The following is a 57,671-nucleotide window of genomic DNA, read 5'->3' on the forward strand; positions in this document are numbered from 1 at the left end:
ATTGAAACAAGTGAAGTAATCGCTGCAAAAAATACTAATAAGAAGAATGAGAACGCAACAATAGACGCACCTACATAACCAATATCATTTTGCAGTGCTAATAATATTTTAGGTAGGTATACAAAAATCATTGATACAGACGAGTCAGAAAGTGCTGATGGGTCTGTGTTTGGATCAAAGCTAAATATAGCGGGCAACACCATTAGGCCCGCTACAAACGCAACGAGTGAGTCTGTAATAGCGACCATTTTCGCGCTACTTACAATGTCATCCTTTTTAGAAATATACGACGCGTAAGTCATTAATATACCCATACCCAGCGATAGCGAGAAAAACGCTTGGCTTAATGCGCCATTAAGTACACTTGCACTCATCTTAGAAAAATCAGGAATAATGTAGTATTTAACACCGGCCATTGCGTTATCAAGCGTTAATACATAAGTAACTAAAGCAAGTAGCATGAAAAGTAAGGCTGGCATTAAAAATTTAGCGGCTTTTTCTATGCCTTGTTTAACACCCCCTAATAAAATTAAGTTAACAATAATAACCACAACGGCCATATAACCAAACACAGTGTAACTATTAATAAAAACACCAAAGTGGCCAGGATCTGCAAGTAAATCTAAATTACCGAGGCCTGTTTGCGTTAAGTAACCAAAAATCCAAACCGTAATTACCATATAAAACACAGCAATCATAAATGGTGTAAGCACCGCTAAAAAACCTGCTAGCTTCCATTTCTTATCGTTATTAGATAATAGCTTGTACGAACCAAGTGGATCTTTTTGAGCGTTACGACCCATTGCCATTTCAGCCATCATGACTGGTAAACAAATGAACACGACAAATAAAGCGTAAATTAATAAGAATGCGCCACCACCATTTTTGGTAGCAGAAACCGGAAAACCAACTAAATTACCAATACCAACAGCCGAACCTGCCGCTGCCATTATGAATCCGAGACGGGAACTAAATCGTTCTCTATTTTCGCTCATGCATAAAACCTTTTTATTATTTTGTATATTTCAGCGACTCTACCAGTGTTACACAGATATTTTCAAGCAATTACAGTTTAAAAATAAAATCGAAGTGTAAACCTGTGTAAATACGCTTTTAATTCACCAATTTTCAACGCTGTGGTAGTATTGCGTTAATCAAATTTAACAATTTTTATGAGATTCCTTATGTTGTACATGATTCACTCAACAGACGTTGAAAACAGCTTAGAGCTTAGAAAAGCAGCACGCCCGGCACATTTAGCACGCCTTAGTGAGCTTGATTCACAAAACCGTTTATTAACTGCGGGTCCGTTTCCGGCAGTCGATAGTGAAGATCCTCAAGAAGCAGGTTTTACCGGTTCATTAGTTGTTGCTGAGTTTGAGTCAATAGAAGCAGCTCGAGAGTGGGCAGCAGCTGACCCTTACGTTGCCGCTGGCATCTATGAAAATACAATTGTTAAACCTTTCAAAAAAGTGTTCCCTGCTTAAAAGTGTATTAAACCCTAAGAGCGTGTGTTGCACTGTAATTCAGGGTTTGTTCACAAGATTTTAATTAAAATTACTGAGATAAAAGCGAATTTAGCGTTTTTACTTGAATTTTAGTAACTTAGTTAATTAAACTAAGTGGGTCTGGTCTAGGAGTTTTCCATTATGCGCGTATTATTAAGCCTCGGTTTTATTGCTTGTGTTAGCTTAGCTAACTTTGCTCAAGCAGCGACGGCCACCCAAGCATCTCATGCTGAGGTGGACAAAAAGAAAGCCGTAATACTTGCAAAGAAAACAATAGGCGGTAAGACCTTAAAAATTACCGAAAAAACAGATTTTTATACCGTACGAATACTCAAATCTGACGGCCACGTCGTTGATTTACATATAAATAAAAAAACCGGCGAAGTGAAAAAGGATTAACAAATGCGAATTTTAGTTATTGAAGACGATTTACATTTAGCAGATAACCTACGTAATGCTTTAGAAAAAGAACGTTACAGCGTGGATTTATGTCACGATGGTGAAGCAGGTCTTTTCCACATTACAGAATACCCGCTTGATATGGCCGTAGTTGATTTAGGTTTACCTAAAATAGACGGTATTGAGCTAATCAATAAAGCACGAGCACAAGGCATTACTATCCCTATTTTAATATTAACAGCGCGCGATCGCTGGCAGGATAAAGTAGAAGGTTTAGATGCAGGTGCAGATGACTACCTTACAAAACCATTTCATGTTGAAGAACTTATTGCACGTTGTAATGCATTAATTCGTCGCAGTGCTGGTAAAGCAAATCCAGAAATGACTGCGGGTCCAATTAAAATTCATACACGTTCACAACAAGTATGGGTTGATGATAAAGAACTTAGCCTTACAGCTTACGAATATAAAGTACTTGAATACTTAATGGTAAATCCGCAAAAAGTAATTTCTAAATCAGAACTTACTGAGCATATTTACGACCAAGATTTTGACCTTGATTCAAACGTAATTGAGGTATTTGTACTACGTTTGCGTAAAAAGCTTGATCCAGAAGGCGTACTAAACCCAGTAGAGACACTACGTGGGCGTGGTTACAGGCTTAAAAGCCAGTGGTAATACCGCAAATATCGTTAAAAATAAGGCAAGGATTTATCCTTGTCTTTGTTTTATTAGTCGCACTCCCTATCTTATTTTATTCAATTGGCAAAGCGTATTACGCTTCACTTGTTGATGCGACAGAAAAAACCCTCGAGGCACAGCTCTACTCGCTAATATCTGAAGTCGACTTTACTGAGCATGGTATTATTATGCCCAGCACTATTTTAGCGCCTGAGTTAAACAGATTAAATTCAGACACCTACGCAATGATTTACCGCGATGATGACCCTGTTTGGAACTCAGAATCGGCTGTAAATTTAAACTATGTACCTCAACAAATAGAAACCAAAGCCGGTGCCGCCGACTTCAGGCGCGTGGAGTATAATAATACCGCGTACTGGCAACTTAGCCTGACTGTAATTTTAAACAACATAGATCAATCAGAACAAGCTCGCTTTATATTAGTCAAACGTAACGACGCTCTACTTCGTATAATGGATGGCTTTAAGCAAACCCTTGTAGATTGGATGTTTATCATGGGGATTGCAATTGCAGGCCTAATGGCGATTGGTTTCATTTGGAGCGCTCGCCCACTCCAACGACTCGATAAAGAAATAAAAGCGATTGAATCGGGTGATATTCAAGAAATTAAAGGCCTCTACCCTGTAGAGCTGCAAACAATAAAAGCAGACCTAAACTTGCTACTTGAGTCGCAACAGCGCCAAAAAGAGCGCTACAGAGCCTCATTAAGCGACCTTGCTCATGCACTTAAAACACCGCTTGCAGTACTTAAATCAAGTCCATTGGCAAACGATGCCGATGCACAAGAACAACTCGACCGAATTAATGTGATGATCGAGCACCAATTAAAGCGTGCTGCAACCGGTGCATCAGACACGTGGAAAAAGCAAACACCTATTAAGCCTGTACTCGATTCAATACTCAGTGCTATGGCAAAAGTATACCGTGATAAAGATATTATTTTTACCTGCACCGTAACCGAAAAAGATTACTTTTTAGGTGACCAAACAGATTTAATGGAATTACTCGGTAACTTGATTGATAACGCCTGTAAAGCGTGTCGCTCGCAAGTAGAAATACAAGTAATCCAAAGTAAAACTCTGTGTATTGGAATTAGCGATGATGGCCCTGGTGTGCCAGAGGATAAACGTGAATCTTTACTTACACGTGGTACTCGCCTCGATACATACGAAAGCGGACACGGCGTAGGCATGGCGATTGTATCTGATTTAGTTAAGTCGTATAACGGGACGCTTACCATTACCGATGCTGATAACTTAGCCGGCGCTCAATTTATCTTAGAGTTTAATTACAATGACAAAAAGTAACTATTTATTAAAACTAACTGCCATTGTGCTATTAACTACAAGCCAGTACAGCTTTGCAGATGAAGCATGTACTTTAGCCGCTAAAGCAACAACCGATGAAGCTAAGCGGTATATTCAATGCCTAGATAGCCAGATTGATAAAGCAAAGCAAGCACAAGGCAGTTGGATACAAAAGCGCAAATATGAGCTAACTAAATCACAAGAAAGCACAGGCAATACGCAAGTATTGCCGTTGTTTATGCGCAGCATTAAAAATAACGAAAAGTACCTTGAGAGTGCCTGCCAATGGCGTTACTTAATAAAACTTCCTAATGCGACAACAGCAGCCATTAGCTATAAACTCTGTGAAATAGAGCTTATAAATCAATTTACAGAATCACTAAAACACCCATTTTAACGTAACTTAAGCACACTAAACTAGTTACGTTTCTTTACTCACTCCCTTTAGCCTACTTGACAATTTATTCATATCAAAACAAACTACCTACTAGTAGATTGCTAAATAGCTAATAGGTAAACAAATGACTAAACCAGTAATAATTATAGGTGGCGGACTGGCCGGCTTATACAGTGCGTATAAATTACAACTGCTTAATATTGAGTACTTATTACTGGAAGCTAAATCGCAATTAGGCGGCCGAATTTTTGCTGCGCAATCACCAATAAATAACGATGTTAGTTTTGATTTGGGTCCTACGTGGATATTTCCTCACCAACCAAAAATCCAAGCTTTAGTAAAGTCACTCCACTTAAGTATATTTGAGCAATACAACAAAGGTGATGTGTTATATCAAGCACCTAACGCCAAGCAGCCTCAACAAATTGCAGGTGCTGGAGATATGCAACTATTTAGACTCAAACACGGCATGAATACCTTAATAACTGCCTTATACGAGCAACTTAATCCTGATTCAGTGTTATTGGAACACAATGTCACTGAGCTTAAAAAAGGTGATAATAACTGGCAAATTACGGTTAATCACTTAGGTAATATAAAGCACCTTACTACTGAAAAACTAATTTCAGCTATTCCTGCTCGTATGGTTACAACACACTTAACACCTGAACTATGGGCTACTCCAACGCTCATAAACTGCCTTAGTAGTGTACCTACATGGATGGCAGGACAAGCCAAATTTATAGCTACTTTTGAACATGCATTTTGGCGTGATAAAAACTTATCAGGACAATGCTTTAGTCGCGTAGGCCCAATGGTCGAAATTCACGATGCCAGTGCTGAAGATGGCAATTACGCCGCATTATTTGGCTTTATAGGTGTGCCCTACTTATCAAGAAACCAAGTAACTAAAGAGCAATTAATTCAAGCCTGTGCCCAGCAGCTTAGCTATTTTTATGGTAAGGATGCTGAAAATGCAACGGGATACTTTATTAAAGACTGGGCAGACGATAAGTTTGTAGCTAATAGAGACGATCAAACTCAACCTTCGCAGCACCCAGAATTTGATTTTTCAAGCTTAGATGAGCAATTAAATAACTTGAACATTCATTTTGTAGCGAGTGAGTTTGCAAAACAAGAAGCAGGATATTTAGAAGGCGCAATAAACGCGGTGGATGACGCTATTAAATTTTTTGTTAATTAATAGCCCTGTATTTACTGATAACTTAACCATCAAGGGCTTTAATTTTACAGCCCTTGATGGTTATAAATGTTAGTTATTTTTAGCAACGTCTTCGCCACTGCCTAGTAGAGTGGCAACCCACTTACCTTCAGCACTGGCTTCTAAACCTATTTTTACAATCATCGTTAATGGCACAGATAAAAGCATACCCACAGTACCTAATAACCAGCCCCAAAATATTAATGATAAAAATACCACTAGCGTTGAAAGACCCAGCCCTTTGCCCAAAAACTTAGGCTCTACAATATTGCCCATTACCGTATTTATTGTTAAATAACCTGCAGCAACCAATCCCGCAATTAACGGACCTTGAGTAATAAGCGCAAGTAATACAGCCGGTACAGCCGCAATAATTGACCCAATATTAGGAATGTAATTGAACATAAATGCCAATACCCCCCACAGCACAAAGTAGTCAACGTCTAAAATCCATAAGTAAAACGCAGCAATAATACCCGTACCTAAACTTACTAGTGTTTTAATTGCCAGATATGAATTAATAGACTCTAAAAAGCGGTCAATTTGCTTCATTTTGCTATCGGGATCTTCAAGTGCCATGTGTATTTTTTTGCTTAGCATTGGCCCTTCAAACAACATAAAAACAACGGTTAAAATAATTAAAAACATGTTTGCCATTACGCCACCTAAACCGGTGAGCATATTAGTGGCTACATCAACCATTTTACCTGGGTCGAACATATTGATTAACTGTTCTTTATTAATCAGTATGTTGTATTGAGATGCTAAATCTACAAGCCATACAAATTCTTCTTTGAGTTGTGTTTTATACTCAGGAAGTTGCTGCGAAAAATCGTTTATTGATTGCCCTACAAGCCCGCCAAGGCTTACACCTAAGCCAACTATAATAAGCACTACCAACATAACAGCAATGCCTTTAGGAATTCGGTAGCGCGCAAAAAACTTGATAAGCGGATTACAAATAATGGCAATAAACGCCGCCAAAATAAACGGAATAATAATTACACTTGCCGCTTTTATCCCCGCGAGTACGACCACTAAGGAAGCAAAAACTATTAAGCTTTTATTTACTCCAGTTAAACTTGCCAATTTATTAATCCTTTTATTAATGATATGGCTTTAGTGTAAGGCAAAAGGTAATTAAATGAAATAATTACGAAGTGATCATAAAAGCCTGTTTTACGTATAAATTTGCAAAGCTGTTTGCTAGCGAGTATGTTTTTTAATCACTTGCTACTATTTTATTGTAAGGATTAATAATGCATGTATTTGTTACTGGCGCGACGGGATTAATTGGTAAGCACTTATGCCCTTTTTTACTTCATCATAATACTGTTACTGTGCTTAGCCGAAATCCGACTAAAGCAAACGTATTATTGGGCCATAAAGTTAAAGCCGTAAGCAATGTCAATGCAGTAGATTTTAACACTGTTAATATTGTTATTAATTTAGCTGGCGAACCTATTGTAAATAAACGCTGGAGCGACAAACAAAAGCAAATAATACGCGACAGCCGTATTGGTGTTACACAACAAATTAGTGAAGCTATTAAAGCTTGTAGCACTGCCCCGCATACTTATATATCTGGAAGCGCCGTTGGGTTTTATGGTCGACAAAATAGTAACCCTATTGATGAAACTTTTGAAAACCCACACGACGAATTTAGCCACCAGCTTTGTAAAGACTGGGAAAATGCAGCGCTACTCGCGCAATCAGAACACACCAGAGTGTGCCTTTTGCGCACGGGTATTGTTTTAGCTAAAAAAGGTGGAGCATTAAGTAAAATGCTCCCTGCCTTTAAATTGTGTTTAGGCGGCCCAATTGGTAATGGCGAGCAAGGAATGTCGTGGATACACATCGACGATATGATTCAGCTAATACTCTTCATTATTAAGCATCCAGAAATATCTGGCCCTGTTAACGCAACTGCGCCAAATCCTGTAAGCAATGCTCAATTTGGTAAAAGCTTAGGCGAGGCGTTATCGCGACCTGCATTTATCACTATGCCCACTGCAGTACTTAAACTATTAATGGGTGAAATGTCAGACTTACTAACAACGGGACAATTTGTAGTCCCTAAAAAGGCGCTCGTTCATAATTATCGTTTTCATCATCCTGATATTAAATCAGCTTTAGAGAGTTTGGTTTAGCGGGCGTTAATAATTCTTGAGGTAAAATATAAAAATTGAAAAAGCAATCCTTTTAACTGAATTGACCTTTTCTTATTAATACATAATAATTACAACAGTTAGTTAAATATATATTTCATCATTTTATAATAAAGAGAATAAATCATGTTTCATTTGCCTACTGTGATCTTCTTCTCTTTTATCCTTAACTTGTTCATAAGCTTATTTTTTCTCTCAATTTATAAATATAAAAAACAAACATCTTTTTTATTATTTGGTTTAGCCTGTGCCACATTTGCATTAGCCGAAATACTGGCATGTTTGCGCTTATTCATAGACTTTCCTTTAATAACCCACTATTTAGCTAGTGTTTCAATGATTACTAGCCCACTTTTAATTATTGTTGGACTATATAAATACAAAAACGTACAAAATATTAGCTTAATGCCTCTTTACTGCATATTTGGTTTTTCTAGCTTATTGTTATTGGCAATTTATCCTTTCGGTGCAGCAAAAATGCTAACGAGTTTAGTAATTTCCGGATTATTTATTTACACAGCGTATTTAATCAAAAGCATGAGCTTTGTTGCTAAAGCCCAGAAAAAGGCGTTAATTACCTGCTTTTTAGTGCACAGTGGAGTTATGTTTTTAAATGCTATATTTCTATCAATACCGGTACTTAGTTCGAGTATTCAAGATGTAGCAACCCCTTTGCAAATTGTGCTTATTAGTCATTTACTATTAGCCACACTGAGTGCTCTTATACTGCCATTTTTGTTATTTTCTAATAGTGAATATACGCTATCGAACCTTGCCAATACCGACTCTCTTACACAGTTATTTAATCGCAGAGGTTTCTTTAATAACGCCAAAGCAGTCCTTAAACAACCTAATAACAATGATATAAATGTATCTATAATTATTCTAGATATTGACTTTTTTAAGCATGTAAACGATAAGTACGGCCACGACACGGGCGATCAAGCAATTAAATGGATTGCGCAGCACATAAAAGAGCAATTTATTGATGAGGGTATTTGCGCCAGAATAGGCGGTGAAGAATTTGCAATATTACTACCAGACTATTCCCTACGAGCAGCTAAAGAATATGCAGAGCACTTACGTGAAAATATTTCTAAGCATCCGTTTTATTATCAAAACGCGCATATAAAACTATCTGTGAGCGCGGGAGTGAGTCACTCTGTAAATGGTAAAATGAGTGTAAAAGACTTACTGTCGTTGGCTGATAAACGCCTTTATCTTGCTAAAGAAACCGGCAGAGATAAAGTAGTTAGCTTTGACGAAAAAAACCTCTTAATGCAGTGCTAATTATTTTACAAGCTATTATAAAAAAGGTTCCTCCTATAAAAACGTGGTAACTCTTTGTATTTATAGCGACTTGCTCCTATTTAGTTATATCAATTAGCTCAAGTATTTATGCAGGTTAGTATTAATCCTCTACATAAAAAAAGCCCTTCATTCGAAGGGCTTTGGTATACACACAATAGAGTTAATAAACTACTTACAAGACAGTGTAGCTTCGCCTGCCTTATTTGGCACAAACTGAATATTAGCCACAGAAATTGACGCTTTACCATTGCTGCGTAAGCTAAATGGGCTTGTTAGGTTTGCAAAATTAACACCCTTATCAGCAAAACAACCTAAATCGATTGATACTGACTGCCATTTATTCTCAATGGTTTTATCCACTACGTTTGCTAAATCAATGCTTGCACCACATTCACCCGAGCAAGTCATAGCAAGTGCTATATCGCTCGTTAGTGCTTCGTTTAATTTAATATCAAAGCTAATCACACTATCGGCTTCAACGTAAGCAATGGTATCTTCTGCAAAGCTTGTTACTATTTCAGCACTGGCTTTTTCTGCACCGCTAAAGCTAAATTGACGCGCGTCTTCTTGTACTGTTTTATCCTCGGTTCGGTATTTAATTGCACCAAATTCATGTGTACTACTCGATACATCTAAAAGCTCATCGCCCGATTTTAACAATAAGCGCCATGGCGCTACAGGTGCACCAACAAGTATATCCATACTCGTAAGCCCTGAGTTATCAAGTTTAGAGTCTTCATCAAGGTCGTCAGCTAGCACGTTTTTATCGCCGTACGTTAAACCAAAACCATAAGGAAGTAATGGGTCGTAATTTTCATCGCCTTTATTAACCGCAGTTTGTACCGCTGATTTAGGCCAAGAAAACGATAATTTACCTTTAAAGTTATTTTGAATGGTGCCGTCTGCCGCTTTTAATAAAACATCAGCAATACCTGCGCCTTCTGTACCTGGCAACCATGCAGCTACAAACGCGTCAGATGCGTTAAGTTCACTGTTCACCCACATAGGTCGACCTGATATAAACACCGATACAACAGGAATACCTTGCTCTTTTAGCGAGTTTAAAAGTGCTAATGACTTTTTATTTCCGCGCTCAAACTCTAGGTTATCTTTATCGCCGTGCCCTTCTGCGTAAGGTTCTTCACCAAATACAACAATAGCAACATCAGGACGCTGTTCAAACGTACCATCAGCACTTAAAGTAACACTTCCACCTGCTGCAGATATTTGTTCTTCAAGCCCTTTGTAAATTGACGTTGCTCCAGGGAAATCAGCATTTTTATTATTAGTCCCCTGCCACGTAATACTCCAACCACCCGACTGTTTACCTATATTATCAGCACCATCACCTGCAACAAGTACGCGTTGATTAGCTTCGATAGGTAATAGGTTATTTTTATTTTTAAGTAATACAAGCGATTCGCGCACAGCTTGACGTGCGACTTCGCGATGCTTTTGCGCGCCAATAAGTTCTGTTTTTCCAGAGTAAAGACGCTTAGCCGGGCTTGGTTTATCAAATAAACCAGCGCGAAGTTTTACGCGTAATATTCTGCTCACTGCGTCATCAATACGCGACATACTAATTTCGCCTGACTTAACTTGCGCAATTGTGTTGTTATAAAGAGGCTTCCAGGCACCTGTTGGGACCATGAAAATATCAAGGCCAGCATTAACGGCTTGTGCACAACTTTCGTTAGTACAGCCTTCAATTTGCCCATGGCCATTCCAATCGCCTACTACGAATCCATCAAAACCCATTCGTGTTTTTAATACATCAGTAAGTAAATATTTATTGCCGTGATTTTTAACGCCATTCCAGCTATTGAACGATGCCATAACCGATTGGCTACCTGCAGACAAGCCACCTACATAACCTTGGGCATGAATATCAAATAGCGACTGTTCGCTATCTATATTATTTCCCTGATCATCCCCATCAACCGTGCCACCGTCGCCAATAAAGTGTTTAACGGTACTAATTACACGCTTGTCACTTAAAAAGTCGCCATCGGCTTTACCTTGTAAGCCATTTACTATGGCTGCTGAGTAATCGTGAACAATCTTTGGATCTTCTGAGTAGCCTTCGTACGTTCTGCCCCATCGGTCGTCTCGTACTACTGCTACAGTGGGTGCAAATACCCAATCTATCCCCGTAGCCATTACTTCTACTGCGGTAATAGACGCTATTTGCTCTATTAAATCTGGGTTATTAGCCGCGCCTAAACCAATGTTATGTGGAAAAAGCGTCGCGCCAATTACGTTATTATGACCATGTACTGCATCGGTGCCCCACATAGTTGGGATACTACTGCCATCAACTGAGTCATCGACAGAAGCTTGATAAAAGCTCTCTGCTAAGGCCACCCAGTCCATTGGTGTTGCATGTTTGTCGCCATTAGGGAATGCACCACCGCCATTAAGATATGAACCAAAGCCATATTTACGCATGTCTTCAACAGTAATATCACGAATTTCTGGTTGAATCATTTGAGCAACCTTTTGCTCAAGTGTCATGGCTTTTAAATAGTTAACTATTTTAGCTTCAATATCGGCGTCTTTTTTAACAGCAATATTAAGTTTTGGCCAAATTTGCGCTGTTTTAGATAACGTTTCATTACTTTCAACCGATGTTACTGCGTCGTTTGAACAAGCCGATAAAGTACCTACTGATGCAATTAATGTTGCTAAGGCTATTTTATTAAGTGTAAAAGGGGTTTTCATTATAGAGTCTCCTGCGCTTGAACTGGTTTACTACCGCTTAAACCATAGAACACGATAAATATGTAACATAAAATAGGTAAAACATACGAAAGTTGAACACCCACACTATCAGCAAGTGCACCTTGTAAAAGTGGCACTATTGCACCACCCACAATCGCCAAACACAAAATACCAGAGCCTTGAGCTGTATGCTTACCAAGCCCATTTAACGCTAAACTAAAAATAGTGGGGAACATAATAGAATTGAATAAACCAACCAATAGTATTGACCACATTGCTAATTGATCCGACGTGCTCATGGCAATAACGACTAAAATAATAGCCATGGTTGCGTTAAAGCCAAGTACTTTACCAGCGGGTAATTTTTGCATTACAGCAGCACCAATAAAACGCCCAACCATAGCACCACCAAAATAATAAGTGATGTAATGAGCTGCAGCATGCTCTTTTAGTCCTGCAATATGTTCTTGCGCTAAAAAGCTTACTAAAAAGCTACCAATTGCCACTTCTGCGCCAACGTACATAAATATACCCACAGCACCTAATACAAGATGGCGATACTGCCAAGCACTGCCTTCAATTGCCTCTGATTTTTCGGCTTCTGCTTTTTGCTCGCTCATAATGTCTGGTAATTTAAGCCATGCAAAAATACCGGCTAGTAAAATAAGCATTGCAGCTAAAAGGAGGTAAGGAAGTTGAACTGACTCTGCATTTTGTGCAGGTGTTAAAAAGGCTTCTGACGCTGAGTCCAGAATTAACAGAGCACCAAATGATGGCGCAACCGTAGTACCTAACGCGTTAAAAGCTTGAGTAAGCGTTAAACGAGACGACGCTGTTTTTGCTGAACCCAACAAACTTACATAAGGATTTGCAGATACTTGTAATAACGTTATGCCACTGGCGAGTACAAATAAAGCGAATAAAAATACAGGATAACTATGTAAAGACGCTGCTGGGTAAAATAAGACACACCCTACTGCCGCAATTAAAAGCCCAACCACGATTCCTTTTTTATAACCAAGCTTTTTAACAATGTGTCCACTAGGGAGTGACATTAAAAAGTAAGCGCCAAAAAAGCAAAACTGCACAAGCATTGCTTGTACATACGTTAAATCGAAAACCGCTTTTAAATGCGGAATCAAAATATCATTTAAGCAGGTAATAAAACCCCACATAAAAAATAGTGAAGTTAAAGATGTAAGTGCAAAACCATAGTTTTTATCTTGGTGGTTTTGCGACTGTGTTTGTGATGTCAGTGGTGCTGAACTAGCCATGTGCTCTCCGCAATTTATTATTATAAATTGATCTTCAGTAAGTAATTAATACAAACCCCGCTAAGGCGCAGTATTTAAGAGTTGACCTGAAGATTAATTAACATTAATCTAAAAATGTAAGCGCTTTCACGGCTAATTAAATACGAACATGTTACATATTTCAACAACTTTTATTTTTAATAATGTTTTGTACCCGCTGAAAGTCAGTAAAAATAAGCGCTAAGCGTGCAATTAAGTTCTCAAAAAGGTTTGTAACCAATGACAAAAATATCATTACCATTTAATTCACCTCTATTAACAAAAGACTTTGTTTATGGTGTAGCTACAGCATCATTTCAGATAGAGGGCGGATATGAGCATCGCTTACCGTGTATTTGGGATACCTTTTGTAGTACTGCAGGTAAAATTGCTGACAATTCACATGGTCATATTGCCTGCGATCATTACAACAATTGGCAACAAGACATAGATTTAATAGAGTCTCTAGGTGTTGATGCTTACAGGCTTTCTATTTCATGGCCTCGCGTGATGACTCAAGACGGAAAGTTAAATCCCGTAGGCGTTAAGTTTTATACTGATATTTTAGATGAACTAAAACGAAAAAATATAAAAGCCTTTGTTACTTTGTACCACTGGGATTTACCGCAACACCTTGAAGATGAAGGCGGCTGGCTCAACAGAAAAACTGCTTACGCATTTGAGAAATACGTAGAACTAATTACTAACGCATTTGGAACACGAGTGTATTCTTACGCTACATTAAACGAACCCTTTTGCAGCGCGTTTTTGGGTTACGAAATTGGCATACATGCCCCGGGCTTAGTCGGCAAGCAGTATGGTAAAAAAGCAGCTCATCACTTATTACTCGCTCATGGTCTGGCCATGAACGTGCTAAATAAAACATCGCCTAATACTCAAAACGGCATTGTGCTTAACTTTACACCCGCATATCCACTTACCGATAATCAACAAGACATAGACAGTGCCAAATACGCTGATGACTACTTAAATCAGTGGTACATGAAACCAATAATGGATGGTAAATACCCCGATATAATAAACCAATTACCAAGCGATCATTTACCAGACATACACCCTGGTGATATGGAATTAATTTCTCAGCCAATTGATTACTTAGGCATTAACTTTTATACCCGCCAAGTTTATAAGGCGCATCCTACTGACATTTATGAACCCATTGCACCTACAGGTCCGTTGACTGATATGGGATGGGAAGTTTATCCGCAATCGTTCACCGATTTGCTCGTATCGCTTAATAAAACATACACGCTACCGCCTATTTATATAACCGAAAATGGCGCAGCCATGCCCGATACATATAATAATGGTGAAGTTAACGACTTAGATCGTTTAAATTACTATAATGATCACTTAAATGCGGTTCATAATGCGATTGAACAAGGTGTTGTTATAGATGGCTACTTTGCTTGGAGCTTAATGGATAACTTTGAGTGGGCAGAAGGTTATTTAAAACGTTTTGGTATTGTGTATGTAGATTATAAGACGCAGCAACGCACCATTAAAAATAGTGGTTTAGCTTATAAAGAACTCATCTCTAAAAGATAAGAGTATACCCACAACTAAAAACAAGTATAAAGCGGGATAAACAATCATGGTCAGTGTAAAAGAAAAAATAGCGTATGGCTTAGGCGACACCGCCAGTAATATTATTTTTCAAACAGTTATGATGTTTTTAATGCTGTACTACACAGACGTAGTGGGTTTATCGCCTGCTGTTGTAGGTACTATGTTTTTAGCAGTGCGTATTTTTGATGCCGTAACCGATCCATTAATGGGTAACCTTGCTGATAAAACACATACGCGCTGGGGCCACTTTCGCCCCTACTTACTTTGGCTTGCCCTCCCTTTTGCCATTATTAGTATTTTAGCGTTCACTACGCCCGATTTAGAAGGCACCGATAAAATAATTTATGCCTTTACTACTTACACTCTGCTTATGGTTGTCTACACCGCTATTAATATTCCGTATTGTGCTTTAGGTGGCGTACTTACAAGCGACGCAAAAGAGCGCGTAACCATTCAGTCTTATCGGTTTGTATTTGGTATGTTAGGTGGTGTTATTGTAGCGGGTTGCACTATGCCAATGGTTGAGTATTTTGGCCAAGGCGATGCAGCCAAGGGCTATCAATACACAATGACAGCAATGAGTATTTTAGGCCTTGTACTGTTTTTACTTTGTTTTTTAGGTACAAAAGAGCGTATACAACAGCCTAAAGAGCAAAACATTCCTTTTGCCCAAAGTGTTAAAGCATTAATTAAAAACGATCAATGGCGAACACTTTGCTTAGCTGCATTCTTTTTACTTACCGGGCAAGTATTAAGGCTTACGCTTGCTGTTTACTACGTAAAGTACTATTTAGGTCGAGACGATTTAATCACTTTATTTATGACGCTAGGTGTTGCAGCCAGCATGGTAGGTTGTGCTTTAGCTCAACCACTTGCAAAGCGCTTTTGTAAAATAAAGGCCTACATAAGCTTACAAGTTATTGCCGCCGCTATTTGTGGTTTTAGTTACTTTATTAGTAAAGATCAATTAGTACTCGCATTTACTGCCTTTATTTTATGGAAATTCTTTTTAGATATGGCAACCCCGTTGTTGTGGGCAAAAATGGCCGACACCATAGATTATGGGCATGAAAAAACAGGTGTACGCATTACGGGTTTGGTTTATTCAGGCGTTATATTTTTTATTAAAATGGGCGTGGCTGTAGGCGGCGCAATTGCAGGCTGGTTGTTATCTTTTTACAGTTATCAGGCCGATGCAGTACAAACTCTTGATACCCAGCACGGTATTTTACTGTCATTCACTGTACTACCTGCTTTTGGCTCATTATTTGTTGCCTACATAATGAAAAAATATACACTGACTAATCAGGTTGTTGAAAATATTCAATCTAAACTAACAGCTAGTTAAGATATATACTCTAAGGTATTATTTAGCCGAAGTAGTTAAGGATAAGCGAGTGAACAAATAACATGGCAACAATTTATCAAGTCTCAGAGCTTGCGGGCGTATCGTTAGCCACCGTTTCTCGCGTGATGAACAAAAATACCCGTGTAAGCGATAAAACTAAACAAAAAGTGCTTGATGCTATGGCGCAGCTTGGCTACAAGCCTAATTCAATAGCGCAATCTTTAGCCTCTAACTGTACTAACAGTGTCGGTATTTTAGTGTCTGAGTTACATGGTCCTTTCTTTGCCCAAATGATGGCAGGTATTGAGTCAGAGCTTCGTGCTGCGGGTAAACACGTTATTATTACCACCGGGCACAGTGAAGAAGACAAAGAACAAGAAGGCATTGAGTTTTTAATTAGCAGACGCTGCGATGCCATTATTTTGCACGTAGAAGCCGTCTCAGACGACTACCTAATAAAACTAAGCCAAGGCTCTACACCCGTTTATTTAATGAGCCGTTACGTAGAGCAACTAAAAGACAACTGTATCAGTCTAGATAATCAATTAGGTGGTTACCTAGCCACTAAATCGATATTAAATCAAGGCCATACACAAATAGCATATATTGCAGGCCCGCAGTTTAAAGCCGATGCTTTTAACCGCTTAGAAGGTCACAAACAAGCACTTACAGAGGCTGGTGTTAAATTTGATCCTACGCTTTTTTATATTGGCGACTTTAACGAAACTGGCGGTAGTAAAGGCTTAAAACATTTTATTGATGAAAAACTTAGCTTTACTGCACTGGTATGCGCCAATGACGAAATGGCCTCCGGTGCTATGAAGTATGCAAGAGAGCACGGTTATAATTTACCAATTGATTTATCGATTGTTGGATTTGATAACGTTATTTTTGCAAACTATCTTTACCCTACACTCACGACCATAGATAATCCGGTCGGGAAAATGGGCGAAATGGCAGCTAAATTAGTGCTGAAAGACGTATATCAAAATAAAAACCTTGTTATAAATCGCTTTTTTGAACCCACTTTAATGCAGCGAGATTCATCAGCACCACTTATTAAATAAAAACCAAAGACTAAAAACGAGTACTAATTTTGGTACAAAAAAAGCGGCTAAATGCCGCTTTTTGTATGTGAGTTACTTAACAATCCAAGGCGTTACTTTAATAACGTTCGATATATCGCCAAGCACTGCGCTATCATCTTCCCAGCTATCTTCAACTGCAAAATAACACACTGACTTTTCACACGTTATATTTTCATCATCAAATTGCATTGGGCTTTTAAATGTAACTGCTACGCCCTTTTGCTCTGGTAATAAAAACCACATTAATTTACTTACAAAAAAGCCCGACAAATCAGTTAATAGCTCATCAAGTTCTTCGTTAATGGTATATAACGACTGCTTTGAAAATGCTAAACCTTCAAGTTCGTTTGCTTCTATTTGTAACTTTAATTGGCAATCGTGCACAGGATTGAGCGGCTCTACTACAATAACCGCTTTATCGGTATCAAGCTGCTTATCGAACGGCAATAGTAATTGTGCTTTATCGGTAAAGTTAAGTGGATACTCGTTTCTTTCGGTTAAAATAGTACCGCTTTTAATCGCACATGTTTCATTAGTACCAATATCACTAATGTAAAAGTTAACTCGCGCATATTGAAAATCGCCTTTGTTAACAATTTTTAAGCGGTCGTAAAAACCGTCATACGACATCACAAATTCTCTCGCATTTACATTAAACGCACTAATGCTCAGCAGTACTAACACAATAGCGTTGGTACAATTAAAAATGTATTTATTCATCAAAGTAGGCTCTATTTTGGCTAATCATCGTGTTTAACTCTTCTATATACGCTTCACCGCGCTCAGAGTAAGACATTAAACCTTGTGTAAGTTCAGTCGCTAAAATTGGTTTTTGCTCAAGACGTAAGTTTTCACGTATTGCGCGCAAATCTTTATAAGCAGGATGCGTATTTATGTTTTTAAAGTAAGAGTTTATAGCAGCTCTTACTGATTTAAACGCAGCAACTTCGTGCGCAGCCCCGGTATTACGGCGTTTTGGCACCATGCCACAACCTTTTGTGTAACACCACTGACCAAAAAAGTTAAGGCCAATACGTGCAAAACGCGAAGTGCCCCATGCAGATTCGTTTGCAGCTTGCATAAGCGCTAATTCTTTAGGAATTATATCAACACGGCGTAGTGCTTGCGTAAGTATTAGCGTATCAACCGTGGTTGGTAAGTCATACGACTTTAAAATTTTAGCAATATCTTTGTTTTGCTTTTTTTCTAAAGATAATTCGTTTTGTAACATCATGCGTGCTATTTCGAGCTTAGCGCGTTGCTGTAATATTTTTTTATTTTCGGCTTCAACGTGCGGACGAATAAAGCTAAAAAATGCATGTTTTTTTTCTTTAACATCACTAAATTCTGAAAATTTTGGCAGTTTTACATTATGTAATGGTTTTTCTTTTTTCTTCACTTTTTTTGGTTGTTCTGACGTTTGCTCGTCTAGTTCAACATCGTCACTTTGTATAAACGGGTATGCAAGCGCCCAAACAAAAAATACAGTTAGTAAAAGCTTAAAAATCGTTTTTAACATCTATTCTCTCTATTAAACTTAGTTATGCATGGTTTATACACAAGCATACGAAGGCGCATTATACCTAAGCCACTTTATAAACGCGAATAACTGGGGTTTGATGACCTTTTACGGTTGAATTTTCAGCAGTGTATTTGAATTTTAGATAAAACAGAGCCTATGTAGTGCATTTGTTCATTCGCAATTTATAAGTCCATGGGTATACTGGGCAAAGTTTAATAATATTAACTATGTGTGAGTAAGCAGTATGGATAAACAATGGCAAAGCCGAATAATAGAGCAATATAAACATCGTCCTAACGATAATCGCTCGCCGTGGCAGGTCGACCGTTCGCGTATTATTCATGCCGCTGCATTTAGGCGTTTGCAAGCAAAAACCCAAATTATGGGTATTGGCCTAAACGACTTTTATCGCACTCGCCTTACCCACTCTTTAGAAGTATCGCAAATTGGTACTGGCATATTGCGCCACTTAAAAGCGCAACATAGCGACTTTACGCACTTTCCATCAACCGGACTGCTAGAAACACTGTGTTTGGCGCACGATATTGGCCATCCACCCTTTGGCCATGGTGGTGAAATAGCGCTAAATTACATGATGCGCGATCACGGTGGTTTTGAAGGTAACGCACAAACACTGCGCATAGTTGCAAAACTTGAGCCCTACAGTAACGGGCACGGTATGAACCTAACTCGTCGTACTTTATTAGGTTTTATAAAATACCCCGCGTTTATTAATACGCTATGGCATACCATTCCCAACGATACAACCGGTCGTGCATTTATAAAAGCAGATGATTGGCGACCTGCCAAAGGGTTGTACAACGACGATGCAGCCATATTTAATTGGATAGTAGAACCACTGAGTCAAAACGATAAAACGTTGCTGGGTAACCATGCCGCTATTGATAAGTACCGCGCTAAAACAACGTATAAATCGCTCGATAGCGCCATAATGGAACATGCCGACGATATAGCATACGCCGTACACGACTTAGAAGATGCCATTGCAACCCATGTACTTACGCTAGACGATTGGCAAACTCATGCTCTACCTCATTTAAAAGCACTAAACTTTGACTGGTTAAACACCATGCTTGAGTCGCTCACGAAGCGTTTGTTTTCAAAAAATGATTATGAGCGAAAAGATGCCATAGGTGAGCTGGTTAATACCTTTATTATTCATATACATTTAGATATTCAAAACGATAACTTTGAATGCCCTATTTTAAAGTACACCGCTAAATTAGATGCCCAATACGACAGTGTATTGCAAATACTTAAGCATTTTGTGTTTCAACGTTTAATACGCGACCCCGAAATGCAGCAAATAGAGTTTAAAGGTCAAAACTTACTAATAGAGTTATTTACCGCGTTTGCTAGCGATCCGCTGCGTTTATTACCCGAAACAACACAAACACAATACATAGAAGCACAAAAGCAAAACCAAGGTATGCGTATAATTTGCGATTACTTAAGCGGAATGACCGACGAGTACGCTTATAAAACGTATCAACGATTGTTTTCACCTATGCAATAGCTAACTACTAACTACTAACTACTAACTACTAACTACTAACTACTAACTACTAACTACTAACTACTAACTACTAACTACTAACAAACATTAAAAAGGCCGAGTAAATTAAATTTACTCGGCCTTTTTGCTCAGCTATTAAAGTTAGCTATTTTGTTAAAGCGCTTTTATAACGACTCTACGCCCATGTTATATAGCGTAAAACCAAATATATCAGCGTACTGCTCAATTGTTTTACTCGTTGGAGTACCTGCGCCATGCCCCGCATTGGTTTCTATGCGAATAAGCGTTGGATTATTACCCGTTTGCTTTGCTTGAAGCTCAGCGGCAAACTTAAACGAATGTGAAGGGACAACACGGTCATCATGATCGCCAGTTGTGATCATAGTGGCTGGATACTCAACACCTGCTTTTACATTATGAAGTGGTGAATAACCTTTTATGTATTCAAACATTTCTTTACTTTGCTCGCTCGTACCGTAGTCATATGCCCAACCAGCGCCCGCAGTAAATGTATGGTAGCGCAGCATATCAAGTACGCCTACAGCAGGTAGAGCAACTTGAAATAAGTCAGGACGCTGCGTCATTACAGCGCCAACCAATAAGCCACCATTAGAGCCACCGCGAAGTGCTAAGCGTTTTTTAGAGGTGTACTTTTTATTTTTTAAATACTCAGCAGCCGCAATAAAGTCGTCAAACACATTTTGCTTTTGCAATTTAGTGCCGGCATTGTGCCAGTCTTTACCGTACTCACCACCACCGCGAATATTAGCAACGGCATACACACCACCTTGCTCAAGCCATACAGCATTAACGGGGCTAAAGCTTGGCGTTAAACTAATATTAAAACCACCGTAACCGTATAAAATTGTAGGGTTTGAACCATCAAGCTTAATGCCTGTTTTATAAGTAATTACCATCGGTATTTTAGTACCGTCTTTTGATGTGTAAAACACCTGCTCAGACGTGTAATCATCGCTATTAAAATCAATAGCCGACTTACGATAAACACCCGATTCACCCGTAGTTACATCAAACGTATAAGTAGTACCTGGTGTTTTGTAGTTAGTGAATGAATAATAAAGCGTTGTTTGATCTTTCTTACCGCCAAAACCACGTGCAGTACCCACGCCTGGTAATGTAATTTCCCGAATTAGCTCGCCTTTTTTGTTGTACTGTTTTACCTGCGAAATCGCATCAACCATGTAGTTGGCAAAAAAGGTATCGCCACCTTTTGTAAGGTTTAGTACGTTTTTGGTTTCAGGAATTAAATCTTCCCAATTTTCAGGGCTTGGGTTACTTGCATCAACCGTCACTACTTTTTTGTTTGGTGCATTGAGGTTAGTAACTAAAAACAGCTTGCTGCCTTCGTTATCAATAACTGATGTATCTGAATCAGTATTTCCAACAACCGTTACAAACTCACTGTTTTCTTTTGTTAGATCTTTTATAAACAGCTTATTGCCTGAAGTAGACGTACTTGCCGAAATAAGTAGGTAGTGGCCGTCATGGGTTACATCAGCGCCTACATAGCGATGTTTTTGCTCATCAGTTTCACCAAATACAACACTATCAGCAGACTGTGCAGTACCTAGCTTATGGTAATACGCTTTATGCTGATCTGTTTTAGCCGAAAGTTCACTCCCTTTAGGTTTTTCGTAACTTGAATAATAAAAACCTTCGTTGCCAAGCCAATCTATGCCACTAAATTTAACGTCAACAAGCGCTTCTTCAACTTGCTCTTTGGTATGTACATCAATAACAATAATTTTACGCCAGTCGCTACCACCTTCAGATATTTGATACGCGAGTAATGACCCATCTTTTGAAAACGATAAACCCGACATAGACGTCGTGCCATCGTCACTAAACTTGTTTGGATCTAAAAATACTTCAACGTCGCCGCCATCTTTACTGCGGTACAAAACATATTGATTTTGCAGGCCATCGTTTTTATAAAAATAGGTGTAATCGCCTTCAGTAAAAGGAGCGCCTATTTTTTCGTAGTTCATTAGTTTTTCAAGGCGCTGCTTTAACTTATCGCGATAAGGTATTTGTTCTAAATAAGAAAACGTTAAATTGTTTTGCGTTTTAACCCAATCGGCAGTTTCGCTGCTCATGTCATCTTCAAGCCAACGATATGGGTCGCTAACCGCTTCTTCAAAGTAGGTGTCTACGATATCGCCTTTTTTTGTTTCTGGGTATATAACTGCGTTAACTTGCTTCATTGGTGCTTTTACTTCTTCTTGAGTTACCGTATTAGTTGGCTCTGAACAGCCGCTAAGCGCTACAATTACAGCACATGCTAGAGTGTGTTTAAACATCCTGAGTTCCATTCTTATTTATTAATAGTGCGCCTAAGTTATTAACTTTTAGCCCTTTTGTCTATTTAGATGCGTTAAGCGCCATTTATCGCTGTAAACAAATGTAAACTTACGCTTTAATAGCACGACCCTCATTAAAATAAAAAACAATAAAAGAGCACACTATGCAAAGTACAAACCTCACGTTTAAAAGCTTTAAAGCCTTCTACCCTTATTATTTAAAAGAGCACCGCAACGTGATTTGCCGCCGCTTACATTTTATAGGAAGTACACTTGTTCTTGCTGTAATCGCAATAGCATTAATAAAACAACAATACAGTCTATTGTGGCTATTACCTGTTATTGGATATGGGTTTGCGTGGGTCGGGCATTTCTTTTTTGAAAAAAACCGCCCTGCTACTTTTAAACACCCTTTTTACAGTTTATGGGGAGATTGGGTAATGTTTAAAGATATGCTTGTTGGAAAAATTAAATTTTAACACTATTTTTAGCACTCTTTTTTTATACCAATTGCTTATAAAAACAAAATTGCTTCATGTTTTAAAGTATAGGTTCTAATAAACAGGACATAAAATATAAAACGCCCATCAAATGTTAATTTAATTAACATTTGGTGGGCGACTTTATCTTTTTCTTTTTTAGTAATACTTGTAACTTAATACCCACCTAGTCACAGCCCAATAGAAACGCCCTCATACTAGTAATTAGTTAAAACCATCAATCTCATCTTACCAGTTAATTAAACGTTAAATTTAACTTTTAAATATAATTCATTACCCATCAATTACTTAGCAATCACCTTCGCTATATAACTAAAACAATGCTCATTATAAAAAACAACCAAATGTAATTATAAAAACACCTAAATTAATTGAATGTTATTCAATTGACTGACTTTGTTAATTAAGTATATGTTCAAGGTAACAAAGAGGTTTAATCTTTTTGTACAAAACTAAAATAATTCAATGGGTATGGGGAAATACAGCATGAATAGAAAACCGTTATTTAAATTACAGCAATCGGTACCACAAATATTACTCGCAATGAGCGCGTCTGCTGCACTACTTGGTTCGCTCTGCGTAAATGCTGCAGAGCAAGACACTAAAGCAGAAGAAAACATCGAACAAATAAGCGTAATTGGCTCTCGCCGATTAGGCCGTACAGTAGAAGACAGCGCAGTACCCATCGATATAATTGGTGCAGATGCACTTAAAAACTCAGGCTTTACTGAAACGAATGCCCTACTTAGCAGTTTATTACCCAGCTTTAACTTCCCACAAGCATCACTTACTGATGGCAGCGACCATGTACGCCCCGCTCAGCTTCGTGGCTTGGCACCCGATCACACATTAGTACTTGTTAATGGTAAGCGCCGCCACAGCAACGCATTACTTAACTTAAATGGCTCAACGGGTCGTGGCTCATCATCGGTTGACTTAAATGCGATACCTGCAAATGCTATTGCCCGTATTGAAGTATTACGCGATGGTGCAGCAGCGCAATATGGCTCTGATGCTATAGCTGGTGTTATTAATATTGTACTTAAAAGTGCCAGCAGCGGTGGTTCAGTTGCGGCTATATATGGTGCTAACGTAACCGAAATGGACGGTGTACCACAGCTAAAATCAGTTTCTGAAGGCAGTGATGGTAATTTAGCCTTTACCGAAGGGGGCGATCGCTCTTTAACAGACGGCCAAACACTAACGCTGCAAGGTAATATGGGTTTTGAGCTTGGCGATAATGGCTTTTTAAACATCTCAACAGAATACCGCGACCGCCATTCAACTAACCGCTCAGACTACGATAACCGTGAAAACTACGCACGCATAGATGACGGTTCAGTAGACGGTGCGCTAGACCCACGTGAACTTACCGTAAATCGATATAACCATAACTTTGGTAATGGCGATGTTGAAGATTTTTCAATGTTTTATAACGCAGGTTACCAGTTAACAAACGAAGTTGATTTATATTCGTTTGGCTCTTACAGCAAACGTGAAGGCGAAGGCGGCGGGTTTTATCGCCGTGCAAGCGATAGCCGTAATATAGAAGAAGTATACCCTGACGGCTTTTTACCTGTTATTACCTCAGACATAGATGACTTTTCACTGGCACTTGGCGCTAAAGGTTTTGTAAGTGAATGGAATTACGATGTATCGGCCGTATATGGTCAAGATGCATTTGAGTTTGGTGTTATAAATAGCTTAAATACCTCATATGGCCCTACTAGCCAAACAAGCTTTGATGCAGGAACACTTACCTACGATCAACTTACTTTAAACGTTGATTTTAGCCGCGAGGTAGACGTCAGCTTTTTAGAAAGCTCTGTAAACGTAGCTGTAGGTGCTGAGTATCGCCGCGAAGGATACCAAATAGATGCAGGCGAAGAAGCTTCATATGCACAAGGAACATTTGGCCCAGGAGGCGCAGTAACCGACCCAGTTGATGGCCCATTTGGCGCAGCGGGGGCACAAGTATTCCCGGGGTTTACACCCGAATCAGAGGGCGATAACAGCCGCCACAACGTGAGCTTATATATCGACCTTGAAACCTACCTAACCGACGATTGGAATTTAGCGGTTGCCGCCCGTTATGAAGATTACTCGGACTTTGGCGATACACTTAACGGTAAAATTGCGACTCGTTATTCATTAACTGAAGACTTAGCACTACGCGCCTCAGTATCTACTGGTTTTAGAGCACCTTCATTGCAGCAACAATACTTTACCTCAGTAGCCACTGTATTTGTTGATGGCGAACCAACCGAAACAGGTACGTTCGCACCAAGCAGCGATGTAGCAAAAGCACTGGGCTCACCAGGTCTTGATGCTGAAGAAGCAACAAACTACGGCGTTGGTTTTACATGGTCTACCGACTTTAATTTCAGCTTATCGGTTGATTACTACCAAATATTAATTGATGACCGCATTGTGTTATCAAACAACTTATCGGGCGATGCTATTGCCGATTTACTTCAAGGCACAGGCGCTAACCAAGGTCGTTTCTTCTTAAATGCAATTGACAGCAAAACCCGTGGTGTTGATGTGGTTGCCTCATATAATGTAGCAACTGATGGTTACGGCGATTTAGCCTTTAACCTAGGTTATAACTACGGCAAAAATGAAGTAACAAATATTATCGATCCGCCAGCAGAGCTACAAGGTGCAGGGTTTGATCAAGACAACTTGTTCTCAGGCACTGAGCTGCGTCGTTTTGAAGTAAGCACACCGCGTAATAAGTACAACTTAAGCGCAACGTGGACTAACGATGATATTCGTACCACGCTTAGAGCAACGCGTTACGGCGAAACTCAAGACCCTTCAGACAACCCTGAACGTAACGAAGTGCTTAAGCCTAAATGGATAACCGACTTAGATGTCGCCTACTCGCTTAGTGAAAACGTATCGCTTAGCTTAGGTGCTAATAACATTTTTGATGTTTACCCAGATGCAACCCGTGAAAATGTTGACGATGTAACCACCTTCTCACGTTTATTTGCTTACTCTAGCTTCTCGCCGTATGGATTTAACGGACGCTACGTGTACGGTAAAATAGAAATGAAGTTCTAATAAGCACAGCTTAAAGTAACCAAACACACAAAAGCCACCGATTAGGTGGCTTTTTAATGCGAGTTGCGATTAAATCTATAATTAGATTTTAGTTAACCAGCCGTGCTTGTCTTCACTTTTACCCCATTGAATATCGTTCAATGCTTGGCGAAGGCGCGCAGTCGTTGGGCCTGGCTCGCCAGTACCTACTTTGTATTCTTTATCGTTATGAATAAACGTACCCACAGCAGTTAGTACAGCTGCAGTGCCCGAAAGCGCCGCTTCAGTACCTGGTTTAGCAGCACGCTCTAGTAGCTCAGTAACGCTAAAGTTACGCTCGCTTACCGTCATACCTAAATCTTTTGCTATGGTTAAAATACTATTACGCGTTACACCGTGTAAAAAGGTGCTATCGAGTGCTTTAGTAATAATTTCGTTGCCATCGATGAGTATAAAGTTAGCAGCACCGGTTTCTTGTACGTCTCCACCTGGGCAAAATAAAATTTGATCTGCTTGATACTTAATACGTGCAGCACTTATCGGTGCTAGAGCACTGGCGTAGTTACCACCACTTTTTACCATACCCATGTGCGGGGCGCAGCGCATACCATCTTCTTCAAGCAATACACGCAGTGCTGTTGCACCACCTGCAAAGTAATCACCTACTGGCGATAGTAATGTGTATAAAAGCGAGCTCATTGATGGCGCAGCTGCTTTACCAATTGCCGCCTCAGTACCAATGTGCGTTGGGCGAATATACATGGAGCCCGGCGGTAATGGCGTTTCATCTGCGTATTCACGCATAATATCGATAATCATCGTTTTTAGCATATCGCTGTCAAAACTCGGTAAGCTTAATAGCGCTGAGCTTTGTTGCATGCGTGCGATGTTTGCATCCATTCTAAAAAGATAAACAGAACCATCTTCATGGCGAAAGGCTTTTAAGCCTTCAAAACATGTACTTGAATAATGAAGAACGTGCGCACCAGCATGAAGTTCAAGTTTATCGGAAGGGACAATTGAGCTTTCGCTCCATTTATTATCAGAAAAACGAGCTTGAATCATCTGCGGCATAAACACGGTACCAAATGCGGCCATTTTAATCTCTCTTGTGTGGTCTATTTTCCTCCATTGTATGACAATCACACGCTATTTAACCATAGCTAAAGTAAGGCTTTTTTAATTAACTATGAGAAATTTTTGCAAGTGCTGTTTACTAATCAACCGTATTGAGTGCAATAAACAAAAAATTGGTCAGTGTAGTTACACAGACCGATTTTTTCATTCGTTAATTAAAACATGTTTATTTAAACGAATATTTAATAATACGTTTTAACACCGACGTATACTGTCTAAAAAAACCACCTGTATGATAATCAATACCGTGTTTTTTCAAAACAGCTTGTACTTGAGGCGCTACTTCTTGATAGCGCGAAGACGGCATATCAGGAAATAAGTGATGCTCTATTTGGCAGCTCAAATGCCCTGTTAAAACATGAAACCAATGCGGCCCGTTAATATTAGACGAGCCCAGTACTTGGCGATAATACCACTGCCCTTGGGTTTCGTTTACGCAGTCTTCTTGTTTAAAAGTTTGCGTTTCTTCAGTAAAGTGACCACAAAATATTATAGTCGACGTCCATAAATTACGGATTAAGTTAGCTACTAAATTACCGGCCAATACCCATAAAAATAAAGGTCCTGCAAGTAACGGAAATATCGCATAATCTTTAATTAACTGGCGAGCGCCTTTACTAAAAAAGCGCTGCTTTAATGTAGAGTGTGAAACAAGCCCTTCGCGGTTTTCTTTCTTTTTACCTATAAAAACACGCTCTGCAGCCAACTCGTGATACGACACGCCCCACTGAAATAACACACTTAAATTAATATACGTAAAAAACTGCCATACATTTTTAAAACGCCATTTAAAATCATCGCTTAAACGCAACAAGCCATAACCAAAATCACGGTCTTTACCAATAATATTAGTATACGTATGGTGCTCAAAGTTATGAACGCGGTGCCAACTTTGCCCGTCGCACGCTATGTCCCATTCATAATGTTGTGAGTTAAGTTGCTTGTCGTTCATCCAATCGTATTGACCATGCATTACATTGTGGCCAATTTCCATATTGTCTAAAATTTTAGCCAGCGCTAGTAATAACACGCCTGCAACCCACAATAATGGCTGAATAAAACCAAGCATTAGCAAGATTCGCCCGCTCCATTCACACACTCGCTGTTTGCGCACAACAGAGCGAATGTAGTCGGCATCTTGTTGGCCTACTTTGCCAAGGGTGTCCATTTTAATGGCATCTAACTCGCTTGCGAGCATGTCATAGTTAATGTTTTTCATAATTGTAACTCCAAATCACTAACAGGTTGGCTTACGCAAAGTTGGATTAATTGCTCGCCGTTGTCACTCAATTCACCTGTTTTTAAATTACGTACCACGCCTGACTTTTTAATACATTGGCATTGATGGCAAATACCAATACCGCAACCGCGTTTAACGGGTAGCTTTTTTTCTTCAAACTGAGTCAGTAAAACATCGTTGCCCGATACAACATGGGCACTGGCGTTAATTTTCACATTAAATTGGCTATTGTCGTTTAAGCTAGGCAGCGCCAAACCAAATGCTTCTTGGTAGTAATTTAGCTTATGCGTTTTAGCAAAATCGCTCACCGTCTGCATAAATGCAGCAGGGCCACAGCAGTATATGTCTGGATTTTCCCACGGCTTAATATTGCTGGTTATATCGTTTGATTGCTCACGCGTTAATAATAAAAACGAAAAATGCTCAAATTGCGCTGCCAACTCACTTAGCTCATCAACACATTGATGCTCAGTGGCTTTTGCGTAATACACTAACGAGACTTTTTGCGTAGTTTGGCCTAAGTAATCATCAAGCATAGCCAGCATAGGTGTTATACCCGACCCACCGGCAACAAAAGTAGCCGGTGTATGTGTATTTTTAAATACAAAGTCGCCGTTTGGCGCAGAAATATTGCACCACAAACCCGCTTTTAATGCGCTACTGAGTAAACCTGTAAAGCGCCCTTGCGCATTTGTTTTGATTAGTAAGCGCACCAAACCTGTATTTTTAAATTGCTGAGCGCTTGAGGCCACGGTAAAAACGCGTGTTAATAATCGCCCATTAATTTCAAGCGTTAAACTTATATGCTGCCCTGACGTATGCGCCTGCCATTGTTTACTTGGCTTAAGTTGCACACTTAAAAAACCGCCATCAAGTACAGCTGTACTAACTACTTGCGCTCTAAACTGCCCTGCACGCCACGCAGGTTTAAACACCTGCATTATTGGCTCTATGTAGCCTGCAAAACTTTGATGGTGTAAAAACCATTTTGAAAATTGGTTTAATACTTTAATTATCATCACTATTAATCTCTTGGGTCGTAAAATACTTAACGTTTGAACTTACACGTGTACGCTCAAACTTCAGCGCACAAGTGTACGCTGAAATTTTTAGTTTTCAACCCCAATAGAGTAATTATTCAATTTTTTATTAGCGCTAATTGCTAAAACAATTTTCTGTTAAAAGGCCATCGTATAAAAATATAAGTGTGTGTTTTTCATTCAACTCAACGCTTAACAAATTTATTTATGCCATGTTAAGGTTATGTAAGATTGGATTAATTTTGGAAGCCATAATGATAAATTTAATGTCACATAACACACTCCCTAAACTAATAAGTGCAGGCTTGGCTGTTGCTATATTTGCTATTAACGCACCCGCGCATGCAAAAAGCGATTACGTAAAAAACTATAAAAAACTCGATACTTTACCACTTAACGTTAACGCAGTAACAGCGGCAGAAGGCATAGTTATACCTTGGGCTATTGAGCCTTTAGCTAATGGTGATTTACTAATATCTGAGCGCAGTGGAACGTTATTTTTATTACCTAAAAATACAACTACGTTAACTAAGGTCTCTGGGTTGCCCGACATTGACGCTAATGGCCAAGGTGGATTGCTTGATTTATCACTACACACCGATAGTAAGCAAAACCAATGGCTATACTTTAGTTACTCAAGTAGTGAGGGCAAAGGAAGCGGAAGTAACACCGCCCTAATGCGCGCCAAGCTAAGTAGCGATCATACGCAGTTGTCTGATCAGCAATTGCTATACAAAGGCGAGCATAATAGTACCAAAGGCCAGCACTACGGCAGCCGTATTGTGTTTGATGATAAAGGTTATGTTTATTTTTCAATTGGCGATCGCGGCGCGCGCACTATAAACCCGCAAGATCTCACCCGTGATGGCGGTAAAATTTATCGCTTACACGAAGATGGTAGTATCCCAAGCGACAATCCGTTTGTTAAACAAAAAGATGCAAAACATGCGGCATGGTCTTATGGGCACCGTAATCCACAGGGTATGTGGTTTAACAATCAAAATAATATTTTATGGTCTCACGAACACGGGCCGCGCGGCGGCGATGAGCTTAATATAATAAAAAAAGGCGCTAACTACGGGTGGCCTTTGGTAAGTTATGGCGTTAACTACAGCGGTACCAAGTTTACCGACCTTAAAGAAAAAGACGGCATGCAATCGCCCGTATTACATTGGACCCCTTCAATTGCCCCTTCCGATATGTTGTATGTAACGAGTGATAAATACCCAAAGCTTAAAGGTAAGCTATTACTAGCATCAATGAAATTTGCATTCATTAGCGCACTGGAACTCTCAAAGGGCAAGGTTGTTAAGCAACATAAAATACTCGATGGAATAGGCAGAGTACGCAGCTTAGCCCAAGGCAGTGATGGTTTTATTTATTTAGGTATTGATGGACAAGGTATTAAACGTCTAGAGCCAAAAACGTAAACATTAGCACTAGAACCAGAATTAGCACACAGTACGTTAATAATTACACCGTGTTTACTTTGCGCTTTTAAAGCGTAAAGTAAACATTTTCACCAAACAAAGAACTATTAAGCCCATTAATGCGTACACTAACTACATATAATTTAATAAATTAAGAGAATACTAATGTTTTCATTTTTAAAGCCTGACCCAATAAAAAAACTGCGTAAAGAATACGACGTAAAGCTAGAGCAAGGCATGCAGGCACAAAGAAAAGGCGACATTAAAAGCTTTGCCATGTTAAGTGCAGAAGCCGAAAAAATCTGGAGTGAAATAGAAACTTTAGAGGCTAAAAAAGCCAAATAATACCAATCGAGTTAAGTTATTAGACATTTATAGCGACGGATAAATAGAGTGATAACAAGGCATAAATTTCGACATGTAGTTGTTCTACATGAGAAATTTATAACGCCGTTAACGCTTTATTTAGCACGCTAGAAAGGCTAAATATTTAAGTCGCTTGGTATAAACATCGTGTCTGCCCTGTTTTAAAAGAAGGAAGACGCGTTTAGTAGATAATTTATAACCTCCTTTTTACAGCTCCAACCATCCTTAAACCACCTTTTATAATACGCCTACACAAATAAGTGTACTTAAAGCGGTTACTTGCATTATCGCCACCGTTTTTTAGTGAATATTAAATGATTTAAAATGGGGTTTGGTTTTCATTTTGAATATTTAATTGCTGCATTTATGTACCGCGCTGGCGTTTTCCTCCTAAGTCAAAAAATGAGGACGTTTTCCTCTTTTTTGCATATTATTAAAAGAACAGCCCGACTTAAAGTTTAATACTCGCAATGTGTTACAGGATTTGTTATTAATATTAAAAATAATTAAAAGGACATACGTTACTCATAAAAAGAGGAAAATGTCCTCGATAAAGCTGTTAGAGTATTTAAGCTTGGAGTTGTAATTGGCTAAATTTTGTATTTTTTGTGGTAAAAAACCCAAAGAAAAATCACGTGAACATATAGTGCCGCAATGGTTAATCGAACTTACTGGTGATCCAAAAAGAGAGGTTAATTTGGGCATGAGTAAAAATGAAGCTGATTTTGGAAAAAGTCGAAAATATGCATTTAAAAATTTCACCTTTCCTGCATGTGTTAATTGTAATACTAAATATGGAAAGCTAGAAGCCGATGTAAAACCCATACTATTAAAGGTACTTAATGATGAAGGTGTAACTAGCGAAGAAATGTCATCATTTCTAGATTGGGTTGATAAAGTAAGAGTCGGTTTATGGCTAGCCATGCAACAGTTAGATAAGAACTATTTGAATGTAGAATCTAATTTTCATATTGAGAAACGAATCGGGCAATACGATCGTCTTTTAATCGTTCAAAAAACTGATAGAAATGAACCTCGTGTAAACTTTGGAGCAATAGACACTCCTGCTTTTAGTTTTACTCCGAGTGCATTTGTCTTATCAGTAAATAATTTTAACTTCATAAGCGTATCTTCTACTTTTCTATTTTCTCGAAGAGTAGGGTTTCCATATATAACTGATATGGTACTTTCACCAGATAGTGATAAATATTCAGGAACTTTAGTACTAGGGCGCGAAAGAATTATGCTCCCTTTAATTCGAAAAGCTATTCCACATAATGGTGTTATTTTTTACCAGCCTCAATTTCGAAATGGTTTGATAAATGGTGACACTTCCGAGTACGAATGTGAGTATGTAAAAAAACACTCTCTAGATTATGAAAAAGGTTATGGTAATATTTTTTCTGAAAGAGATGGAGTTTTTGTAGAGTACAGCACAGGTCAGCTATTAGATTCTATTAAGAATTTGCCCGTTCATAAAGATTATGAACTTTCCATAAAGAGTTCGATTGAAGTGCTCAAATGGCAAAATTGGCTCCATACTTTATTGCCAGATACTAAGTTATTATCTCAGGATCAAAAACGTTATCTTAAAGAAAAATTTAGTTTTGCTACGAAAGTTAATAAAAATCTTATAAGTGTTTTGCAAAAAGAGCTGTAACAAAAAGATCATGTCAGAACAAAGACAACCTGTGTAGTGGCATAGTTAATTTGGCCACCCATTAAGAAAGAAATGTTATGCTAATAAGCATACAAATTTGGGTGAAAAAATGACGAAATTAAAACGCGCAACGTATTCTGCTGCAATCAAATTAGATGCAGCTAAAGCTATGGGGGTTGGTAAATCAACCGTAAGTAAGTGGGTAACTCAATTAAAGCAAGAACGGAATGGCCAGTCCCCATTGGCTTCACCAATGACGCCTGAACAAATTGAAATCCGCGAACTTAAAAAGCAAATCCAACGCATTGGATTAGAAAGGATATATTAAAAAAGGCTACCGCTCTCTTGATGTCCGACCCCCTGAGCAATTCTCGTTAATTGAGAAATTAAATCAACGAGAGCGGTTACCCAATCAGCGTGTTGTGTAGCGTATTCAATGTGCATCGCAGCAGCTATAAATATTGGGCCATACGGGATACAACATCGACACCAGAGCAAGTAAAGTTAGAAGCGGAAGTTAAAGTTATACATGCAATGAGTGGCGGTTCGGCTGGGGCACGGACAATTGCAGCAATTGCAACGAATAACGGTTTTGAATTAAGCCGTTATCGCGCCGCTAAGCTGATGGTTAAACTAAAACTAGAGAGCTGCCAAGTACCACAACATCAATATAAACGCGGTGGTAATGAGCACCTTGAAATCCCAAATTTTCTAGATAGGCAGTTTGATGTTGTTGAGCCGGATATGGTGTGGTGCGGTGATGTAACGTATATTTGGACAGGCAATCGCTGGGCTTATTTAGCGGTCGTTGTTGATTTATTTGCACGCAAAGTCGTTGGTTGGGCAATGTCATTGTCGCCAGATACTAACTTAACCCTAAAAGCGCTTGAACTCGTGTATGAAAGCAGAGGAAAACAGACAGGACTGGTGTTTCACTCAGACCAAGGAAGCCACTATACAAGCTTGAAGTATCGCCAGCGTTTATGGCGCTATAAAATCACACAAAGCATGAGTCGGCGCGGAAATTGTTGGGATAATGCGCCAATGGAACGATTTTTTAGAAGCTTTAAAACGGAGTGGATGCCAAAAGTTGGATATGAAAACTTTGAAGAAGCTAAATATAGTGTGAGTGATTATATCAACGGATATTACAATAATGTTAGACCACATCATTATAGTGCTGGTTTAGCATCGAATGAATCTGATATTAGATACAAGGATTCTAAAAATGTGGCCAAAATTAGTTGACCACTACAGTTATGGATATATTATCAATGTTCGAAAATGAATCGAAAATGCAAGAGTGGTTGCTAAAAGAATTAGATAATGTTGATGGCCTAAATGATTTAGTGTCAAATCCTGATTACTTAGGTACTTATGTTCCAAAGAATAATGAAGCAAAAAAAGTGTATCAGTCATTTTTGAAATGTGAACGATCTTTGAATTATTTAGAGTTAATTTCTGAAGATAAAAATATTTCTCTCACCAAGCCTGATTCATTAAGACCTGATTTTCTGTTCTATTCAGCAGAGTCGCAAGGGATGGTATTAGTAGAGCTGAAAAATATAGCAGGGCCAACTAGAGAAGTGGGAACTGAACTTGCTGCGTACTCTTGTGAGCTTAGAAGCTACATCCCTTATCTATCTGAAGGAGATCTTTTTCAAGTAATCGTTTCAAAACATTGGCCTACTTTATTAAGACATTATATTTTCCATGAAATTTTTTGGAACAAAAAAAATATTATCTGCTTTAAGCCTATTTCTACAAATGATAAAATACGTCTTGAAATTATAAATATAGATTCTATTTTGGAAGCAAATGTAGGCTTTAAAATATCAGATAGGCATTTAGCTGGCTATCAGCTTTGCTTATACGACGATCACTCGTATGACCCTAATGCAGATAAATTGCGGTTAGATAAGCATATTCAGCAAATGAATACAGCACTACAAGTAATGTCATCTGAAGGTCATAGGCAACGCGCTAGTGGTTTTGCCTTTTTATGGAAGGATCATCTAGATATAAGTATTGCACCATATAGTATTTCCATATTCAACATGGCTCCATTTAAGTCTATCGAAAGATTTCTCCATGAAGTAGATGATATAAGTAAGTTAACAGATATTCAGAAAAAATTTTTAAAGCTTAGTCAATGGCATGCTCCAACTGGGCACGGTGATTCATTGCAAAATATTTCTGATGCTGGCATTCCTTTCTTAAGAAAATTTTGCAAACCTCAACTTGAAGGGTTTCATGAGTGGGGGGATTACAAATCAATAATCGAAGAACGAGCTGAATTATTAACATTCCAATGCTGGGGAATCTTTGAAGAAATGAGAGATATAATGCTGCATGAAGAATACGCACAAGGTAATTTGTCTTTAAACATAGACTGTCCCAATTTAGGTATGTCCGTTATTAATCGCATTATCGATCAAGAATACAACTTCATTAATATTTCTGATTTAGACCTTGATCATGATTTATAACAAGATATAAAAGCGGGACATGTTTTTCGCTCCGTTTAATAGACCTCACGATTATTTTTTACCATATACATTTTCAGGGTTTATTTGCATTAGCAGCCCTGAGTTATCTATCGGTTTAAACCCGTATTGTGCATAAAGCCCGTGTGCATCAGAAGTCGCTAATAAAAAGCGCCTGAGCCCTTGCAGCTCAGGGTGCTCTACTATCGTTTTAATAAGTAACTTACTCAGCCCATTACCTTGCAAGTGCGGGGCAATAAATACATCGGCTAAATAGGCAAAGGTTGCTTTATCGGTCACTACTCGGGCAAAGCCAACTTGCTCGTTATGAGCGCTGTAAACACCAAAGCACATTGAGTTATCAATAGCCGATTGCATCACGCTTTTAGGAATGCCTTTGGCCCAATAGCTATTAGCAATAAAGTTATAAATAACGTTAAAGTTAAGTTTGCTTTTGTCTGTGCTTATTGAGTAGTTACTAATGTTTGCGGTCATAAGTTAATAGTCTTTTTTATCAATGTTTTTATAAACATTCTTATAGAAAGTCTTTAACGTTCCTATAGTCTATAAATAATCTTTAACGTTTTTAAGCTGTTTGTCGTGTACCTTTGAAAGCACTAACAGCGAGCAAATAGCCCCAAATAACGCCAGTCCCATATCTGATTGGGTATCCCACACGTAACCTTGCGTGCCTAAAAATGCTTCAGCGTTTTCGCCGCTTAACACTGCAACCCACCACTCTATTAATTCGTAAAAGGCGCTAAATGCCAAACATACCGAAATAACAAAGGTGATTAACCAGCCTCTACCATTTACTACTTTTTTGCGCAGTAAAATTTCGCGTGCTAGTAGTGCAGGTACAAACCCTTGAAAAAAGTGCCCTACTTTGTCGTAGTTATTACGCTCGCTACCAAATAGATTATCGAAAAAAGGGACTTCGGCGTAGGTGTAATGCCCGCCAATCATCAGCACTATGCAATGCGCTAAAATAAATGTATATAAAATAGGGGTAAGTTTAAAGTGGCTATAGGTACTTGCTAGCAGCACTAAACCAATAATTGCGGGTATAACTTCAAGCAGCCATGTAAATTGATCTTTTGGGTTAATACCAGACCAAATTAATACAATAAAAAACAGGCTCAGCCATAAATACTTCATTTAGAATCCTTTTCTAAATTGATCAAATTTACGGCATTTTACGCCTTTGAAATAAACGACGCTACCTATAGTTTGTTTTTGCGGTAATGCGATTAAACAAAGTAGGAAAAAAGCGCTTAATTGTAGGCGCCCAACCACTTAAACCTTTGCCAATAATCACTTCGTCTTTTTTATTACTAATGGCACGAATCATTTTTGAAGCAGCTACGCTTACATCCATGCCATTTTCTATCGACTCTTCTGGTTTATTTTGCGCTATGCCTTGCTTGTTTAGTGAGTTATGCGCAATTGCTGTTTTAATAGAGCCTGGGCAAATTGTTAAGCAATGAATATTATGTTGTGCTACTTCTGCACGTAGGCAATCCATAAAACCAACCACCGCATATTTAGAACCCGAATAACCTGTTCTAAATTTTGAACCAACTTTACCCGCCACACTACTAATAGACACAATTGAGCCACTGCGCCTTGCCACCATAGTAGGCAATACAGCTTTAGTAAGTGCAATTAAGCCAAAGTAATTAACCTCCATTAATTGGCGGTACACGTTAAAGTCGTTTTCTAAAAATAAACTGCGCTGCGATACGCCGCCGTTATTAATTAAAATATCAATTGCAGGAAGCTCGCTCATTTTTGCTGTTATTGCACTCAGTACATGCTCTGGCTGTGCTAAGTCCAGCGGCACAACTAAGTGCCCTTCGCCTTTAAGGGTTGATTTTAAATCGTTTAGTTTATCTACATTGCGCGCCGATAAAATAACGCGCGCTCCAAGCTCGGCAAATTGTATAGCAAGCTCTTTACCAATACCTGACGATGCGCCGGTGATCCACACGGTTTTATTATTATATTGCATGCGTTATCTGCCCTTTTATTGTTATTTATTAGGTTTTATAAAGGTACTTAGTAAAGTATTTTACGCCTTTGTAGGACCTGCTATTGCGTTTACTTCATCTTCTAATGTTTTGTAAAAACCCATTAAAAATAGTAGTTCAACAGTTACGTACAAAGGGCCAATAATTAAACCAATTAGGTCATCTACAAACGCCGGTTTTTTACCTTCGTAATAGTGCCCAATAAACTGTAATACCCAGCCAAATACAAACACACCTACGCCAATACTCAACCAAGGCCAAAATGCCATTGCCGCAATAGGCTGAGCACCAACAAGGAGTAAAGTGAATATCACGGCCATAATAAAGCCAAGCGAAAAGCTCAGCATAAAATAATAAACAACCGACGCTAATACAAAAAGTTGTGCACCATCAATTACTACACTACCAAGGGGTATTTGAATGCGCGCTAGTAAACACAACGCTGCAAATACAATGAGCGGAATACCAATAAAGTGCGTTAGTACATTACGCTTAGAACGATGATATAAACCATATTTACCAAGTTGCTGTTGAAGTGTTTTCATTGTTTTGCCTTTATTTTTATATATAAAACTTACTTTAGCAAAAGTAAGCACAGCAACAATGTCAGGTATCCGACATTTTGTAAATTAAACAAATGCAGAAATTATTTTACCCGGCTCATGCTCACCTTTCATATCCGTTTGCTCGCGCCCTTTTTGATACTCTTGCTCAAGCATTTTTTGAAGTTCCTCTATTTTATCAGCAATTGCGCTAGGGTCTGCGCCCTCACTTTGCTGTTCTTTAATGAGCTCTTCTATTGTCGCTTTTAGCTCGTCTATTTTGTTTTTGTTTACACCTAAGCGCTGATAAACCAACGCTTCTTGAGCACTTTCTAAAAACGTTGGTTCTTTAGGGGCTGAGGTAATGCCTTTAGCATCACTTGTTTTTTCATTAGGAAGGACATTAGTTGCCGCAACTTCGATTGGATCTGCCGCTTTATTTACTGTAGGAGAGTTATAATTACTATATTGATTTTTAAAGGTTATTGTAGTCATTAGCTCAAATCCATTGTTGCGTTACATTATCTGTAGCAATTTTGGTTCCAACTAAATAAAACAGCCTCTATTTAAGCCTGTGTAGCACGCGCCTGTAACTTTTGTTTATCTAAAACAGTTATGCGTTGATACCCCAAACTAATGGCTTGTAGGCTAACAAGCTGTTGCAGTATTTGATTAATAGTTTGGCGCGTTAGGTAGGTCATATCAGCAAGTTGCTGCTGAGATAAAACAAGTGGTGTTAAGTGCTCTGTATGCTCGCTGAGCATTAAAAGTCGATTGCATACTTTTTGCTCAGCACTTAGTAATGCGTGATCTTCCATTGAGGTAAACATTAGGCGTAACTTTTGTGCCAGCAATAAACCAAACTCTTGCCAATATTGTGGCTGTTCGTTTAATAGCTGTTCAAGCTCGCGTTGGGGAACGTAAAAAAGCACAACGTCAGTTTGTGCATATACGTCATGAGTACGCAGGCCACCATCAAACAAGGTAACTTCGCCAAACCACAATGATGAATCAATAAAGCTCAATACGGCTTCTTTGCCTTCGTTACTTACGCCACTAATACGCACTACGCCGCTAAGCACTGCATAAATTCCATCGTGCTTATCACCTCGCAAAAATAATGATTGCTGAGCTTTTAGCGAGAGCGTTTTGCCCTGCGTTAATAAAAAGCTTTTTAAATAAGCGCTACGGTTTTTAAACCAATGCCCTTGCTCTATAACGTTTTGCTGCTGTGGAGTCATTATTTACTGCATTTGCTTATTAAATGGCTGTTTTTCGATAACCAATTTTTTAGGGAAATTTAAATCGGTTGCTATAACAAAATCATCGTAAGGATCATTACCCGAAAACAGCTCAGTTATTAATGTATCGTTTTTATAAACATTAACGGTTACACCGCTGCCCATACCGCCTGAGTTAATAATATAATAATGATATTCGCCGTTACTGAAAAATAAAATACTCTCGCCAATACGCCCTACTTGCCTGTAGTAACTACCAAATGGTGCATCCGGTGTTGCTTCTTTTTCAAGCCCTATGTCATTAACTCTACCAAATCGATAACTAAGCGATGAGTCATCTTTTGCAACACAAATAGAAAGCACTTTATCGGTAGGTTCTAACTTGTAGGCTGTACTTTCATCTGGGTTACGCACAACTTTATGCATTTTTGCGTTAATGTAGGCTGCTTCATTACTTTTACAATGTGTTGCAAGCATACCGACCACTAAAGCGGGTTCGTTTGTTTGAGCTGCTGGAGGTGTGTTTACTTTGAGATCAGAGGGTAAGTTACTTGCATTACTATTTAGCTGAGGGCTATCTTGCATTGCCATGCTTTGGTCGTCACAACCAAACAGTGCAAACAAGAAGAAAGAATAAAAGCTCGCTAAAAATTTAATGCGCATAATAAAATCCATCTATGAGAGAGCCTTTAAAATAGCGATAAAACTAGCGACCCGCAACACTCTTATGCGCAATACTTTATAAGTTTATTTTTAAACCATCTTCTGCAAAAACTACGTTACTTTTTAGTGATTTAATTAACGATTTTTTAAACAATTGCTGATTTTTTAATGACCGATTCATAAAATGAGATAGAACCGCCGTTTTAGGTGCAGCCTCAATTAGTACCTTAGTGATTTGACTTGGGGTAATGTGTAAATTTTTAGCCCCGTCTGATGCGTTTTCATCAATTGCGTTGTGCATAACCACTACATCGGCATTTTTAGCAAAGTCAGTAAATGTGCCGAACTTGTCGGTCATGTCGCCTGCAAACACAAGTTCGCATCCTGCTATACTTACTTTCCACGCTAAAGCCGGAATAGGTCCATGGTTAACTGTCATTGCATTAACAGCCAAATCACTTTGTAGTGATTGTTTAAATTCATTTTGTTTTGTTGATGCAACAGAACGAATATCTAATTTGTAGTTTTCATTACCTTCTACGTAATCACTTAAGTATCTAAATGCGCCCTGCTTACCTAGTAACGCTTGTGCATATTCATTAGTAGAAGCCATTACACGGTTGCCCTGGGGGCCAAATATCGCAAGTGTTTTATCGCGTGATGTAAAGTAACTGCCTTTTATAAAACTAGGTAAATCGCCAGCATGATCAGTGTGTAAATGGCTTAATAAAATGGCATCAACATCACTAAATTTTGCACCTGCTTTATCAAACCCAATACTAGCACCAGAGCCTACGTCAACTAACACTCTGGCTTTATTTTCGTGCCAAATAAGGTAACTTGTTGATGCGCGACCATCGTTAAGCTCAGGGCCGCCCGAGCCTAAAATTTGCAAACTTACATCACTACATTGCTGCGCGCCAATACTACTAAACGACGCCATAATTAAAGCGGTTGCAGCTAATCCTTGCTTTACATTGCTCATAATTATTAATACCTATAAATAGTGTTTTAAGTTGAGTCTATGGCTGAGTGTAATAAGTAATTTAAGTTTTGTCCTAGTTGAGTGACCAACGGCCTACTTATTAATTTTAGCCCTTACTAAAAGCTGATTTAAACACCTTATTAAAGTGTTTAAATAACTAAATGAATCAATAACCGGTTTTCTTATAATAAAATGTTGTTACACAACTATTTAAAACGGTTTTTTATAACCACCTGTAATTTATAATTTAAATAAAATTAAATCTAAAAAACATACATTTTAAAAACAATTTAGTCTCATTTTATTAAAACAATAGTTGACCCTATTTAAAATTTAAACTAGCATTTCTGGAAGCGCTTCCACAAAGCTCAGTTAAATGAATTTTTCTGGAAGCGCTTCCATACATTTGACAATGTTTATAATTACACAATAACAGCCCCATACAGCTGTTAATAATAATGATAAAAGTGCGAGGGAAACCGAATGTCCAACCATATTGTAAGAAAAACAAAGATAGCGACCAGCCTATCTCTGATTTTAGGCGCATCAATCTCTTTACCTGTATATGCACAAGAAGCAAATACAGATGTTGAAGTAATTCAAGTTACTGGCTTTAAAAGTAGTATTAAAGAGTCAACTCGGCTAAAACGCGACGCCGCAGGTGTTGTAGATGCTATATCAGCTGAAGATATTGGTAAATTCCCCGATACCAACTTAGCCGAGTCGCTACAGCGTATTACGGGTGTGTCGATTGATCGTTCAAATGGTGAAGGCTCTAAAGTAACGGTTCGTGGTTTTGGTCCCGACTACAATATGGTAACCCTAAACGGACGTACTATGCCGGCGGCGTCTTTGCCTTCAGGCGGTGGTACACCAAGCTCTCGTGCTTTTGACTTTGCAAACTTAGCGTCTGATAGCGTTAAATCGGTTGAAGTATATAAAACGGGTAAAGCAAGCATTGCATCTGGTGGTATTGGCGCAACAATTAATATTAATACGGCTCGCCCACTCGACAATCCAGGCTTTGTTTCAAGCATTGGCGTAAAAGCATTACACGACTCAACAAACCGCGTTGGTGATGACATAACACCAGAGCTTTCGGGCTTAATTAGCTGGACCGACAGTGAAGCTAAATTTGGTGCCTCACTTACAGCAAGTATGCAACAACGTGATAGCTCATCAACAGGTGCGTTTGTAAATCAATGGAATACATCTGCTTTTGACGGCACAATCCCACAAGCAGCAGACGATATTGTTTTAACTAATGCACCCGCTGTTGGCCAGCTTTATTCAATGCCATCAGATTTGCGCTACACCATTGCCGACAGAGAACGTACTCGTACAAACGCACAATTAACGTTGCAGTACAGCCCTATTGACGATTTAACAGCCACGCTTGATTACACGTACTCTAAGCAAGACTTATTCGAAGCCCGTGCTGAGCAATCAATATGGATGGATAACTACAAAAGCGCGCTAACATTTGACGATAACACGGTAAAAACCCCTATTTACTACCGAGAAGAACGTCGCGATCAGCAAACACGCGATTTAGGTTTAGCGTTTCAAGAGCTAAACCAAGTTAATCAAAACGACTCTATTGGTTTAAACGTTGAATACTATTTCAATTCACAATTGAGCTTTATGTTTGATGCGCACAATTCAAAAGCCACTAGCAAACCAGATGCACCTTACGGCAGCTGGGTAAATGCAGGCTTGGGAGCAAACGTAGTTAACGCACAAGAAGTTGATTTTAGCCGTGAACTTCCATCAATGAGTATCGATTTTGATGATTGCCGCCGAGACAACTTAAATTGTAATAACACATTAGATGCCTCTGATGTGGGTACGTCTATTTTAGATTCTAACTTTGCTCGCCAAGAGTCTGAAATAACAGAATTTAGAATCCATGGTAAATACGAAATTGAAAACGGTGCAATTGACTTTGGTATAGAGTCTCGCTCTATGGAAAGCCATTCACTGCAATCACTTACACGTAATACAATGGGTAACTGGGGTATAGAAAACCCAGGCGAACTACCTGATGGCTACCTAAACCCAACAAACTTTTTAGCTGAGTTTGACGACTACGATACATCGGGCTCGTTCAACCAAGGTTATACCGGCAGCGCATCGCAAATTGGTTACTGGGCAGGTGAAGAGTACGGCTTTAACTTTGCAGCCGATGGCGCATTTGCAACTAACCGCACCATTGAAGAAGATATAACCGCAGCGTTTGTGCAATTTACTTACAACGGCTACATTGGCGATATGCCATACAACATTGTTATTGGCGCACGCCAAGAGTCTACCGACATTACCTCAACGGCTAATATCGACTTACCTAACGCAGTAGCATGGGAAGGTAATAACGACTTTAACGTTCGTTTTGGCTCAGCTAAAGAAGATTTCACGCTTAAATCTAGCTACGATCACTTTTTACCAAGCTTTGACTTTGACATAGAAGTAATCGAAAACGTAAAAGCGCGTTTTTCTTATAGCACAACAATTGCTCGCCCAACTTACGACAACTTAAGTTCAGCAGCGACGGTTGGTGTACCAGGCGCCCCTACTCTTTTAGCGGGTTCATCACCGGCTACAGCGTCAACGGGTAACCCGGGTTTAGTGCCGCTTGAATCAGATAATATTGATGTATCGGCTGAGTGGTACTTTGCAGAAACAAGTTATGTGTCGGTAGGTTATTACACTAAAGACATCGAAAACTTTATTGGTTTAACACCCATGACGCAAAACTACTACGGATTACGCGATGCAACAGCGGGCCCTCGCGCTCAAGCTGCCATTGCTGAGCTAGAATCTCGCGGACTTGCAGTAACCGATTCAAACTTATTTCAAATGGTTGCCGCAACAGAAAACAACGTTGATTTTGACTCTATGACCTACGAAGAGTTTGAAGCCGCCTACGATGTAATTGCTAACAGCGATGACCCATTACTAGAATTTACAGCGCAAGTACCTACCAACAATAAAAATGCCACCATTGATGGTTTTGAAGTTGCCTTTCAGCACTTTTTTGGTGAAAGCGGTTTTGGTGTTCAAGCAAACTACACCACAGTTAATGGCGACATAGACTTTGATGTAAACGCTGACCCTACTACAACACAATTTGCACTAGTGGGTTTAAGCGATACAGCTAACTTTATAGCAATGTACGAAAACGATGATTTTCAAGCACGTATTGCTTACAACTGGCGTGATAAGTTTTTAAATAGCGCAGCTCGATACGTAAATGAGCCAGGCTTTACTGAAGAATATTATCAAATCGACTTTAATGTTGCGTACAACTACAGCGAGCAACTATCGTTTTTTGTTGAAGGCCTTAATATTACTGAACAAAACAGCCGCGAACATGGCCGTACGTCAGTTCAATTGTGGAACCTACAACAGCTAGGCGCACGTTACAATATTGGTATGCGTTACAACTTCTAAAGGTAATACAAAGTAAAGCCGTTAGTTTTTACTAGCGGCTTTTTTGTATTTAAAACAGTATTAATGCTAGTTTAAATGTTATCAACTTTAGGGTGTTAACTCATGATCAAACCAATAACAAAAATAGTCGTTTTAGGTGGAGGTACTGCCGGCTGGCTAAGCGCAGGCTTATTAGCCGCCGAACACCCGCACCTGAATGTAACGTTAGTTGAGTCGGCAAACGTGCCTATATTGGGTGTGGGCGAAGGCACGTGGCCGTCAATGCGCAACACCCTACAGCGCATTGGCATTAAAGAAAGTGATTTTATAACCCAGTGCGACGCGTCATTTAAGCAAGGTTCTAAATTTATAAATTGGCGAAACCTCAGCGAGGGAGAAAACTACTACCACCCTTTTATGAATCCACAAGGCTACGAGCACACTAATTTACACGCCAGTTGGCAACGTATTGCACCTAACCAAAAATTTGCCGACGTTGTTAATATGCAAAGCTTTGTATGCCAAGCAGCACTAGCACCAAAGCAATTACAAACACCTGAATATGCAGCAGTTACCAACTATGGTTATCATTTAGATGCGGGTAAATTTGCTGAGTTTTTAAAAAATCACTGCGTTAAAAACCTAAATGTTTCGCATATTATCGACGATGTAACCGAGGTTATTAACGACGAGCATGGCTATATTGCCTCATTAAAAACAAATAATAATGGCGATATAACGGGTGATTTATTTATAGATTGCTCAGGCTCTTGCGCTCGTTTAATTGGTGAGCATTTTAATAGTGAGTTTATAGCGCAAGATCATATTTTATTTAATAACAGCGCTGTTGCGGCGCAAATACCTAATGCACACGCCGATCAGCCAATTGCCTCTGCTACGCTATCTACAGCGCAAAGTAACGGTTGGATTTGGGATATAGCCCTGCCAACGCGCCGTGGTACAGGTTATGTATTTAGTAGTAAATATCAAAGCGATGAAAGCGCAACAAATACTCTAAAAAGCTACATAGCTAAAAGTACCAGTGAGCAACAAGCTGAGCAACTTACCTACCGCGTATTAAAATTCAGCCCTGGTTACAGGCAAAAATTTTGGATTAAAAACTGTGTTGCCGTAGGTATGTCAGCTGGCTTTTTAGAGCCGCTTGAAGCGTCAGCACTTGCCATGGTTGAGCTTTCAATTAGCATGATAAGCGAGCAACTCCCGCAAAACCGCACCCACATGAGCCAGCTTGCCATACGATTTAATGACCGTTTTAGCACTCGTTGGCAGCGCGTTATTGAGTTTTTAAAACTTCATTATGTGCTAAGCGAGCGCGACGACACTCCCTATTGGCAAAATATTAGTAATTTAAATACCGCGCCCGAGCGCCTGCAAAACTTACTTAAACTTTGGCAATTTCAGCCCCCTAGCCGCTTTGATTTTATTGAAAACGAAGAAGTGTTTTCATCAAGCAGTTATCAATACGTTTTATATGGCATGGGCTTTAATACACAAACAGTATCTGCACAAAATACATTTAACGACCCACGCACTGGGGATTACTATTATCAACAAAATCGCGAAAAAATAGCGCAGTGCTTAAATGGACTGCCAAGTAATCACGCGCTTTTAAATCACCTTTTATCAAATAATGGGCAGCCACATAATGACTAAAACAAACGCTGTTAAAAACGTAGTAATTACTGGAGGCGGCACTGCAGGTTGGATGGCCGCAGCGGCACTTGCTAAACTAGTTGGCAACAATATAAACATAACCCTTGTTGAATCTGACGATATTGGCACTGTAGGTGTTGGCGAAGCAACAATTCCGCCTATTCGTACATTTCATAAATTGCTGGGTATAAACGAGCAAGCATTTATGAAAGCCACTCAAGCAAGCTTTAAATTAGGTATTAGCTTTGAAAACTGGGGCGATGAAAACACGCATTATATTCACTCATTTGGCGCAACGGGCAAAGAATGTTGGGCGGGTGAATTTCATCACTTTTGGTTGCAAGGTAAAGATCTAGGAATAAACAATCCATTTGGCGATTACTGCTACGAACTGCAAGCGGCTAAAAGCGGTAAATTTGCGTTTAATCAGCAAAACCCCATTAAATATGCTTACCATATGGACGCCACACGTTACGCGCAGTTTTTACGTGAATTTTCAGAGCCATTAGGTGTAAAACGCATTGAAGGTAAAATACAAAAAGTAGTAAAAAACACTAAAATGGGCCATATAGAATCATTGATTTTAAATAATGGCGAGCACATTAACGGCGACTTTTTTATTGATTGCACCGGCTTTAGAGGCTTATTAATAGAGCAAGCATTGCATACTGGCTACGAAGACTGGTCGCATTTACTACCGTGTAATAGCGCCATTACGGTGCAAACAAAATCAACTAGCGATACTGTATTGCCACTTACCCGCTCTATTGCCCACAAAAGCGGCTGGCAATGGCGTATACCGCTGCAAAACCGTGTAGGCAACGGATTAGTTTATTGCAGCCAATATATGGATGACGAACAAGCCAAAGCGCTACTATTAAATAACATTGAGGGCGAGCCACTTACAGAGCCGCGTATTATTAAATTTAAAACAGGGCGTCGCTTAAAAGGCTGGAACAAAAACTGCCTAGCGCTTGGCCTTGCTAGCGGTTTTGTAGAGCCACTTGAGTCCACCAGCATTCACTTAATTATGTCGGGTATTATTCGCTTCATGCGTTTATTTCCGTTTAATGGCATTACCAATCACGCAATTGACGAATACAACAAACAGCTTAAAAGCGAAATTGAAAATATTCGCGACTTTATTGTGCTGCACTACAAAGTAACTAATCGCGATGACAGTGAGTTTTGGCAACACTGTAGCGCCATGGAAGTGCCAAAAACACTTCAACATAAAATTGATTTGTTTAAGCAAACTGGCCGTGTATTTTTAGACGATGGCGATATTTTTAGAGTCGATTCGTGGGTGCAAGTTATGCTTGGTCAAGGTATTGAGCCTAATCAACATCATTTAATAGCCAGCATGATGAGCGATGAAGAACTCACCCGTTTTTTACACGGTATTAAGCAACAAATAGAGCAACGCGTAAGCCAATTACCGCCTCACCATGATTTTTTAAAGCAGTATTGCCCAGCGTAAAAAAAGCCCTTACTAGGGCGTGTTGTTCTTTGGTGGTTAAATTTGCAGCAGCATATTTGGTTTTTAGGCAAGGCAGAGCCTATGTAGTGTGGTTATTCCCCATAAATAGGCTATAACGTAGCATAAATGCCAAACATGCGCTGCCCGTAGGGTTCTGCCTAGGGGCAATTTACTCTTTGTTGCTCGGTTTTTACTTAGCCCACTAGGTTACAAACCTCGCGCCGCGATTAAATTGCCCCTAGATTGAACAAATTTCAATCCACAAAGATCAACACGCCCTTAGGGCTTTGAGACAACACACAATAAACTTAACTTATAAACACTCTACTACTCACACTTTATTTTTGCTGTTTTAGCGCTTTGTGGTTCAAAGCTAATATCTGCAACTGAAACGCCAAGTTCTCCTGCTGTTTTAATAATAAAAGGGCTGGTTACTCTGGCAAAATCAATGCCCTTTTTAGCAAAACACGTTAAATCTATACTCATGGTTTGCCATGTATTTAAATCAGTATTTTTAAGCTCATTGGTAATATCAAGCTCGCCACCACAGCCTTGTTCGCACTTCATTGCAAGGTATGTCTGTGAGCTAGGTATTTGGTTTACTTTATAGCTAAAGCTAAGGGCCGAATTTGCTTCAATGTAGGCCACTTTGTCTTCGGTAAAGTTGCTATTAATTTCGATGTAGCTGGCTGCAGTGCCATCAAAATTAAATTGCATCGCATCTTCTTGAATCGCTTTGTCTTCAGTGCGATAAGTAATGCCGCCGAGCTTTACACTGTTACTTGCTACTTGGTGCTGCTCGCTGTTTGAATTTAAAAACAAACGCCACGGCGTTTTAAAGCTGCCATTAAATATAGATAGCGGCGCAAGGTTACTAATATCAACACCTGAGTCTTCATTTAGATTATTGCTAAGCGTACTTTCATCTTTATACGTTAAGCCAAAGCCATAGGGTAATAATGGCGAGTAATCAGCATCGCCCTTATTTACTGCGGTTTGAAGTGGCGATTTAGGCCACGAGAACGACAACTTACCTTTAAAGTCGTATTGTACCTGCCCACTTGCACCCGCTAGTAAAACATCTGCAATGCCTTGTCCTTCAGTGCCAGGAAGCCATGCTGCTACAAATGCATCTGACGCGTTTAGCTCGCTGTTAACCCACATTGGTCTGCCCGATATAAACACCGATACCACCGCAATACCTTGCTGCTTTAATGTTTTTAATATTTTAAGAGAACGTTTATTGTTACGTTCAAACTCAAGGTTGTCTTTATCGCCATGCCCCTCTGCGTATGGTTCTTCACCAAATACAACAATGGCTACATCGGGTTTGGTATTAAACTCACCCGTTGGGCTTAAAATAGCATTACCGCCAGCAGCCTCTATTTGCGTTTTTAGCCCCGCATAAATAGACGTTGCTCCAGGAAAATCTGCATTTTGATTATTAGTTCCCTGCCACGTAATACTCCAACCGCCCGATTGCTTGCCTATGTTATCGGCCGCATCGCCTGCAATCAGTATATTGCTTGATGGGTTAAGCGGTAATAAATGGTTGTTATTTTTAAGTAGTACTAACGACTCTTGAACCGCTTGGCGGGCAATATCGCGATGTGCAGGCGCACCTATTAGTTCTAACTTACCTGAGTATTTTCGATTTGCGGGGCTTGGTTTATCAAATAAACCCGCGCGTAATTTAACGCGTAAAATACGTGCTACGGCGTCATCTATTCGCGCCATTGTTATTGTGCCCGCTTTTACTTGTTTAATTGTATTTTCATAAAGCGGCTTCCAGGCACCCGTTGGCACCATAAAAATATCAAGCCCTGCATTAACAGCTTGCGGGCAGCTTTCATTTGTACAGTCTGCAACTTGTCCGTGCCCGTTCCAATCGCCTACAACAAAGCCATCAAAACCCATTTTTGTTTTTAGTACATCGGTAAGTAAGTATTTATTGCCGTGATTTTTTTTGCCATTCCAGCTATTAAACGATGCCATAACCGACTGACTACCCGCTGTTAAACCGCCAATATAACCTTGCGCATGAATATTATATAACGTCTCTTCGCTATCAATGTTATCACCCTGATCGTCGCCATCTACCGTACCGCCATCGCCTAAAAAGTGTTTAACGGTACTAATTACGCGTTTATCACTTAAAAAGTCCTCATCGGCTCTGCCTTGTAATCCGTTTACAATTGCGGCTGAATATTCACGTACAATTGCAGGGTCTTCTGAGTAACCTTCGTACGTTCTACCCCATCGATCATCGCGCACAACCGCAACAGTAGGTGCAAACACCCAATCTATGCCTGTTGCCATTACCTCTATTGCCGTAGCCGCTGCAATTCGCTCAATTAATGCAGGATTATTTGCTGCACCTAAACCAATATTGTGCGGAAATAACGTCGCGCCAATCACATTATTATGACCATGTACCGCATCAGTGCCCCACATAGTAGGAATTTTACTGCCATCAATTGAGTCATCTACCGATGCCTGATACATACTCTCAGCAAGCGTTATCCAATCGGCAGGCGTTGCATGTTTATTCGCATTCGGAAAAGAGCCACCGCCATTTAAATACGAACCAAAACCATATTTGCGCATGTCTTCAACACTAATATCGCGAATTTCAGGTTGGATCATCTGCGCTACTTTTTGCTCAAGCGTCATTGTTTTTAAATACTGTGCAATTGTATTTTCAATTTCAGGCGTTTTAACTACCTTGCTTGTAAGCGTTGGCCAAAGTGATAAATCACCTCGCTCATGCTCAGCACTTTTGGCTACCGCGCTTTGGTTATTATCAGCGTTAGCCCCTTGTTTATTACACGCACTTAAAACGCATAATCCGCCTATTAAAATAGGGAGCATTCGTAACCTGTTAGTGTTTAAGCTTTTTTTCATTTTTATAGCCCTGTGTTGTGTCAGTGTGTTTTTGTGCAGCGCCTATTTGTTATTTAAATTTAACTATTGACCTACTTAGCAATAGCCACTAACCTAAATATGGAAGCGCTTCCTTAAAGTTATTAAATACCATCCCTAGTGATTAATCAAATTAAATATGGAAGCGCTTCCATCAATGCAATTTATAAACTATAAATAAAAGCAAAATTTACTACAAAGAAGCAGAGGTTTTCTCTTAATGAAACAATTATCTTTACCTAGTGGCTCACCACTTTTAGCCAAAAATTTTACTTATGGTGTAGCTACGGCCTCATTTCAAATTGAAGGCGGCGCAGCTGATCGCTTGCCATGTATTTGGGATACCTTTTGCAGTAAAGAAGGCAAAATAGTCGATAATTCAAATGGCGATATAGCTTGCGAGCACTACACTCGCTGGAAAGACGATATAGACCTAATAGAGTCATTAGGCGTAGACGCTTACAGACTTTCTATTTCGTGGCCGCGCGTAATGACTAAAAACGGTCACTTAAACCCGACAGGCGTTAAGTTTTATACCGATATTTTAGATGAATTAAAACGCCGTAACATTAAAGTTTTTGTAACGCTGTACCACTGGGATTTACCACAACACATTGAAGACGAAGGTGGCTGGCTAAACCGAAACACCGCTTACGAATTTGCGCATTACACAGATTTAATCACTAAAGCTTTTGGTGAACGTGTGCACTCATACGCCACCTTAAACGAGCCTTTTTGCAGCTCTTACTTAGGTTACGAAATAGGCGTACATGCTCCGGGTATCGTAGGTCGCGAATTTGGTCGTAAAGCCGCGCACCACTTATTACTAGGTCACGGTTTGGCTATGCAAGTACTTGCTAAAAACAGCCCAAATACACTAAACGGTATTGTACTTAACTTTACGCCTTGTTACTCCGTTACCCAAAGTGAAGAAGATTTAAAAGCCACTGCATTTGCTGATGACTACATAAACCAATGGTATATGCAGCCTGTAATGCAAGGTCAGTACCCTGATATTATTAAGCAGCTACCTAAAGCCCACCGCCCTGACATTTTAGAAGGTGACATGGAAATAATTGCTCAACCGCTAGATTACCTAGGGGTTAACTTTTATACCCGCATGCATTATCAAGCAAGCGATACCGACTTTTATCATGAGCTGCCACATAAAGCGCCAATGACCGATATTGGCTGGGAAATTTATCCTAAAGCGCTTACAGAATTACTTGTATCGTTAAACGAAAAATACACCCTACCGCCTATTTATATTACCGAAAACGGTGCAGCCATGGCTGACGAATTTAAAGACGGTGAAGTAAAAGATAACGACCGTATTGAATATTACCACGAACATTTAAATGCCCTGCATAACGCAGCCGAGCAAGGCGTAAAAGTAGATGGTTACTTTGCGTGGAGCCTAATGGACAACTTTGAATGGGCAGAAGGATATTTAAAACGCTTTGGTATAGTACACGTAGACTACAACACACAAAAACGAACTGTTAAAGCCAGTGGTAAAGCGTACACTAAACTCATAACAAGCCGATAAATTATCGGCTTATAACAATAAGAACACACACTGTGAACAAACTCCCTTTATACGAAAAAGTCGGTTACGCCATGGGCGATGCTGGCGCTAACTTAGTATGGCGCGGTGCGCTTGCTTATTTAGCGGTGTTTTACACCGATACATTTGGCATATCGGCGGCTGCCGCTGCCATGTTATTTTTGGTTGTAAGGCTATCTGATGGCGTAACCGATATTATTATGGGTATGATTGCCGACAGAACGCAGTCGCGCTTTGGTAAGTTTCGACCCTGGATACTCTACTCAGCACCGTTTTTGGGCTTGTTTATGGTGCTGTGTTTTACCACACCCGACTTTAGCACCACCAATAAACTTATTTATGCCTACGTAACATACATAGGTTTAACGCTTGCTTACACCGTAAGTAACGTGCCCTACTCGGCACTTATGGGCGTTATGACACCCGACGATACAGAGCGCACAAAGCTCTCTGGTTTTAGGTTTGCTGGTGCCTTTACTGGTGGTTTATTAGTGATGGGTTTTTTACCTGAGCTAGTGGCATTTTTTGGTGGCGGCGACGATGCCAAAGGCTATCAGCTTACTATGTACTTATTTGCTAGCTTACTTATTATTTTAATGGTTATAACGTTTGCGACCACTAAAGAGCGTGTAACACCGCACGCCTCAAATGAAGGGAATTTAAAATCAGAGTTATTTGATTTAACTAAAAGCCTGCCATTTATAATCCTACCTTTGCTTGCTACCACCTTGTTTTTTTATTACCGCGATTTATACAGCGGCGTATTTTTTGCCCTTGTTATGGCAGCAATGACGTTCGTTATTAAAAAATTACTTAATAAAGATAAGCAAAGCTTAACGGGATCACAGCGCGATATGGTTGATCTTCTAACCAACAAACCTTGGCTGGTATTACTGGGTATTGGTTTTTTAACCATGATGTTTAACGGCATAAAATACGGCGTAATTGCGTACTACTTTAAGTACCACGTAGCTAATGAACTCATGGCTGGGCAATACTTTATCGCCTTGTTGGTTGTATCTATATTAGGCGCACTTGCCACAGGTAAACTGGCCGAAATTATGGGTAAACGAAACCTATTTATTACATCGCTAATGCTAAGCGGCATACTCACTACCGCATTTTACTGGGTCCCTAGCGATAACCTTATTGCTGTATTTACCTTTGGTTGCGCTGCTGAATTTTTTGCCGCGATGATGCCAACATTATTTTTTAGTATGCTTGGTGATTCAGCCGATTATTCAGAGTGGAAAAACAAACGCCGCGCTACAGGCCTTATTTATTCTGCAGGTACATTTGTACAAAAAACCGGTGGTGGTTTTGCAGGTGCATTAGTATTAGTGGTACTTGCAGGCTACGGCTATAACGGTATGGATGAGCTAACAATTACGCAAGCCCTACCTGGTATGCAGTTACTTATGAGCTGGATACCTGCCGCATTTGCTTTTTTAGGCGCCGCATTGATGCTTATTTATCCGCTTACTTCAGCGATGACACAAAAAATAACAGAAGACTTAGCAATTAGACGCAGTAATGTGTAAATTAACTTTTAATGACCCTTCGCGCTTTATATTTTTATAAAGCGCGAGTAAAAACACATATAAGCTAGGACATCAATGGCGACAATTTATCAAGTATCAGAAATGGCAGGTGTGTCTTTATCAACTGTTTCAAGGGTGCTTAACGACAACGACTACGTAAGCAAAAAAACTAAAAAAAAGGTATTAGAAGCAATGAAAGAGCTAGGCTATCAGCCAAGTTCTATTGCGCGCTCTTTGGCGTCTAGCACTACAAACAGCGTCGGTATTTTAGTTTCTGAGTTGGATGGTCCGTTTTTTGGTCAGATGATGTCAGCCATTGAAGAGCATCTTCGTATTGCGGGTAAACACGTTATTATTACCCCTGGGCACAGTGATGAGAAAAAAGAAAAAAGCGGCTTTGAGTTTTTAATAGGCCGTAATTGCGACGCTATTATTGCCCACGTAGAAGCGGTATCAAACGAGTACCTAATTGAGTTAAGTAAAGGCAAAACCCCTATTTATTTAATGAGCCGCTACGTTAAGGAAATTGAAGATAACTGCATTAGCCTCGACAACGTAATGGGCGGCTACTTAGCCACTAAAGCCATGATCAACAAAGGTCATAAAAACATTGCGTACATAGCAGGCCCGCAGTTTAAAGAAGATGCGTCAAACCGTTTAAAAGGTCACAAAAAAGCCCTAGCAGAATACAACCTAACCTTTGACGAAAGCTTGTATTATGTGGGCGACTTTAAAGAAACCGGTGGCAGCGACGGCTTAAGGCATTTTATTCAAAATAAAGCGCAAATAACCGCTCTTGTATGTGCCAATGACGAAATGGCATCGGGTGCTATGAAATACGCCCGCGAACACGGTTTTAACCTACCAAAAGATTTAGCCATTATTGGGTTCGATAACGTAATTTTTACCAATTACCTCTACCCAACGCTTACTACAATAGATAACCCAGTTCCCGAAATGGGCAGAGCTGCGGCTAACTTAGTGCTTAAAGACATTTACAAAAAAAGCGGCATAACAGTAAAGCACGTGTTTCAGCCAAAGCTTATTTTAAGAGACTCTACACCCGATATTAATTAACTTTAAAAAGTTACGTGCAGCATGCGATATGTGCCTGTCAGCTTGCATTAAAAATCTGTTAAACCCTATTCCACATAGGGTTTAACACTAATAAATGCTCACAAATATAAAACAATATCTACATAAAAACACTACAATAAAAAGCATAATAGATCCGATAATTTACCTAAAAGATCGTTTTAAAATGTATTTATATTGTTTAATAAAATATCACTTTACTTATTTTTGATTTGGCTCTAAATTCGCGCAAATTTTATTATTAAAGTAACCTCTCAAACTTTAAAACAGTGGTTATTTACCTTCAAGAGTCGATAAACACAAATGGCCGAATTAGCCGCCACAAGCACCTCTAATAACCCTTTAGCGCCTGTTATAGGGCTGTCATTTTTTGCTATCGCATCAGGCTTTTTAATGAGCCTTATTCCGCTGTCGTTACCCGCATTTAAGCTTGATGAAAACCTTGCGCCTTGGCTTGCGAGCATTTTTTACTTTGGCTTACTTGTTGGCGCTACAACCATTGAACGCGTGGTGGTAAAAATAGGTCATCGATTCGCTTTTATATTATTTTTAAGCTTATTAATTGTAAGCGTACTGGCACAGCTTGCTATTCCAAATATGGGTAACTGGTTAGCGGCTCGCTTTATTGCAGGTATTGCTGTTGCCGGTGTGTTTGTCGTTGTTGAGTCTTGGTTATTAATGACCAACACAGCAAAGTCGCGTGCTAAACGTTTGGGCTTATACATGACCTCACTTTATGGGGGTAGCGCCGTAGGTCAGCTTGCTATAGGGCCGCTTGGCACCGAAGGTTCAACGCCTTATTTATTTGTAGCCTCGTTATTATTTTTAGCTATTTTAGCGCCTTTATTAATAACCAAAGGTCAGCCCGAAAAACAGCATCTTGAAAAACTACCACTAAAAGAAATAAAAACACTAAGCCACCCTGCAATGCTCGGATGCTTAGCTTCAGGCTTATTACTGGGCCCTATTTACGGCTTAATGCCGGTTTATATTTCAGCGCAGACTGATCAAGCTCAGTACACAGGCACACTTATGGCGGTTATTATTTTAGGCGGCATGGTCGTGCAACCGCTTGTGAGTTACTTATCTACTCGGCTTGAAAAAAGCTTATTAATGGGTATGTTTTGTTTAGTAGGTGCAGCCGGTGCTGTGGGTATATTACAAGCAAACACCTTAGCAGGATTAATAGTAAGCTACTTAATACTAGGCGCGTGCAGCTTTGCACTTTACCCGATTGCTATAACACTTGCGTGCGACTCATTGCCAATGGCAAAAATAGTATCGGCAACTGAGGTTATGCTTTTAAGTTACAGTATTGGTTCGGTATTTGGCCCTATGCTTGCTGCAAATTTATCTGATGCACCCAACGGTATTATGTTTTATTTAGCAGGCTGTTTAATCACTACCTGTATTTATATGTTTATTAAAAGCATTAAAAATATTCGCGCGGGTAAAACCCCAGTTGCAGGCTAATTAGTTTTTAATTTATCGTGTGGACTTAAAAAAAACATCTTTTTCCAGCCTTGGCTTTGCGTTGTATAAAGCCATGGCATGGGCACTAATGATAAAATAGAATAATGCACATGAGGCTGTTTTCCTGCGGCATTTCCGGTATCGCCCAGTAATCCAATTTGACTGTTTATGCTTACTACATCACCTGTACTTACAGAGTAGTCATTTAAATGTGCAAAGTAATGCACGCGCCATTTAGGCCCAAGCACCGCAACCACTTTACCACCGCGAGTTAACTCACCTGCAAATATAACAACACCGCTTGTTGAGGCAACTACGGGAGTATTTTTTTTGCCAAAAATATCAATCCCTTTGTGCACACCCGACCTACCCCAAGGTTCATACCAAAATGTATTATGGTTCCAATCTTTACTTGTAGCACCTTGTACCGGAATCATTATTTTTTCGGGAATTAGTAAGCCTATAATTAATAAAGTAGCTATGCCAATTGCAATCCACTTAAGTGCTTTCAATTCTCTATCCTTGATATTTAAATTATTAGCCATAATAACTGAACTCATCATGAGTCGTATTTATGGTTTTATTTATGGAGTTTTATTTGAATGAAATACCCGACTAACATGCACTAAGCTGATCAATTTCAAAACAGGTTTTATAAGTAATTGAGCACTGCCCGCTATAAACAACCATGTGCCACTTTGCACTAATGCATCATTTAAAAAGAAAAAACTGCCAATTAAAAACCACACTGCAATCAAAAAATCGTTAAACGCTCCCAGTGCTTCATATCGTCGCTGAATGGTAATATGCTCTTGTCCTAAATCTAAAATAAACTGATTACTGTTCGAATCCATAACTGCTCACTATTTACCTTTTATTACCTAAATACATGTTTAATAAGCCTCAAGGCTTACCTAAACAGTACAATAACAAAATTTACGCAATAAAAAACGCTGGCCGATGTAAGTCAGCCAACGTTTTTATTATTTGTACAATACTTAACTAACGTTTATTTTTTATCTTTTTCTAAACGCTTTTTAAGACTCAATGCAGCGTCAGCGGCTAATAAACGCATAAATTCAGAGCCATTACTTTGCTCGCCTTGGCCTGCGCCTATTACAATTTCAGGCACTAAACGGCTATTACCTAAGCTTGTAAATAAAGCAGTTTGAATTTTAACTTCTGCTTTTAGCGTTTCATCAAATACATACTTAGGATCAAGTGCAGCAGACTTAGCTCTTAAACGAGCCTCAGCTAAAACGTCCATACCTAATGCTTCTAAGCGTTGTTGCTTTAAAATCTCTTCTTGTTCTTTTGCAAGCTCCGCTTTTACAGCCACTCGTTGCTGCGCAGAAATAATAGCATTTGCCTTAATTCGCTCAGCATCAATTTGCTCTTTTATTTTTAGCTTTTCAGATTCAGCACGTTGCTTAGCAATTGCTTGTTCACCTAAAGCCACTTCAGTACGTGCTTGTTGCTCAGCTTTTTTAAGGTTTTGACGCGCTAGTGCTTCATCAGCAGCAGCTTGCTTTTGCGCTTCAAGGCGAGCATTTACTTTGCTTTCATAGTCAATATCAATAATGCTGGCATCAACTACTGTAATACCGTAAGCGCCTAAAATAGGTGCATTACGCAGTGTATTACCTTCATCGTCCATTTTAATATTAATAGTGACACGCTGCTGTTTAC

The 57,671-nt window shown here is 39.3% G+C and carries 47 protein-coding genes and 1 pseudogene (2 of these 48 running past the window's edge); 26 read left to right on the top strand and 22 right to left on the bottom strand.

Features of this window, described 5'->3' with window-relative positions; genetic code table 11:
- Nucleotides 1-995, bottom strand: partial view of a sodium-dependent transporter gene (locus tag I6F48_RS03210; RefSeq protein ID WP_010552537.1) — the 5' portion only. It extends 430 nt beyond the left edge of the window; 995 of the gene's 1,425 nt are visible here — the first part of the coding sequence; it begins with the start codon at nucleotides 993-995; the stop codon falls past the left edge of the window.
- A gap of 189 nt (nucleotides 996-1,184) precedes the next feature.
- Between I6F48_RS03210 and I6F48_RS03215 the strand changes: the two genes are divergently transcribed.
- From I6F48_RS03215 to I6F48_RS03240, 6 genes are all read left to right on the top strand, one after another.
- Nucleotides 1,185-1,487: a YciI family protein gene (locus I6F48_RS03215; RefSeq protein ID WP_010552536.1), complete on the top strand. Its 303-nt coding sequence runs from the start codon at nucleotides 1,185-1,187 to the stop codon at nucleotides 1,485-1,487.
- Nucleotides 1,488-1,649: 162 nt separating this feature from the next.
- A complete protein-coding gene (locus I6F48_RS03220) occupies nucleotides 1,650-1,907 on the top strand; it encodes a PepSY domain-containing protein (RefSeq protein ID WP_002959808.1) in 258 nt (85 codons plus the stop codon).
- Nucleotides 1,908-1,910: 3 nt separating this feature from the next.
- Nucleotides 1,911-2,585, top strand: coding sequence for a response regulator transcription factor (locus I6F48_RS03225; protein WP_007375447.1), 675 nt, complete (start codon nucleotides 1,911-1,913; stop codon nucleotides 2,583-2,585).
- Nucleotides 2,579-3,916: an ATP-binding protein gene (locus I6F48_RS03230; RefSeq protein WP_010552535.1), complete on the top strand. Its 1,338-nt coding sequence runs from the start codon at nucleotides 2,579-2,581 to the stop codon at nucleotides 3,914-3,916. Before I6F48_RS03225 ends, I6F48_RS03230 begins: the two co-directional genes overlap by 7 nt.
- Nucleotides 3,903-4,313 carry a hypothetical protein gene (locus I6F48_RS03235; RefSeq protein ID WP_007585278.1) on the top strand — a complete coding sequence of 137 codons (411 nt, stop codon included), beginning with the start codon at nucleotides 3,903-3,905 and terminating at the stop codon, nucleotides 4,311-4,313. The genes I6F48_RS03230 and I6F48_RS03235 overlap by 14 nt, the downstream gene beginning before the upstream one ends.
- Before the next feature lie 124 nt (nucleotides 4,314-4,437).
- A complete protein-coding gene (locus tag I6F48_RS03240; protein ID WP_166420718.1) occupies nucleotides 4,438-5,517 on the top strand; it encodes a flavin monoamine oxidase family protein in 1,080 nt (359 codons plus the stop codon).
- Nucleotides 5,518-5,586: 69 nt separating this feature from the next.
- Here the strand turns inward: I6F48_RS03240 and I6F48_RS03245 are convergent, their stop codons facing one another.
- A complete protein-coding gene (locus I6F48_RS03245; RefSeq protein WP_007585280.1) occupies nucleotides 5,587-6,624 on the bottom strand; it encodes an AI-2E family transporter in 1,038 nt (345 codons plus the stop codon).
- A 170-nt stretch (nucleotides 6,625-6,794) separates the two neighbouring features.
- On the opposite strand from I6F48_RS03245, the gene I6F48_RS03250 reads away from it, so the two are divergent.
- On the top strand, nucleotides 6,795-7,685 hold the full coding sequence (locus I6F48_RS03250) for a TIGR01777 family oxidoreductase (RefSeq protein ID WP_166420717.1): 891 nt from the start codon (nucleotides 6,795-6,797) through the stop codon (nucleotides 7,683-7,685).
- Nucleotides 7,686-8,039: 354 nt separating this feature from the next.
- Nucleotides 8,040-8,993: a GGDEF domain-containing protein gene (locus I6F48_RS03255; protein WP_197118788.1), complete on the top strand. Its 954-nt coding sequence runs from the start codon at nucleotides 8,040-8,042 to the stop codon at nucleotides 8,991-8,993.
- 189 nt (nucleotides 8,994-9,182) lie between these two features.
- Here I6F48_RS03255 and I6F48_RS03260 read toward each other — a convergent pair whose 3' ends face one another.
- Together I6F48_RS03260 and I6F48_RS03265 are read right to left on the bottom strand one after the other, a co-directional pair.
- Nucleotides 9,183-11,735, bottom strand: coding sequence for a glycoside hydrolase family 3 protein (locus tag I6F48_RS03260; protein ID WP_197118789.1), 2,553 nt, complete (start codon nucleotides 11,733-11,735; stop codon nucleotides 9,183-9,185).
- Nucleotides 11,735-13,009, bottom strand: a complete 1,275-nt coding sequence (locus I6F48_RS03265; protein ID WP_197118790.1) for a sugar MFS transporter — start codon at nucleotides 13,007-13,009, stop codon at nucleotides 11,735-11,737. The genes I6F48_RS03260 and I6F48_RS03265 overlap by 1 nt, the downstream gene beginning before the upstream one ends.
- A 258-nt stretch (nucleotides 13,010-13,267) precedes the next feature.
- Between I6F48_RS03265 and I6F48_RS03270 the strand changes: the two genes are divergently transcribed.
- The 3 genes from I6F48_RS03270 to I6F48_RS03280 all read left to right on the top strand — a co-directional run bounded on the left by I6F48_RS03270 (nucleotide 13,268) and on the right by I6F48_RS03280 (nucleotide 17,032).
- Nucleotides 13,268-14,596: a GH1 family beta-glucosidase gene (locus I6F48_RS03270; RefSeq protein ID WP_197118791.1), complete on the top strand. Its 1,329-nt coding sequence runs from the start codon at nucleotides 13,268-13,270 to the stop codon at nucleotides 14,594-14,596.
- 46 nt (nucleotides 14,597-14,642) lie between these two features.
- On the top strand, nucleotides 14,643-15,965 hold the full coding sequence (locus I6F48_RS03275; protein WP_165727734.1) for a glycoside-pentoside-hexuronide (GPH):cation symporter: 1,323 nt from the start codon (nucleotides 14,643-14,645) through the stop codon (nucleotides 15,963-15,965).
- Nucleotides 15,966-16,027: 62 nt separating this feature from the next.
- Nucleotides 16,028-17,032, top strand: coding sequence for a LacI family DNA-binding transcriptional regulator (locus I6F48_RS03280; protein WP_165726368.1), 1,005 nt, complete (start codon nucleotides 16,028-16,030; stop codon nucleotides 17,030-17,032).
- Nucleotides 17,033-17,104: 72 nt separating this feature from the next.
- Here I6F48_RS03280 and I6F48_RS03285 read toward each other — a convergent pair whose 3' ends face one another.
- Together I6F48_RS03285 and I6F48_RS03290 are read right to left on the bottom strand one after the other, a co-directional pair.
- Nucleotides 17,105-17,773, bottom strand: coding sequence for a DUF2987 domain-containing protein (locus I6F48_RS03285; protein ID WP_007585308.1), 669 nt, complete (start codon nucleotides 17,771-17,773; stop codon nucleotides 17,105-17,107).
- On the bottom strand, nucleotides 17,766-18,572 hold the full coding sequence (locus I6F48_RS03290) for a glucosaminidase domain-containing protein (RefSeq protein ID WP_197118792.1): 807 nt from the start codon (nucleotides 18,570-18,572) through the stop codon (nucleotides 17,766-17,768). Before I6F48_RS03290 ends, I6F48_RS03285 begins: the two co-directional genes overlap by 8 nt.
- A 247-nt stretch (nucleotides 18,573-18,819) precedes the next feature.
- Here I6F48_RS03290 and I6F48_RS03295 point away from each other — a divergent pair, with 247 nt between their 5' ends.
- On the top strand, nucleotides 18,820-20,112 hold the full coding sequence (locus I6F48_RS03295; RefSeq protein ID WP_197118793.1) for an anti-phage deoxyguanosine triphosphatase: 1,293 nt from the start codon (nucleotides 18,820-18,822) through the stop codon (nucleotides 20,110-20,112).
- A gap of 164 nt (nucleotides 20,113-20,276) precedes the next feature.
- Here the strand turns inward: I6F48_RS03295 and I6F48_RS03300 are convergent, their stop codons facing one another.
- Nucleotides 20,277-22,433, bottom strand: coding sequence for a prolyl oligopeptidase family serine peptidase (locus I6F48_RS03300; RefSeq protein WP_197118794.1), 2,157 nt, complete (start codon nucleotides 22,431-22,433; stop codon nucleotides 20,277-20,279).
- A 164-nt stretch (nucleotides 22,434-22,597) separates the two neighbouring features.
- Here I6F48_RS03300 and I6F48_RS03305 point away from each other — a divergent pair, with 164 nt between their 5' ends.
- Nucleotides 22,598-22,912 (top strand): DUF962 domain-containing protein, encoded by a 315-nt coding sequence (locus tag I6F48_RS03305; protein ID WP_197118795.1) that lies wholly within the window; start codon nucleotides 22,598-22,600, stop codon nucleotides 22,910-22,912.
- 507 nt (nucleotides 22,913-23,419) lie between these two features.
- Nucleotides 23,420-26,002 carry a TonB-dependent receptor plug domain-containing protein gene (locus tag I6F48_RS03310; RefSeq protein ID WP_197118796.1) on the top strand — a complete coding sequence of 861 codons (2,583 nt, stop codon included), beginning with the start codon at nucleotides 23,420-23,422 and terminating at the stop codon, nucleotides 26,000-26,002.
- A gap of 81 nt (nucleotides 26,003-26,083) precedes the next feature.
- On the opposite strand, the gene I6F48_RS03315 is transcribed toward I6F48_RS03310, so the two are convergent.
- The 3 genes from I6F48_RS03315 to I6F48_RS03325 form a co-directional block, all read right to left on the bottom strand.
- A complete protein-coding gene (locus I6F48_RS03315; protein WP_272941825.1) occupies nucleotides 26,084-27,085 on the bottom strand; it encodes a branched-chain amino acid aminotransferase in 1,002 nt (333 codons plus the stop codon).
- 199 nt (nucleotides 27,086-27,284) lie between these two features.
- Complete coding sequence (locus I6F48_RS03320) at nucleotides 27,285-28,337, bottom strand: fatty acid desaturase family protein (RefSeq protein WP_197102399.1); 1,053 nt, start codon at nucleotides 28,335-28,337, stop codon at nucleotides 27,285-27,287.
- Entirely contained in the window at nucleotides 28,334-29,377 is a 1,044-nt protein-coding gene (locus I6F48_RS03325) for a flavin reductase family protein (RefSeq protein WP_197118899.1), read from the bottom strand. Before I6F48_RS03325 ends, I6F48_RS03320 begins: the two co-directional genes overlap by 4 nt.
- 275 nt (nucleotides 29,378-29,652) lie before the next feature.
- On the opposite strand from I6F48_RS03325, the gene I6F48_RS03330 reads away from it, so the two are divergent.
- The 5 genes and pseudogenes from I6F48_RS03330 (at nucleotide 29,653) to I6F48_RS03350 (ending at nucleotide 35,343) form a co-directional block, all read left to right on the top strand.
- Nucleotides 29,653-30,828 carry a PQQ-dependent sugar dehydrogenase gene (locus tag I6F48_RS03330; protein ID WP_197118797.1) on the top strand — a complete coding sequence of 392 codons (1,176 nt, stop codon included), beginning with the start codon at nucleotides 29,653-29,655 and terminating at the stop codon, nucleotides 30,826-30,828.
- Nucleotides 30,829-30,993: 165 nt separating this feature from the next.
- The gene (locus I6F48_RS03335) at nucleotides 30,994-31,173 is read left to right on the top strand and encodes a DUF6435 family protein (RefSeq protein ID WP_002959772.1); all 180 of its coding nucleotides are present in this window, start codon (nucleotides 30,994-30,996) and stop codon (nucleotides 31,171-31,173) included.
- Between the two features lie 607 nt (nucleotides 31,174-31,780).
- A complete protein-coding gene (locus I6F48_RS03340) occupies nucleotides 31,781-32,854 on the top strand; it encodes a hypothetical protein (protein ID WP_197118798.1) in 1,074 nt (357 codons plus the stop codon).
- Between the two features lie 109 nt (nucleotides 32,855-32,963).
- Nucleotides 32,964-34,102 (top strand): annotated as a pseudogene (locus I6F48_RS03345) (IS3 family transposase).
- Between the two features lie 26 nt (nucleotides 34,103-34,128).
- Nucleotides 34,129-35,343 (top strand): hypothetical protein, encoded by a 1,215-nt coding sequence (locus I6F48_RS03350; RefSeq protein WP_197118799.1) that lies wholly within the window; start codon nucleotides 34,129-34,131, stop codon nucleotides 35,341-35,343.
- A gap of 51 nt (nucleotides 35,344-35,394) precedes the next feature.
- Here I6F48_RS03350 and I6F48_RS03355 read toward each other — a convergent pair whose 3' ends face one another.
- The 8 genes from I6F48_RS03355 to I6F48_RS03390 form a co-directional block, all read right to left on the bottom strand.
- Entirely contained in the window at nucleotides 35,395-35,835 is a 441-nt protein-coding gene (locus I6F48_RS03355; RefSeq protein ID WP_197118800.1) for a GNAT family N-acetyltransferase, read from the bottom strand.
- A 69-nt stretch (nucleotides 35,836-35,904) separates the two neighbouring features.
- Nucleotides 35,905-36,498 (bottom strand): DUF2238 domain-containing protein, encoded by a 594-nt coding sequence (locus I6F48_RS03360; RefSeq protein ID WP_007583339.1) that lies wholly within the window; start codon nucleotides 36,496-36,498, stop codon nucleotides 35,905-35,907.
- A gap of 61 nt (nucleotides 36,499-36,559) precedes the next feature.
- The gene (locus I6F48_RS03365; protein ID WP_197118801.1) at nucleotides 36,560-37,351 is read right to left on the bottom strand and encodes an SDR family oxidoreductase; all 792 of its coding nucleotides are present in this window, start codon (nucleotides 37,349-37,351) and stop codon (nucleotides 36,560-36,562) included.
- A 60-nt stretch (nucleotides 37,352-37,411) separates the two neighbouring features.
- Nucleotides 37,412-37,915 carry an Mpo1 family 2-hydroxy fatty acid dioxygenase gene (locus I6F48_RS03370; protein WP_010553511.1) on the bottom strand — a complete coding sequence of 168 codons (504 nt, stop codon included), beginning with the start codon at nucleotides 37,913-37,915 and terminating at the stop codon, nucleotides 37,412-37,414.
- An 84-nt stretch (nucleotides 37,916-37,999) separates the two neighbouring features.
- Entirely contained in the window at nucleotides 38,000-38,407 is a 408-nt protein-coding gene (locus tag I6F48_RS03375) for a hypothetical protein (RefSeq protein ID WP_197118802.1), read from the bottom strand.
- 71 nt (nucleotides 38,408-38,478) lie between these two features.
- Entirely contained in the window at nucleotides 38,479-39,153 is a 675-nt protein-coding gene (locus tag I6F48_RS03380) for a Crp/Fnr family transcriptional regulator (RefSeq protein ID WP_010553509.1), read from the bottom strand.
- A 3-nt stretch (nucleotides 39,154-39,156) separates the two neighbouring features.
- A complete protein-coding gene (locus tag I6F48_RS03385) occupies nucleotides 39,157-39,828 on the bottom strand; it encodes a hypothetical protein (protein ID WP_007583329.1) in 672 nt (223 codons plus the stop codon).
- A gap of 64 nt (nucleotides 39,829-39,892) precedes the next feature.
- On the bottom strand, nucleotides 39,893-40,801 hold the full coding sequence (locus tag I6F48_RS03390; RefSeq protein ID WP_165727716.1) for an MBL fold metallo-hydrolase: 909 nt from the start codon (nucleotides 40,799-40,801) through the stop codon (nucleotides 39,893-39,895).
- Between the two features lie 483 nt (nucleotides 40,802-41,284).
- Here I6F48_RS03390 and I6F48_RS03395 point away from each other — a divergent pair, with 483 nt between their 5' ends.
- The 3 genes from I6F48_RS03395 to I6F48_RS03405 all read left to right on the top strand — a co-directional run bounded on the left by I6F48_RS03395 (nucleotide 41,285) and on the right by I6F48_RS03405 (nucleotide 47,384).
- Nucleotides 41,285-44,251, top strand: coding sequence for a TonB-dependent receptor (locus tag I6F48_RS03395; RefSeq protein WP_197118803.1), 2,967 nt, complete (start codon nucleotides 41,285-41,287; stop codon nucleotides 44,249-44,251).
- A 102-nt stretch (nucleotides 44,252-44,353) separates the two neighbouring features.
- Nucleotides 44,354-45,904 (top strand): tryptophan halogenase family protein, encoded by a 1,551-nt coding sequence (locus tag I6F48_RS03400; protein WP_197118804.1) that lies wholly within the window; start codon nucleotides 44,354-44,356, stop codon nucleotides 45,902-45,904.
- Nucleotides 45,897-47,384 carry a tryptophan halogenase family protein gene (locus I6F48_RS03405; protein WP_197118805.1) on the top strand — a complete coding sequence of 496 codons (1,488 nt, stop codon included), beginning with the start codon at nucleotides 45,897-45,899 and terminating at the stop codon, nucleotides 47,382-47,384. The genes I6F48_RS03400 and I6F48_RS03405 overlap by 8 nt, the downstream gene beginning before the upstream one ends.
- Nucleotides 47,385-47,711: 327 nt before the next feature.
- On the opposite strand, the gene I6F48_RS03410 is transcribed toward I6F48_RS03405, so the two are convergent.
- Nucleotides 47,712-50,288, bottom strand: coding sequence for a glycoside hydrolase family 3 protein (locus I6F48_RS03410; RefSeq protein ID WP_197118806.1), 2,577 nt, complete (start codon nucleotides 50,286-50,288; stop codon nucleotides 47,712-47,714).
- 238 nt (nucleotides 50,289-50,526) lie between these two features.
- Between I6F48_RS03410 and I6F48_RS03415 the strand changes: the two genes are divergently transcribed.
- From I6F48_RS03415 to I6F48_RS03430, 4 genes are all read left to right on the top strand, one after another.
- Entirely contained in the window at nucleotides 50,527-51,855 is a 1,329-nt protein-coding gene (locus I6F48_RS03415; protein ID WP_197118807.1) for a GH1 family beta-glucosidase, read from the top strand.
- Between the two features lie 32 nt (nucleotides 51,856-51,887).
- Nucleotides 51,888-53,414 carry an MFS transporter gene (locus tag I6F48_RS03420; protein ID WP_197118808.1) on the top strand — a complete coding sequence of 509 codons (1,527 nt, stop codon included), beginning with the start codon at nucleotides 51,888-51,890 and terminating at the stop codon, nucleotides 53,412-53,414.
- 75 nt (nucleotides 53,415-53,489) lie between these two features.
- Nucleotides 53,490-54,491, top strand: coding sequence for a LacI family DNA-binding transcriptional regulator (locus I6F48_RS03425; protein WP_166421328.1), 1,002 nt, complete (start codon nucleotides 53,490-53,492; stop codon nucleotides 54,489-54,491).
- Nucleotides 54,492-54,812: 321 nt separating this feature from the next.
- Complete coding sequence (locus tag I6F48_RS03430; RefSeq protein WP_197118809.1) at nucleotides 54,813-55,982, top strand: MFS transporter; 1,170 nt, start codon at nucleotides 54,813-54,815, stop codon at nucleotides 55,980-55,982.
- Here I6F48_RS03430 and I6F48_RS03435 read toward each other — a convergent pair.
- The 3 genes from I6F48_RS03435 to I6F48_RS03445 all read right to left on the bottom strand — a co-directional run.
- Nucleotides 55,979-56,494, bottom strand: a complete 516-nt coding sequence (locus I6F48_RS03435) for a M23 family metallopeptidase (protein WP_197118810.1) — start codon at nucleotides 56,492-56,494, stop codon at nucleotides 55,979-55,981. The genes I6F48_RS03430 and I6F48_RS03435 overlap by 4 nt on opposite strands.
- A gap of 72 nt (nucleotides 56,495-56,566) precedes the next feature.
- A complete protein-coding gene (locus I6F48_RS03440) occupies nucleotides 56,567-56,836 on the bottom strand; it encodes a YrhK family protein (RefSeq protein WP_007583304.1) in 270 nt (89 codons plus the stop codon).
- A gap of 155 nt (nucleotides 56,837-56,991) precedes the next feature.
- A protein-coding gene (locus I6F48_RS03445) for an SPFH domain-containing protein (RefSeq protein WP_010553499.1) crosses the window boundary here: on the bottom strand, nucleotides 56,992-57,671 show its 3' portion. The gene runs 661 nt beyond the window's last position; the window shows 680 of its 1,341 coding nt (coding positions 662-1,341); the start codon falls outside the window, past its right edge; the stop codon is at nucleotides 56,992-56,994.

Source organism: Pseudoalteromonas sp. SWYJ118, from assembly GCF_015864505.1.
Classification (GTDB): Bacteria; Pseudomonadota; Gammaproteobacteria; order Enterobacterales; family Alteromonadaceae; genus Pseudoalteromonas; species Pseudoalteromonas arctica.

Excerpts from the sequence above, each read along its gene's own strand:
- I6F48_RS03410 (WP_197118806.1), bottom strand. The coding sequence starts at position 50,288 with ATGAAAAAAAGCTTAAACACTAACAGGTTACGAATGCTCCCTATTTTA.
- I6F48_RS03305 (WP_197118795.1), top strand. The coding sequence starts at position 22,598 with ATGCAAAGTACAAACCTCACGTTTAAAAGCTTTAAAGCCTTCTACCCT.
- I6F48_RS03240 (WP_166420718.1), top strand. The coding sequence starts at position 4,438 with ATGACTAAACCAGTAATAATTATAGGTGGCGGACTGGCCGGCTTATAC.
- I6F48_RS03215 (WP_010552536.1), top strand. The coding sequence starts at position 1,185 with ATGTTGTACATGATTCACTCAACAGACGTTGAAAACAGCTTAGAGCTT.
- I6F48_RS03290 (WP_197118792.1), bottom strand. The coding sequence starts at position 18,572 with ATGTTAAAAACGATTTTTAAGCTTTTACTAACTGTATTTTTTGTTTGG.
- I6F48_RS03395 (WP_197118803.1), top strand. The coding sequence starts at position 41,285 with ATGTCCAACCATATTGTAAGAAAAACAAAGATAGCGACCAGCCTATCT.
- I6F48_RS03440 (WP_007583304.1), bottom strand. The coding sequence starts at position 56,836 with ATGGATTCGAACAGTAATCAGTTTATTTTAGATTTAGGACAAGAGCAT.
- I6F48_RS03270 (WP_197118791.1), top strand. The coding sequence starts at position 13,268 with ATGACAAAAATATCATTACCATTTAATTCACCTCTATTAACAAAAGAC.
- I6F48_RS03275 (WP_165727734.1), top strand. The coding sequence starts at position 14,643 with ATGGTCAGTGTAAAAGAAAAAATAGCGTATGGCTTAGGCGACACCGCC.
- I6F48_RS03255 (WP_197118788.1), top strand. The coding sequence starts at position 8,040 with ATGATTACTAGCCCACTTTTAATTATTGTTGGACTATATAAATACAAA.
- I6F48_RS03375 (WP_197118802.1), bottom strand. The coding sequence starts at position 38,407 with ATGACTACAATAACCTTTAAAAATCAATATAGTAATTATAACTCTCCT.
- I6F48_RS03225 (WP_007375447.1), top strand. The coding sequence starts at position 1,911 with ATGCGAATTTTAGTTATTGAAGACGATTTACATTTAGCAGATAACCTA.
- I6F48_RS03335 (WP_002959772.1), top strand. The coding sequence starts at position 30,994 with ATGTTTTCATTTTTAAAGCCTGACCCAATAAAAAAACTGCGTAAAGAA.
- I6F48_RS03320 (WP_197102399.1), bottom strand. The coding sequence starts at position 28,337 with ATGAAAAACATTAACTATGACATGCTCGCAAGCGAGTTAGATGCCATT.
- I6F48_RS03355 (WP_197118800.1), bottom strand. The coding sequence starts at position 35,835 with ATGACCGCAAACATTAGTAACTACTCAATAAGCACAGACAAAAGCAAA.
- I6F48_RS03415 (WP_197118807.1), top strand. The coding sequence starts at position 50,527 with ATGAAACAATTATCTTTACCTAGTGGCTCACCACTTTTAGCCAAAAAT.
- I6F48_RS03220 (WP_002959808.1), top strand. The coding sequence starts at position 1,650 with ATGCGCGTATTATTAAGCCTCGGTTTTATTGCTTGTGTTAGCTTAGCT.
- I6F48_RS03300 (WP_197118794.1), bottom strand. The coding sequence starts at position 22,433 with ATGTTTAAACACACTCTAGCATGTGCTGTAATTGTAGCGCTTAGCGGC.
- I6F48_RS03405 (WP_197118805.1), top strand. The coding sequence starts at position 45,897 with ATGACTAAAACAAACGCTGTTAAAAACGTAGTAATTACTGGAGGCGGC.
- I6F48_RS03390 (WP_165727716.1), bottom strand. The coding sequence starts at position 40,801 with ATGAGCAATGTAAAGCAAGGATTAGCTGCAACCGCTTTAATTATGGCG.
- I6F48_RS03285 (WP_007585308.1), bottom strand. The coding sequence starts at position 17,773 with ATGAATAAATACATTTTTAATTGTACCAACGCTATTGTGTTAGTACTG.
- I6F48_RS03350 (WP_197118799.1), top strand. The coding sequence starts at position 34,129 with ATGTTCGAAAATGAATCGAAAATGCAAGAGTGGTTGCTAAAAGAATTA.
- I6F48_RS03385 (WP_007583329.1), bottom strand. The coding sequence starts at position 39,828 with ATGGATTTTATTATGCGCATTAAATTTTTAGCGAGCTTTTATTCTTTC.
- I6F48_RS03325 (WP_197118899.1), bottom strand. The coding sequence starts at position 29,377 with ATGATAATTAAAGTATTAAACCAATTTTCAAAATGGTTTTTACACCAT.
- I6F48_RS03265 (WP_197118790.1), bottom strand. The coding sequence starts at position 13,009 with ATGGCTAGTTCAGCACCACTGACATCACAAACACAGTCGCAAAACCAC.
- I6F48_RS03260 (WP_197118789.1), bottom strand. The coding sequence starts at position 11,735 with ATGAAAACCCCTTTTACACTTAATAAAATAGCCTTAGCAACATTAATT.
- I6F48_RS03380 (WP_010553509.1), bottom strand. The coding sequence starts at position 39,153 with ATGACTCCACAGCAGCAAAACGTTATAGAGCAAGGGCATTGGTTTAAA.
- I6F48_RS03310 (WP_197118796.1), top strand. The coding sequence starts at position 23,420 with ATGAATAGAAAACCGTTATTTAAATTACAGCAATCGGTACCACAAATA.
- I6F48_RS03365 (WP_197118801.1), bottom strand. The coding sequence starts at position 37,351 with ATGCAATATAATAATAAAACCGTGTGGATCACCGGCGCATCGTCAGGT.
- I6F48_RS03330 (WP_197118797.1), top strand. The coding sequence starts at position 29,653 with ATGATAAATTTAATGTCACATAACACACTCCCTAAACTAATAAGTGCA.
- I6F48_RS03370 (WP_010553511.1), bottom strand. The coding sequence starts at position 37,915 with ATGAAAACACTTCAACAGCAACTTGGTAAATATGGTTTATATCATCGT.
- I6F48_RS03250 (WP_166420717.1), top strand. The coding sequence starts at position 6,795 with ATGCATGTATTTGTTACTGGCGCGACGGGATTAATTGGTAAGCACTTA.
- I6F48_RS03295 (WP_197118793.1), top strand. The coding sequence starts at position 18,820 with ATGGATAAACAATGGCAAAGCCGAATAATAGAGCAATATAAACATCGT.
- I6F48_RS03235 (WP_007585278.1), top strand. The coding sequence starts at position 3,903 with ATGACAAAAAGTAACTATTTATTAAAACTAACTGCCATTGTGCTATTA.
- I6F48_RS03430 (WP_197118809.1), top strand. The coding sequence starts at position 54,813 with ATGGCCGAATTAGCCGCCACAAGCACCTCTAATAACCCTTTAGCGCCT.
- I6F48_RS03425 (WP_166421328.1), top strand. The coding sequence starts at position 53,490 with ATGGCGACAATTTATCAAGTATCAGAAATGGCAGGTGTGTCTTTATCA.
- I6F48_RS03360 (WP_007583339.1), bottom strand. The coding sequence starts at position 36,498 with ATGAAGTATTTATGGCTGAGCCTGTTTTTTATTGTATTAATTTGGTCT.
- I6F48_RS03280 (WP_165726368.1), top strand. The coding sequence starts at position 16,028 with ATGGCAACAATTTATCAAGTCTCAGAGCTTGCGGGCGTATCGTTAGCC.
- I6F48_RS03400 (WP_197118804.1), top strand. The coding sequence starts at position 44,354 with ATGATCAAACCAATAACAAAAATAGTCGTTTTAGGTGGAGGTACTGCC.